Origin of the sequence: Polyangium sp. 15x6, from assembly GCF_029960785.1 — a bacterium.
Lineage (GTDB): Bacteria > Myxococcota_A > Polyangia > Polyangiales > Polyangiaceae > Polyangium.
Map to the genome: position 1 here is coordinate 1 of NZ_JASBQE010000097.1, position 45,102 is coordinate 45,102.

General features: G+C 69.5%; 34 protein-coding genes and 2 tRNA genes. 18 read left to right on the plus strand and 18 right to left on the minus strand.

Features of this window, described 5'->3' with window-relative positions:
* Positions 1–833: 833 nt before the first annotated feature.
* The 7 genes from QHF83_RS42365 to QHF83_RS42395 all read right to left on the minus strand — a co-directional run bounded on the left by QHF83_RS42365 (position 834) and on the right by QHF83_RS42395 (position 7,289).
* Positions 834–1,496 carry a hypothetical protein gene (locus tag QHF83_RS42365; protein WP_282423787.1) on the minus strand — a complete coding sequence of 221 codons (663 nt, stop codon included), beginning with the start codon at positions 1,494–1,496 and terminating at the stop codon, positions 834–836.
* Positions 1,493–2,521 carry a peptidylprolyl isomerase gene (locus QHF83_RS42370; RefSeq protein WP_282423788.1) on the minus strand — a complete coding sequence of 343 codons (1,029 nt, stop codon included), beginning with the start codon at positions 2,519–2,521 and terminating at the stop codon, positions 1,493–1,495. The genes QHF83_RS42365 and QHF83_RS42370 overlap by 4 nt, the downstream gene beginning before the upstream one ends.
* Positions 2,518–2,697 (minus strand): hypothetical protein, encoded by a 180-nt coding sequence (locus QHF83_RS42375; protein ID WP_272421154.1) that lies wholly within the window; start codon positions 2,695–2,697, stop codon positions 2,518–2,520. The genes QHF83_RS42370 and QHF83_RS42375 overlap by 4 nt, the downstream gene beginning before the upstream one ends.
* Before the next feature lie 129 nt (positions 2,698–2,826).
* Entirely contained in the window at positions 2,827–3,645 is an 819-nt protein-coding gene (locus QHF83_RS42380) for a hypothetical protein (protein ID WP_282423789.1), read from the minus strand.
* Positions 3,646–3,651: 6 nt separating this feature from the next.
* Positions 3,652–4,515, minus strand: coding sequence for a tRNA 2-thiocytidine(32) synthetase TtcA (ttcA, locus tag QHF83_RS42385; RefSeq protein ID WP_282423790.1), 864 nt, complete (start codon positions 4,513–4,515; stop codon positions 3,652–3,654).
* A 10-nt stretch (positions 4,516–4,525) separates the two neighbouring features.
* Positions 4,526–6,007 carry a leucyl aminopeptidase gene (locus QHF83_RS42390; RefSeq protein ID WP_282423791.1) on the minus strand — a complete coding sequence of 494 codons (1,482 nt, stop codon included), beginning with the start codon at positions 6,005–6,007 and terminating at the stop codon, positions 4,526–4,528.
* A 346-nt stretch (positions 6,008–6,353) separates the two neighbouring features.
* The gene (locus tag QHF83_RS42395) at positions 6,354–7,289 is read right to left on the minus strand and encodes a class I fructose-bisphosphate aldolase (RefSeq protein WP_282423792.1); all 936 of its coding nucleotides are present in this window, start codon (positions 7,287–7,289) and stop codon (positions 6,354–6,356) included.
* A 151-nt stretch (positions 7,290–7,440) separates the two neighbouring features.
* Between QHF83_RS42395 and fbp the strand changes: the two genes are divergently transcribed.
* Both fbp and QHF83_RS42405 read left to right on the plus strand, forming a co-directional pair.
* Positions 7,441–8,499, plus strand: a complete 1,059-nt coding sequence (gene fbp / locus QHF83_RS42400; RefSeq protein WP_282423793.1) for a class 1 fructose-bisphosphatase — start codon at positions 7,441–7,443, stop codon at positions 8,497–8,499.
* A gap of 13 nt (positions 8,500–8,512) precedes the next feature.
* A complete protein-coding gene (locus tag QHF83_RS42405; RefSeq protein WP_282423794.1) occupies positions 8,513–12,037 on the plus strand; it encodes a caspase family protein in 3,525 nt (1,174 codons plus the stop codon).
* A 1-nt stretch (position 12,038) separates the two neighbouring features.
* On the opposite strand, the gene QHF83_RS42410 is transcribed toward QHF83_RS42405, so the two are convergent.
* Positions 12,039–16,352 carry a DEAD/DEAH box helicase gene (locus QHF83_RS42410; RefSeq protein ID WP_282423795.1) on the minus strand — a complete coding sequence of 1,438 codons (4,314 nt, stop codon included), beginning with the start codon at positions 16,350–16,352 and terminating at the stop codon, positions 12,039–12,041.
* A 154-nt stretch (positions 16,353–16,506) separates the two neighbouring features.
* On the opposite strand from QHF83_RS42410, the gene QHF83_RS42415 reads away from it, so the two are divergent.
* Genes QHF83_RS42415 through QHF83_RS42430 form a run of 4 tightly spaced genes read left to right on the plus strand, consistent with a single transcriptional unit; the run spans position 16,507 to position 20,429 of the window.
* A complete protein-coding gene (locus QHF83_RS42415; RefSeq protein ID WP_282423796.1) occupies positions 16,507–17,571 on the plus strand; it encodes a DUF4349 domain-containing protein in 1,065 nt (354 codons plus the stop codon).
* A gap of 18 nt (positions 17,572–17,589) precedes the next feature.
* Positions 17,590–18,057, plus strand: a complete 468-nt coding sequence (locus QHF83_RS42420; RefSeq protein ID WP_282423797.1) for a hypothetical protein — start codon at positions 17,590–17,592, stop codon at positions 18,055–18,057.
* Positions 18,058–18,093: 36 nt separating this feature from the next.
* Positions 18,094–18,852, plus strand: a complete 759-nt coding sequence (locus QHF83_RS42425; RefSeq protein WP_282423798.1) for a CDP-alcohol phosphatidyltransferase family protein — start codon at positions 18,094–18,096, stop codon at positions 18,850–18,852.
* A 53-nt stretch (positions 18,853–18,905) separates the two neighbouring features.
* Positions 18,906–20,429, plus strand: coding sequence for an ATP-binding protein (locus QHF83_RS42430; protein ID WP_282423799.1), 1,524 nt, complete (start codon positions 18,906–18,908; stop codon positions 20,427–20,429).
* 12 nt (positions 20,430–20,441) lie between these two features.
* Here QHF83_RS42430 and QHF83_RS42435 read toward each other — a convergent pair whose 3' ends face one another.
* Positions 20,442–22,652 carry an ATP-binding protein gene (locus tag QHF83_RS42435; protein ID WP_282423800.1) on the minus strand — a complete coding sequence of 737 codons (2,211 nt, stop codon included), beginning with the start codon at positions 22,650–22,652 and terminating at the stop codon, positions 20,442–20,444.
* A 150-nt stretch (positions 22,653–22,802) separates the two neighbouring features.
* Here QHF83_RS42435 and QHF83_RS42440 point away from each other — a divergent pair, with 150 nt between their 5' ends.
* Positions 22,803–24,440 carry a L,D-transpeptidase family protein gene (locus QHF83_RS42440; protein WP_282423801.1) on the plus strand — a complete coding sequence of 546 codons (1,638 nt, stop codon included), beginning with the start codon at positions 22,803–22,805 and terminating at the stop codon, positions 24,438–24,440.
* A 275-nt stretch (positions 24,441–24,715) separates the two neighbouring features.
* Positions 24,716–25,219: a hypothetical protein gene (locus QHF83_RS42445; RefSeq protein WP_282423802.1), complete on the plus strand. Its 504-nt coding sequence runs from the start codon at positions 24,716–24,718 to the stop codon at positions 25,217–25,219.
* A 321-nt stretch (positions 25,220–25,540) separates the two neighbouring features.
* On the opposite strand, the gene QHF83_RS42450 is transcribed toward QHF83_RS42445, so the two are convergent.
* Positions 25,541–25,930 carry an OsmC family protein gene (locus QHF83_RS42450; RefSeq protein WP_282423803.1) on the minus strand — a complete coding sequence of 130 codons (390 nt, stop codon included), beginning with the start codon at positions 25,928–25,930 and terminating at the stop codon, positions 25,541–25,543.
* Between the two features lie 102 nt (positions 25,931–26,032).
* Between QHF83_RS42450 and QHF83_RS42455 the strand changes: the two genes are divergently transcribed.
* Positions 26,033–26,770, plus strand: coding sequence for a lysophospholipid acyltransferase family protein (locus tag QHF83_RS42455; protein WP_282423804.1), 738 nt, complete (start codon positions 26,033–26,035; stop codon positions 26,768–26,770).
* Here QHF83_RS42455 and QHF83_RS42460 read toward each other — a convergent pair.
* On the minus strand, positions 26,737–27,393 hold the full coding sequence (locus QHF83_RS42460; protein ID WP_282423805.1) for a GNAT family N-acetyltransferase: 657 nt from the start codon (positions 27,391–27,393) through the stop codon (positions 26,737–26,739). The two genes, QHF83_RS42455 and QHF83_RS42460, sit on opposite strands and share 34 nt — an antisense overlap.
* Positions 27,394–27,552: 159 nt before the next feature.
* On the opposite strand from QHF83_RS42460, the gene QHF83_RS42465 reads away from it, so the two are divergent.
* The gene (locus QHF83_RS42465; protein WP_282423806.1) at positions 27,553–28,005 is read left to right on the plus strand and encodes a DUF4362 domain-containing protein; all 453 of its coding nucleotides are present in this window, start codon (positions 27,553–27,555) and stop codon (positions 28,003–28,005) included.
* A 58-nt stretch (positions 28,006–28,063) separates the two neighbouring features.
* Positions 28,064–29,365: a UDP-glucose/GDP-mannose dehydrogenase family protein gene (locus QHF83_RS42470; protein WP_282423807.1), complete on the plus strand. Its 1,302-nt coding sequence runs from the start codon at positions 28,064–28,066 to the stop codon at positions 29,363–29,365.
* A 323-nt stretch (positions 29,366–29,688) separates the two neighbouring features.
* On the opposite strand, the gene QHF83_RS42475 is transcribed toward QHF83_RS42470, so the two are convergent.
* Positions 29,689–31,161 carry a DUF4178 domain-containing protein gene (locus tag QHF83_RS42475; RefSeq protein WP_282423808.1) on the minus strand — a complete coding sequence of 491 codons (1,473 nt, stop codon included), beginning with the start codon at positions 31,159–31,161 and terminating at the stop codon, positions 29,689–29,691.
* Positions 31,162–31,278: 117 nt separating this feature from the next.
* On the opposite strand from QHF83_RS42475, the gene QHF83_RS42480 reads away from it, so the two are divergent.
* The 3 genes from QHF83_RS42480 (at position 31,279) to QHF83_RS42490 (ending at position 35,364) form a co-directional block, all read left to right on the plus strand.
* On the plus strand, positions 31,279–32,814 hold the full coding sequence (locus QHF83_RS42480) for a polyamine aminopropyltransferase (protein WP_282423809.1): 1,536 nt from the start codon (positions 31,279–31,281) through the stop codon (positions 32,812–32,814).
* Entirely contained in the window at positions 32,793–34,409 is a 1,617-nt protein-coding gene (locus QHF83_RS42485; protein WP_282423810.1) for an FAD-dependent oxidoreductase, read from the plus strand. The genes QHF83_RS42480 and QHF83_RS42485 overlap by 22 nt, the downstream gene beginning before the upstream one ends.
* Positions 34,410–34,587: 178 nt before the next feature.
* On the plus strand, positions 34,588–35,364 hold the full coding sequence (locus QHF83_RS42490) for a PP2C family serine/threonine-protein phosphatase (protein WP_282423811.1): 777 nt from the start codon (positions 34,588–34,590) through the stop codon (positions 35,362–35,364).
* Between the two features lie 88 nt (positions 35,365–35,452).
* On the opposite strand, the gene QHF83_RS42495 is transcribed toward QHF83_RS42490, so the two are convergent.
* The 4 genes from QHF83_RS42495 to groES form a co-directional block, all read right to left on the minus strand.
* Positions 35,453–36,220, minus strand: coding sequence for a 3',5'-cyclic-nucleotide phosphodiesterase (locus tag QHF83_RS42495; RefSeq protein WP_282423812.1), 768 nt, complete (start codon positions 36,218–36,220; stop codon positions 35,453–35,455).
* Between the two features lie 5 nt (positions 36,221–36,225).
* A complete protein-coding gene (locus tag QHF83_RS42500; protein WP_282423813.1) occupies positions 36,226–36,873 on the minus strand; it encodes a Crp/Fnr family transcriptional regulator in 648 nt (215 codons plus the stop codon).
* Between the two features lie 137 nt (positions 36,874–37,010).
* Positions 37,011–38,705: a chaperonin GroEL gene (groL, locus tag QHF83_RS42505; protein ID WP_282423814.1), complete on the minus strand. Its 1,695-nt coding sequence runs from the start codon at positions 38,703–38,705 to the stop codon at positions 37,011–37,013.
* A 67-nt stretch (positions 38,706–38,772) separates the two neighbouring features.
* Positions 38,773–39,078, minus strand: coding sequence for a co-chaperone GroES (gene groES, locus QHF83_RS42510; RefSeq protein ID WP_282423815.1), 306 nt, complete (start codon positions 39,076–39,078; stop codon positions 38,773–38,775).
* Positions 39,079–39,516: 438 nt separating this feature from the next.
* Here groES and QHF83_RS42515 point away from each other — a divergent pair.
* The 3 genes from QHF83_RS42515 (at position 39,517) to QHF83_RS42525 (ending at position 40,789) form a co-directional block, all read left to right on the plus strand.
* Positions 39,517–39,587 (plus strand) — tRNA-Gln (locus QHF83_RS42515).
* 42 nt (positions 39,588–39,629) lie between these two features.
* Positions 39,630–39,704, plus strand: a tRNA-Glu gene (locus QHF83_RS42520).
* 146 nt (positions 39,705–39,850) lie between these two features.
* Positions 39,851–40,789 carry an alcohol dehydrogenase catalytic domain-containing protein gene (locus QHF83_RS42525; protein ID WP_282423816.1) on the plus strand — a complete coding sequence of 313 codons (939 nt, stop codon included), beginning with the start codon at positions 39,851–39,853 and terminating at the stop codon, positions 40,787–40,789.
* A gap of 1 nt (position 40,790) precedes the next feature.
* Here QHF83_RS42525 and QHF83_RS42530 read toward each other — a convergent pair whose 3' ends face one another.
* Positions 40,791–42,077 (minus strand): metallophosphoesterase, encoded by a 1,287-nt coding sequence (locus QHF83_RS42530; RefSeq protein WP_282423817.1) that lies wholly within the window; start codon positions 42,075–42,077, stop codon positions 40,791–40,793.
* Positions 42,078–42,161: 84 nt separating this feature from the next.
* The gene (locus QHF83_RS42535; protein ID WP_282423818.1) at positions 42,162–43,988 is read right to left on the minus strand and encodes a bifunctional serine/threonine-protein kinase/formylglycine-generating enzyme family protein; all 1,827 of its coding nucleotides are present in this window, start codon (positions 43,986–43,988) and stop codon (positions 42,162–42,164) included.
* A 121-nt stretch (positions 43,989–44,109) separates the two neighbouring features.
* Here QHF83_RS42535 and QHF83_RS42540 point away from each other — a divergent pair, with 121 nt between their 5' ends.
* Positions 44,110–44,964 (plus strand): alpha/beta fold hydrolase, encoded by an 855-nt coding sequence (locus tag QHF83_RS42540; RefSeq protein ID WP_282423819.1) that lies wholly within the window; start codon positions 44,110–44,112, stop codon positions 44,962–44,964.
* Positions 44,965–45,102 lie beyond the last annotated feature (138 nt).

Below are 45,102 nucleotides of genomic sequence, written 5' to 3' on the forward strand. Positions count from 1 at the left end.
GTGACGGCTCATGCCTCATTGGCATGACGTGTTGCCTCGACCGTGCTTGCGCAGGTCGAAGGCGAGGGCCACGTCACCACACGTTATTGCGTGTTGCGTACAATCCAGTTTTCAAGGACCGAGCCGAAGGCTTTCGGCAGATACTCCTGCCATTCCTTCGTTCTGTCGTCTCGCCGTTCGTCCAGGCCGCTTTCGCGACGCCGTTTGTCTCGGCGAGGTCGGTTGATTTAGTTGCCTTTCGGCGTCCCGTCAACCTTTTTTTTTCGAGTCAGTCGTTTTCTTTTTCGACCGACTCTCCCTTCGCTCGAGACCGCTCATCGCGGCGTCTTTGCGTCGGGGCGGCGGACTTTACTCATCGAGTTCCGCCTGTCAACCGCCTTGTTGCTTTTTTTCGTCCCGTCTCTTCCGCTTTTCCTCTCCCTCTTGCGAGGGCGAAGGAGCGAGGCAAACCTCGCCCTATCGAGCTGAAGAACCGGGACGATAGCCCTCGGCGGCCCCTCCGCGGCAGCTTGCGCCGTCGCATCGAGGGGGGCGGACTTTACTCATCGAGTTCCGCCTGTCAACTGCCTCGTCGCCTTTTTTTCGTCCCGTCTCTTCCGCTTTTCCCCGCCTTTCGCGGGGCGAAGGAGAGAGCCAAACTCACTCCTTCTTGCTGAAGAACCGGGGCGATGGCCCTCGGCAGCTCCCTTCGCGGCAGCAGCGCCGTCGCGTTGGGGAGGCGGACTCTACTCACCCCTCCCCTCCTGTCAACAACCAGCATGTTTTTTTTCCGTCCGTCTTGTCCTGCCGCCGGTTTCTCCGCGAAAACGCCGGCCAAGACGAACGGGCCACGTCTAGATGAGCTCCTCGACGTGCTCATCCGCAAACCAGCGGCCACGGCACTCGCGCACGAGGAGCATCTCCGCGCCGCTCGGCAAACGCACGCGAAAGCCCTTCTCCCGCCCGCGAAGTCCCACAATCGCCCCCATCACCTCGATGGGCTGCCAGCCGCCCGCCGCCCGGAGCTGCCGCGGACGCGAATGATCCGGCGGGGCCGTCTCCACGTCGACGCGGAACCACTTCGTGCTGCCCTGCGGCCGCGCCCAGCCCGCCTCCGCGTAGAGCTGCGCCTCGATCTCCTCGAGCGTGCGCTTGGAAGCCGCGAACGCCGCGAGCGGATGAAACACGACGACGAGGGCATACCCCTCCGGAAGCTGCCGCACGATGTACCCACGGCCGCGCGCACGGACCGTGATCTGCTTGGGCGACGCGAAGTTCGACGTCTCCCGGAGCTCACCGAGCACGATCTGCCAGTGCGCCGCGGCTACTTTGAGGTCGAACGGATCGAGGAGGCCGAAGTAGTCGACGGTCTCCCCTTCCGCGTCGACGAGCGCCGCGCCCTTCGCGCCAGGCAAGGCCTGCACGAGACGCTCGAGGATCGTCGTGAAGGTCGTCGCCTCCTGATCACGCGGCGGAGGCGCAGGACGAGGACGGCGGGATCGCGTGCGTTCGCTCATCGCTCGATCGGGACCAGGGCGAGGAGCGACTCCGCGCTCCGCTCGACGAGGACATCACGCCGCAGCCCTTCGAGGAGCTTCGACCGCGCCGCACTCGCGCGGCCCCACACGACCTCGTCACGCACGAGCCTCCGTCGCTCCTCCAAGGGAACGACCGACGCCTGCGTGCGCTCGAGCAAGACGAGCACGTGCACGCCATACGACGTGGGAACGAGGGGGCTCGTGTCGCCGCGCGCCCCGAGCTCGCTCGCCGCACGCGCAAACGATTCCACCAGCGTCCCACCTTCAGGCCGGATCAAGCGCCCGTCCGCCGTGACCGGCGCGAGCGCCTCCACGACGATCTCGAAGCCATCCTTGTCGACGCCGTCGACGGCGCTTCGAAACGAGGCGACGACCGGGTCGTTCACCTCCTCGAACGGGCGCTTCGGCTGCGGGCGCGCGATCGTGCGCGCCGACGCCGCGACCGGCAGGACCGCCTCGCGGATCGCACGCGCCACGGCCTCGGCGCGGTTCTTCGTCGCCGCATCCGCGTTCTCGGCGAACCGCACGACCGCATGCACGGTGCGAAACCCCTCCGGACGATCGAGCTCGATCCACCGCCGCGCCATCACGCGCTCGAGCTCCGCGTCCGTCACCGGCCCCTTTTGATCCGCCTCCGCGAGGAGCTGATGCAAGAGCCGACGCGCGAGCGACGCGCTCACACGGCCCTCGAGATCGGGATCGTTCGACGCACTGCGCGACCGAGCCTCGCTCGCGAAGAGCGCGTCGCGGATCGCGAGATCCCGCGCTGCCGCCACATCGACGCCCTGCGCCGCCGCGATGCGCGCCACCGTGCCTTCGTTCACCTCTTCCTGCCCGACCCGCGCGACGGTCCCCGCGGCGAGCGTGCCTCGCTCGGGCGGCGGTCCCGAAGATCCGCCGGAGCCGCCGCATCCGGCCGCGGCTACCACGAGCGAGACGAGCGACACGAGGCACGGCGCGGAAAGCCCGAGCCCGTCGCGCAGCACGCCCGCGCGCACGCTCATCCACCCCCCCGCGGGCGCAAGAGCTCCGTCGACGCTCGCAAGGAGAGGCCACCGATCACGAGGAGGTAGACCGCCTTGAAGTCGTCGCGCTGGCCGAGCGCATGAACGCCGAATCCAAAGGCGGTAGCGGCTGCGAAGAGCAGGAGCACCGCGAAGGCGTCGATCGCGCGAGACACGATGGGAGCATACCTCGGCGCGCCCGGCCTGTGGGGCAGGACCGGTCCGGAAACGTTCTCGAACATGGGCGAATGACGCCGAGAATGCCCCGCGGCCCCACCGAACGCCTGGATTCGTCCGCCAGGCGACTACCGGCGCATCAGGACGACGGCGACCCCCGCCACCACGAAGACGACGAGCATGAGGAGCGATTTCCCAGCCGCAGGCGTCACGCGGCGCGAGGACCTCGACGAACGTTTGCCACGATCGACGGCCACCATCGCCGCGACCGCGCTGATGGCGACCGCACAAGCAACCGCGACGGCCTGCGCCGCGAGCGCGCGATCACCATCACGCACGTGCCACGCGAGGACGAGGTAAACGAGGCCCGCGAGGATGCCGACGGTCGCGATGGGGATCGCCCCCCGCGGCAACGTCGAGCGCGCTTGCAGGAGCGGCGCGTCGGGATCCCGCGGGGCTTCGGGCTTCGACGGGCCCGTCTCCCAGCGCTCGCGCCACGAGAGCGCGAACGCGCCCCACGCGATCGCGCCGACCGACGCGCGTAGAGGATCGAGCCGCGCGGGCGCGAGCGCCGGCGATCCGAGCAGCCACGCGCCCGTCGTGAGCGCGAGGAACGCGGTGATGCCGACGTGACGCGCGAGGGTCGGGCGGCTGCTCCGGAAGAGCGGACCCGCGAGGCCGGCAAGGAGGCCGACGACCGCGACGAAGGCGGCAGGGCGCGCCGCGGAGCGCGAGAGCGCGGCGGGCGCGACGGTGGTCGCCCAGGCGACGAAGGTGGCGAGCAGGGTTTGTCCAGGGGAGTCCCCGGCGCGGATCTCGGCGACGAGACGCGCGACGGGCCCCTCGGCCTGGGGCGCGAGGGCGCGGGCCGGAGCGGCCTTCAGCGGCTCCGCGAGGGCCCCTTCGTGGTCGGTCTCGCTCGATCGCTGCTCCCGATCATCCGACATGCGTGCTCACACGATACTCCGATCGGAGAGCCTCGAAAGCGGAACGAAGCCGCCTGCGTCGTCGTCATCCCCGGCGAGCGCGGCCGAGGCCTCGCTGCCCGTTTCTTCCCGCGCGACTTCGAGGCCGAGCTTCTGCCACAGGCCCGCATCGAAGAGGTGGCTCGGCCGCACGTTGGCGAGCGCCGCGAGCATGTTCCGGCGCGCGCCGGGGCAACGCGCGTCGAGGTCGGCGAGCAAGCGGCTGATCGCCTTGCGCTGGAGGTTCTCCTGCGAGCCACAGAGGTCGCACGGCAGAATCGGGAACTTCTCCTCGGCCGCGAACGCCGCGAGGTCGTCCTCGGCGCAGAAGATGAGCGGGCGGATGACCACGTTCTTGCCGTCGTCCGCGACGAGCTTCGGCGGCATGGCCTTGAGCTGACCGGCGAAGACGAGGTTCAGCATCAAGGTGGTGATCGCGTCGTCGCGGTGGTGACCGAGCGCGATCTTCGTACAGCCCATCTCCTGCGCGATGCGATAGAGGATGCCGCGGCGCAGGCGCGAGCAGAGCGAGCAGTACGTCTTTCCCTCGGGGATCTTGTCCGTGACGATCGAGTACGTGTCCTCGTTGATCATCACGAACTCGTGCCCGCGCGAGGCCATGTAGTCGCGCAGGAGGTGCCCCGGATAGCCGGGGTGCCCCTGGTCGATGTTCACCGCGACGACGCTGAAACGCACGGGGGCTCGGCGCGCGAGATCCACGAGCAGGTCGTGCATCGCGTAGCTGTCCTTGCCGCCCGAGACCGCGCAGAGGACGCGGTCGCCGTCGGAGAGCATCTTGAAGTCGGCGATCGCGCGGGACATCGCCCGCGCGAGCTTGCGGCGTAGGTTCACAGCGAGGATTTCAGGAGAGCTCTTCGATGAGCCGGAGGAACGTGAGGACCCCATGGCCCGTGCCGCCCTTGGGGTAGATGCCGTAGGGCTTGTTCGCAAGCGAGGGGCCGGCGATGTCCACGTGGATCCACGGGCGATCGCCCACGAACTCACGCAGGAAGAGCGCGGCCGTGATCGAGCCGCCCCAGCGATCCGCGGTGTGCTTGATGTCCGCCCAGTCGCTCTTCAGGCCCTCGCGCAGCTCCTCCACGAGCGGGAGCTGCCACGTCGACTCGCCCGCCGCCTTCGCCGCCTTGCGGAACTGATCGGCGAGCTCTTCGCGGTTCGCGAAGAAGCCGGAGACCGTGGGGCCGAGCGCGACGACGCACGCGCCGGTGAGCGTGGCGTTGTCGAGGATGAGATCGGGCTCGAGCGCGCGGGCGTACGCGAGGCAGTCCGCGAGGACGAGGCGGCCCTCGGCGTCCGTGTTGATGATCTCGACGGTCTTTCCATCGAGCGAGCCGAAGACGTCGCCCGGCCGGTAGGCGTTGCCGTCGGGCATGTTCTCGGCGCAGCCGATGATGCCGTGCACCTCGACGTTCGGCTTCGTGGCGGCGACGGCGGCCATGAGAGCGACCACGTTGGCCGCGCCGCCCATGTCGCCCTTCATCTCCTCCATGCCCTGCGCGGGCTTGATGCAGAGGCCGCCGCTGTCGAACGTGAGGCCCTTGCCGACGAAGACGAGCTTCTTCTTCGCGGGTTTCGCGGGCTTGTACGTGAGGTGCACGAGGCGCGGATCCCGCGCGCTGCCCTGGCCGACGGCCAGGATGAGCTTCATGCCGCGCTTCGTGAGCTGAGCTTTGTCGAAGATCTTGCACTCGAGGCCGTTCGCCTTGGCGACCTCCTCGGCCGCCTTCGCGAGCTTCTCGGGGTAGAGCTCGTTCGGGGGCGTATTGATGAGGTCGCGCGCGATGCACACCGACTCGCCGACCTTCTGGCCGAGCGCCGCGCCGTCACGATCGGCCTTGCTCACGCGGCCCGCCGTCGCGAGCGTGACGCGCGCGAGGTTCGTCTTCGGGATGCGATCGCCCGTGAGGAAGCTCGTGAAACGGTAGGCGCCGAGCACCACGCCCTCGGCCGCGGCGCGCGCGGCGTGCAGGGCGCCCTCGGGCAGCGCGATCGTGAGCGACTCGGCCTTGCCGCCGAGCGCGAGCCGCGCGCCCTTCGCCGCGAGGAGCCGGACCTCGACGTCGGTGACGTTCGCCTTGCCCAGACCCATCAGGAGAACGCGGTGCGCGGCGAGCGCGCCGTTCGTCTGCAAATCGAGCGTCTGGTCCTTTTTCCCCGTGAAATCCTCGCGTTTGACGAGACGGGAGACGACCGGACCGAGCGCCCCCTCGAGCTGCGCGAGGATGCCCTCCTTCGTCGTGGCCCCCTCGGGCACGCCGATGACGGCGACGTCGGCGTCGATCCGAAGCGGGTCCTGGGAAACGACGGAAAGCTTGATGGACATGCGTTCTCCTGGACGATTGCGTGCGAGACCCCTCGGGGTCGGGGCGCGCATCTAATCACGAGACGCAGGCAACGTCGACCGATCGTCTCGTGGGTTTTACGGGGATGGACGGCGCGCACCACGCCATGTGACGCTTGGGGCTGCGCTCGGACAAGCCGAGCTACGCCCCAAACCCCTTCGACGCTTGGGGCTGCGCTCGGACAAGCCGAGCTACGCCCCAAACCCCTTCGACGCTTGGGGCTGCGCTCGGACAAGCCGAGCTACACCCCAAACCCCATGTGACGCGCGCCGCATCGGGGTGCGTCGCCGCGCTGCGGCAAGGCCGGCGCGTGGAACGCGTGTGCGCTCAGCGGCCTGCGGCGGACGCTTCTTTGTAGATGCGGATGACGTTCGTGAGGAGCTCGGCGCCCTCGGCGCGGGGCCGCTGGAACGCGTTGCGCCCCATGATCGAGCCGAACGAGCCGCCCGCGGCGAGCTCGCGCACCTCGGCGAGCACGGCGTCCACGCCCTTGGCCTCGCCGCCCGAGAAGATGACGACGCGCCGGCCGTTGAACGTCGACTGAATGACGTGGCGGATCCGTTCAGAGAGCGTCGCGATCGGGATGTTGTACTTCTCGTACATCTTCCGCGCCTCGTCCTGCTCGATGTGCGCCGTCGGAGGTTTGACCTTCACGATGTGCGCGCCGAGCTCGGCCGCGATGTGCGAGGCGTAGGCGATGACGTCGATGCCCGTCTCGCCGGCCTTCGACAGCGCGCCGCGCGCGTACGACCAGACGATGACGACGAGGCCCTTGCGCTTGGCCTCGAGCGTGATCTCCCGGAGATCCTCGTACATCTGGTTGCGAGCGCCGGAGCCCGGATAGATCGTGTAGCCGATGCCGACGCAGCCGAGGCGGAGGGCGTCCTCGACCGAGCCCGTGATGGCCGAGATCGGGTGCTCCGGTTTGCCGAGCGAGTCGCTATTGTTGAGCTTGAGGATGAGCGGGATCTGACCCGCGAACTTGGCGGCGCCGGCCTCGAGGAAGCCGAGCGGCGCCGCGTACGCGTTGCAGCCCGTGTCGATCGCGAGCTGGTAGTGGTAGTCCGGATCGTTCGCCTCGGGGTTCGGCGCGAACGACCGCACCGGGCCGTGCTCGAAGCCCTGATCCACGGGCAGGATGACGAGCTTGCCCGTACCCGCGAGCGCGCCGTGGTTCAGGAGGCGCACGAGGTTCGTCTGGGTACCGGGATTGTCCGAGGAGTACCAAGAGAGGATCTGCTTGACGCGATCGGTGAGAGCCATGGTCGTCTCCGGTGGGTTTCGCCCGGCGCGCGGGCACGGTTCGGCAGGCTAGGCCGCGAGCGGCCCTTCCGCAACGAACACCGATGCTCCGGAATCGGACGACGTCGGGTGGGGGGCCGTGGTAGACGGCAGGCCCCCGAGGGGAAACACGATGACCACGAGTTCGGACAAGCGGCTAGAAAGCTGGGCCCCGCCGCCCGAAGGGCCTTCGCGCGTCGGCATCACGCTGGAAACCTTCATCCTCGAAGGACAGCTCGGCTTCCCGGCGGCGACCGGGACGTTCACGTCGCTCCTCAACCAGATCGGCCTCGCCGCGAAGCTCGTCACCGCGAAGGTGCGTCGCGCCGGCCTCGCGCGGCTGCTCGGCTACACGGGCCAGACGAACGTTCAGGGCGAGCTCGTGCAGAAGCTCGACGAGGAGGCGAACGAGACGCTCCTCAGCGTGCTCGGGCGCCGGAGGCATTGCGCCGCGGTCGCCAGCGAGGAGCTCGACTCGATCCGGATCACCTCGACCGATCGACGCGCGAAGTACCTCGTCGTCTTCGACCCGCTCGACGGCTCGTCGAACATCGACGTGAACATCTCGATCGGCACGATCTTCGGCGTGCTGCGCAAAGAGACCGACGGCGAAGGCGCGACGGAGCAGGACTTCCTGCGACCCGGGCGCGAGCTCGTGGCGGCCGGGTACATCCTTTACGGCTCGTCGACGATGCTCGTGATCACGACGGGGCACGGCGGCGTGCACGGGTTCACGTACGATCCGACGGTCGGTGAGTTCTTCCTCTCGCACGAGAACATTCGCGTGCCGGAGCGGGCCTCGCTCTACTCGATCAACGAGGGCAACAGCACGTACTGGACCGACGAGGTGCGCCGCTGGAACGCGTGGCTCAAGGAGGAGGACAAGGCGACGGGAAGGCCGTACGGCGCGCGCTACGTCGGCTCGCTCGTGGCCGACGCGCACCGGACGCTCATGAAGGGCGGCGTCTTCGCCTACCCGGCCGATCGCAAGAGCAAGCAGGGCAAGCTCCGGCTGCTCTACGAGGCGAATCCGTTCGCGTTCGTGTTCGAGGCCGCCGGCGGCAAGGCGACGACGGGGACCTCGCGCATCCTCGACATCACGCCGACGGAGCTGCACCAGCGCGTTCCGCTCGTCCTCGGCTCGCCCCGCGACGTGGACATCTTCGAGTCATTCGCTCGCGGCGAGCGGTAGTACCCTCGGGCCCGTGGCCCGGCCCTCGGTTCGAAACGTCCTCCGCGCGCTCGCCGCGTCCCTCGTCATCGCTGCCGGCTGCAACACGACCGTGCAGCCCGTGCGCCAGGCTCGACCTCCGGCAGAGCCCGCGCAGGCGAAGGCGGCGCCTCGAATCCCGGGGGCGCCTCAGGACCCCGACACACCACTGCCCACGTGCCCGGAGGCCGCGCCTCCAGCCGACCGCGCGCCGAGCAAGCCGACGTTCCTCCTGCAGAACGGTCACGAGCGGCCGATCCAGCGGATCGCGCTGAGCACCGACGGCAGCAAGCTCGCGTCGGGCGCGCAGGACGGGACGGTGCGCGTGTGGGATCTCCGCGCGGGACTCCTCCTCACCAGGTTCGTGACGGCCGGATTCTTCGTGCAGGACCTGTCGATCAGCGCCGATGGCAAGCGCCTCGCGTACTACGCGCCGGACGGGACGCCCGAGGGGCTCATGGTGCAGGTGGTCGACCTCGACAAGCAGAAGAGCCCGCGCACCACGCTCCCACTTCACGGGGCCTTCCAGCTCTCACCGGACGGCACGTGGCTCGCCATGGCCACGGACAAACTCAAGCTCTTCGACACGAAGACGGGCCGTCCGACGAAGGAGATCGCCGTCGGCGTGAAGGCCTCGAGCGCGCTCGCGCTCACGCACGACGCAGAGGGCCGGCGCGTCGCGGCGGCCTACCCGGGAGAGATCGTCGTCGTCGACGTCCAGACCGACACGGTCACGCATCGATTCCCGCTCGGGAGCGGGCTCGCGGACACGCCGATGCGCGTCGCGCTCACGCCCGAGGTCGTCGTCTCGGTCAGCGCCGGCGGAACGATCACGTTGTTCCCGCTCGCGAAGGGCGGCGCGCCGCGCGTCCTTCCAGGTCGATACAAGGACGCATCCGCGGCGGGCGGGCGGCTCTGGACGCTGGATCTCATGACCGGGCACGCCTCGGCGTTCACCCTCCCCGACGCGCAGGCCGTCTCGCTCTCCACGCACGATCCGCTGCGGGGTGATCTCGTCGCCGCGAGCCGCGACGGCTCGACGCTCGTGACCGCCCGGAGCCACCTCGCCGAGGGCACGAGCATCGAGATGCGGGACGTGCGGACGATGCGCGCGGTGCGCACGATCGAGGGGCTTCCTCGATCCATCGAGTCGGTCGCCGCGCGGCTCGACGGGAGCGAGCTCGTCACGGGCGCGTTCAACGGCGACCTCACGCGCTGGGATCTACGGACCGGCACGCCGAAGCCTGGCGTCTCCCCGAGCGAGCGGGATCAGGGGCGGATCATCGCGCTGTCGTACGCGCCGAACGGCGAGCAGCTCGCCTCGACGACGGGCGGCTTCGAGGTGCGCGTGCGCGAGACGGCGCGCGGACAGACCCTCCGCCGCTGGAGCATGCAGTCCGGAGCGTTCGTGCGTTTCACGGAGTTCCTGCCGACGAGCGAGGAGCTCATCACCGTGCGTGTGCAGACGGATCGGAAGCTCGCGAGCAAGAAGGGCCCGGGCGGGACGCGTGTGGTCGAGGAGAAACACGACGTGGCCGTGGAGCGGTGGGATCTCCGCGGGCCGATGCCGCCTTTGCCGAAAGTCCCCTTCGGCGAGATCGCGCGCCCCCAAGGGCGCATCATCGCCAAGCTCGCGTCGGATCCGAGGTTCTTCGCGCTCTCGAAAGACGGCCTGCACCTCGTCGTGGGCGGCGGCGACGCGCTCACGTCCCTGCGCACGGACACGGGGAAGATCGACTGGGCCATCAAGCTCCAGACGATCCCGCTCGGCGTCGCGAAGCGGCCGGATGGCGGGATGGACGTCGATCATTCCCACGCCACCTTCTCGCCCGACGGAAAGACGCTCGTCGTGTCGACGCGGCGGCTGGAGACGAACAAGGGCGGCGTACAGCACTTCGTATCCGTGCTGATGGAGATCGACGCCGGCACGGGCCGCGTGCGGAACGTGCACAAGCCGGAGACGGACGGGGCGGTGCGATGGCACAAGGGCGTGATCGTCGTCGGGGGGCTCAAGCCCGCCATGCTCGACGCGCCGAGCTTCGCCGTGCGGGCGCGCCTCGCGCTCGCGGACAACGAGATCTCTGCGATCACCGTGGCTGCGAAGCGAGACCTCTTCCTCCTCAGCGGCAACGGGGGCGCGACATCCATCGTCACGGAGCGCGGCGAGGTCGTCATGACGCTGCTCTCCACGCCGAACGGAGAGTGGGTGGCGGCGACGCCGTCGGGCGCCTATCGATCGAGCATCGATGGGGCGCGGAGCGTCGCGTGGATGTTCTCGGATCCACTGGAGGGCTTCTCGTTCGAGCGCTTCGCCGCCCGGTTCGAGCGGCCGGATCTCGTGGAGCAGAGTCTCGGCGGCGCGGAGGCGCCAGCGCCGGCCTCGCTCGCGCGGCCTCCGAGGTTGCGCGTCGAGGCGCCAGCCCCGCGAGGGATGATCGAGACGACGGACGGCCGACTCACGCTCGACGTGGTCGCGACGAGCCACTCGCGTGTCGATCGCGTTCGTGTCTTCGTCGACGGCAAGCCCGCGGCCGATCGGCTCGTGTGCGCTGCGGAGGGGCGCGTCTCGCTCGACGTGCCGCTCCACGCGGGCAGAAACCGCCTGAGCCTCGTCGCGTACGACGCTGCCGGTTACGCGAGCAACCCCGAGCAGCTCGACGTCGTGTCGACGTCCCCCCTCGCCGAGAAGCCGAGCCTGCACGTGCTCTCGATCGGCGTGAGCCGCTACCCCAACATGCCGCCCGAGCAGCAGCTCGACTTCGCCGATGACGACGCGCGCTCGGTCGCGGCGTCGCTCGCGCGCCTGGCAGGCCCGAACCGCCCGTTCGGCCGCATCGTGGCGACGACGCTGCTCGACGACGAGGTGACCGTGGGGCGCGTGGACGAGGCGCTCGCGGGGCTCGCAGGGATGCGCTCGGACGATCTCGCCGTCGTGTTTTTCGCGGGCCACGGGGCGCGGCTCGACGAGTCGAAGATGCTCTTCCTGACGAGCCAGGCGGAGTTCACCCGCGAGGCCGCGACCAAGCACGGGATCGGATGGGACCGCATCGAGAAGGCGCTGCGCGGAGCACGCGGGCGCGTGCTCATGATGCTGGACGCCTGCCACGCGGGGCACGTGTCGACGGAGGTCGTCGCGCCGAACGAGTCGCTCGCGCGGGAGCTCGCGGCGGGGGATCGCGCGGGGGTCCTGGTGTTCTCGGCGGCCCGTGGATCGCAGTTCAGCTACGAGGTGCCGCCGGACGGGGCGAGCGGGGCGAGCCGCGGGCTCGAGCTCGCCTGGGAGGGAAAGCCGCCGAAGCAGAAGGATCTCCAGGGCGGCCACGGGCTCTTCACGAGCGCGCTGCTCGAAGCGCTCGACGGCGAGGCGCCCGATCGGGATCGCAGCGGCGCGATCGAGGTGAACGAGCTCGTCGACTACGTGACCGAGCGGGTGCGCGCGGCCTCGAACGGCAAGCAGACGCCGTGGGTCGCGCGGCGCGAGATGTTCGGGGAGTTCATGGTGGCGCCGGCGGCGCGGTAGGTCATACCGCGCGGGCCGACGTCCGTTCGCCCGGACGTACCTTTGCAGGCCCAACCTTCTCGGCCTCGATCGGCTCTTCGATCGGCATGCCGTCCCGGTACGTGACGAAGTGCGAGAGCGTCGAGGGCACGCGTTCGCCTGGGAGGATCGTCCCGACGAGGTTCAGCGGATCACACGCGGAGAGCCGCACGACCTCTCCGCGCAGCGGCGCCTTGCGGATGGCCCGCAGCGATTCGAGGGCCTCCGGCAGCGCGAACTGCTCTCCCACGAAGGACACGACGAGCCGGCCCCCGCGGACCTCACCCCGCATCTCCAGGCGGCGATAGACACGCACGAGGTCTCGCCATGCCGGCGCGCGCGACTCGCGGGTGACGAGCTCGCGGAAGACGATGCCCCAGCGTCGCAAGAGTTGCCGTGCGTGGACCTCGATCGTCGCCGCGGGATCAACACTCGCGGAAGGCGCGTCTCCAAGGACGGGCGCGCGGAAGAGCGCCCACCGGCCCGCCGCGAGGACGGGCGCGCCGCGGGAATGCTTGGTGCTCGGACGAACGCGGGCGCGCGTCGAAGGCCCGAGCAAGCCGCGCAGCCCCGCGAACCCGTCCCCCGTGATCCGACCGGCGGAGACGAGCTCCCAGAGCGCCTCCTCGACCTCGGGCCGCGCGAGGCCCGTGGCCCGGACGATGTCCTCGAAGAACGACGCGCCCGCAGCGCCGAGCGTGGTGAGCACGCGGCGCGCGGGAAGCGAAAGGCCCTCGTCGCCGTGCGGCGCCTGCGCGGGGGCCTCGGATGGCTCCGCGAGCAACCACGCGAGATCCCGCCGCAAGGCCAGCGTGATCGGCGCCGCGCGCGTGGGCGCGCCGCCGGCCGAGGCGCGCGGCGAGAGCCGCCCCCACGCGACTTCTCCGGACAGGCAAAGCAGATCGAGCCACGAGGGATCGTAGGCCTCGACGCGCGCCGGGAGGATCTCGCTCTCCCACGCGCCCGCGGCGATCTCGAAGCCCTGGAGCTGCTCGACCACACGCGCGAGCCCCGCGGCGCCGTGCGCGCGTTGCCCCGGGAGCACGCCCTGCCACGCGAGCAGGAAGCGCATGAGCTCGACGGGTGAAGCCGGCTCGATCGCGCGGCGCAGGCCATCGACGGTGCGGCGATGGATGCGCGCGAGCAGGCGCCGATCACACCACTCGATCGCGCCGGGCTCGAGGTCCGGCGAGAATCTCCCGCGCAACACCACGCCGTCCGCCTCCACGCGCGCGAGGGCGATCTCGATGTCGGAGACCTCGATCGAAAGGCGCTCGGCGAGCATGGCCGCCTGGATCGGGCCGACGAGGGCGAGCCACCCGCGCACGAGCCCTGCGATCGCGACCTCGCGTTCCCCCTCCACAGGCTCCCCCGCGGAGACCTTCGCAGGCTGCGCGAGCGCCGGCGTGAACGTGCCCGCGGCCCAGATCGCGGCCGCCCGATCCCGCCGCTCGGCCGCGACCCACAGCGCCCCCGTGATCCCCGGCCCCGCGAGCTTCGCCACGCGCCGCGCGCGCACGAGCAAGTCGAGCAGACGATCGTATCCGAGCGCGCTCGCGTCCTCCTCGGGCAACGCCGTGAGATCGAGCAAGAGATCGTGCAGCTTGTCCTCGTCGCGCACCACGGGCCGCGCCTCCGCGACGACCGCCTCGATCGCCTCGGGATCGAGCCCGCCGATCCGGTCCGCGATCTCCGCCGGCAAGCCGCGGCGCACCGCGACCGCTCGCGCCCGGCGCTCTTCGAGCGGCGCGTCGTCGAGGAAGGCGTACGGATTCGCGTTCAGGATCTCGTGCGACAGCACGCTCGGCTCGGCCGTCTCGCGCGAGACGATCTGGATCTCGCCGCGCTTGATCCGATCGAGCACCTCGGTGAGGCCCTCGGCGTCCATCACCTCCGTCAGGCAGTCGCGCATCGTCTCGCGCACGAGCGGGTGGTCCGGGATCTCGAGGATCGCCTCGCGCCCGTGGTTGTCCTGGCAGCCGAGCTGCGCCGGGAAGACGGCGGCGATGAGGTCGTCGCTGCGCATGCGCACGAGCGGCGCCGGCACCTTTCGTCCCCCGGAGAAACGCAGGATCTGGAGCGCGCGCGTTGCGTTCCATCGGAAGCGCGTGCCGAACATCGGCGCCTGCAGCGCGGCCTGTTCGAGCACGCCCACGACGCCTTCGGGCCGCAGCATCTCGAAGATCACTTCCAGCGGGAAGCTGTGCTGCGCGCCGAGCGAGAGCAGCACGCCGTCGTCGGTCGCCGCCGCCTGGAGCTCGAAGTCGAAGCTCCGACAGAAGCGCTTGCGCAGCGCGAGGCCCCAGGCGCGGTTGATCCGGGCGCCGAAGGGCGCATGCAGGATGAGCTGCATGCCGCCCGCCTCGTCGAAGAACCGCTCGGCCACGACGACGCGCTGCGACGGCATCTCCCCGAGCGCGGATCGCGCGGCGGCCACATACTCGCAGAGCAGCACCGCGCCCGCGCGATCGAGCGCGCACGTCTCCTCCAGCCATGCCGCCGTCTGCCAGAGCCGCGCGGGCTCGCCCGGCTCGCGCACGTCGAAGAGCCTCCCCGCGACCTCCTCGCGCAAGAGCCCCACCTCCGCGGAGAGCTCACGCGTGCGCGCCGGCCCCTCGCCGAACCAGAACGGCACGGTCGGCGGCGCGCCCGGCGCGTCCTCGACCCATACCTTGCCCGCCTCGATGCGGCGGATCCGCCACGACGTGGATCCGAGGAGGAAGACGTCGCCGGCCGAGGAGTCGATCGCGAAGTCCTCGTCGACCGAGCCGACCTTCATCCCGTCCGCGAGCACGACGTCGTAGTTGCCGTTGTCCGGGATTGCTCCGCCCGACGTGAGCGCGGCGATCGACGCGCCGCGCCGCGCCTTGAGCCTTTGCCCCACGCCGTCCCGGAAGAGGAGCGCGCCCGCGCGGCCGCGCCGCGCCGAGACGCCCTCGGCGAGCATCTGCACGACGTCGTCGAACGCCGCGCGCGTGAGGTTCTCGTACGGAGCCGCCCGCCGCACGAGATCGAAGAGCTCGTCCTCGCCCCGCTCCCCCGACGCGCACGCGGCCACGATCTGCTGCGCGAGCACGTCGAGCGGCGCGTCGCGCATCGCGATGCGATCGATCTCCCCGCGCCGCGCCGACCTCACGATCGCCGCGCACTCGATGAGCTGATCACGCGTCAGCGGGAACATCCTCCCCTTCGGCGTCGCGGCGAGCGCGTGGCCCGAGCGGCCGATCCGCTGCAGCGCCGTGGCGATCGATCGCGGCGAGCCCACGAGGCAAACGAGCTCCACGGCACCCACGTCGATCCCGAGCTCGAGCGACGCCGTCGCCACCACGACCTTGAGCTCGCCCGCCTTGAGCCTGCGCTCCGCCGCGAGCCTCCGCGACCGCGAAAGGCTGCCGTGGTGCGCGGCCACGGCTTCCTCGCCGAGCCGCTCGCCGAGGTGCAGCGCCACGCGCTCCACGAGCCTTCGCGTGTTCACGAAGACGAGCGTCGACCTGTGCGCACGGCACATCTCCGCCACGCGATCGTAGAGCTCTTCCCACTGCTCGATCGTGCAGACCGCCCCGAGCTCGTCGCGCGGCACCTCGATCGCGAGGTCGAGATCCCGGCGCACGCCCGCGTCGACGATCTCCGGCAGCGGCCTCCCCGCGCCGACGAGCATGCGCGCCGCGACCTCGATCGGCCGCATCGTCGCCGAGAGCCCGACGCGCTGCGGGCGTGGCTCCCCGCCGCTCGTCACGAGCTCTTCGAGCCGCTCGACCGAGAGCGCGAGGTGCGCGCCTCGCTTGTCGGACGCGACCGCGTGGATCTCGTCCACGATCACGGTCCGCACACCTCCGAGCGCACGACGACCCGAGGCGGATCCGAGCAGGATGAAGAGCGACTCCGGCGTCGTCACCAGCACGTGCGGAGGCTTCTTGAAGAGCTTTCGCCGGTCCTGCTCCGGCGTGTCGCCCGTGCGCACGGCGGTGCGGACGGAGGGGCGCGCGAGGCCGAGCTCACCCGCGAGCGCGATGAGCTCCGCGATCGGCTCGTCGAGGTTCTTCTGCACGTCGTTCGACAGCGCCTTCAGCGGCGAGACGTAGACGACCTCGATGCGGTCCGGCAGCCGCCCCTCGTCGCTCGCGCGCACGAGGCGATCGAGGCACGCGAGGAACGCGGCGAGCGTCTTCCCCGAGCCGGTGGGGGCGGCGATGAGGCAGTCCTCACCTCGCTGGATCGTGGGCCAAGCGCGCGACTGCACGGGCGTCGCTGCCCCGAAGCGGCGGGTGAACCAGGCGTCGACGAGGGGGTGGAACACGGCCTTACCGAGAGGCTACCGCGCCGCGCCCACCTTCGCACCGGCGCGGCGACCGACCGGAGTCGGCCGTTCGCAACGGCCACACGAGCAAGTGCGAGGAGGTGTAAGCTCGAACCGGCGCCTTCGTTTCTCGTCGGCTTCCGGGAGAACTCGCATGCCCTTCGTGTTCCGGACCCTCCGAGCGCGGCTCGCCGCGCTCACGTTGATCACCACCTCGCTCTTCGCGGTCGGATGCGGCTCCGCGCCCCCCGAGGCCGCCGCCTACCCCAGCGCGCCCGCGTATTATGGCGGCGGCGCCGCGCAGGCCGAAGCCGCGCCCGCGTCCGCCGGCGCCCCCATGCCGATGGACGCGCCCTCGCCCGCGCCGATGGCCGACAGCGACAGCGAGCGTTACGAGAGCACGGGCAGCTCTGACGACTCCGGCTTCTTCGGGGGCGGGTCCGACGAATCCGCGAAGGCGACGGCGCTCGGACCTCCGCCCGCGCCGGCCCCCGTGGCGCCCGGCGCGCGCGCGCCGATGGCCGCGCCCGCGGCCGCGCCGAAGCAACCCACGCCGCCCCCCACGGGCGCGAAACCCACGCCGACCGGCAAGAAGACCGAAGGCGCCTCCGAGCCGCAGCAGGCGCAGGAGAAGCCGGCCGCGCCGCTGCTCATCTACACGGGCCGCGTGGGCATGGAGGTCGCGGAGTCCACGGTCGTCCCCGGGACGATCGACAAGATCATCGACATGGCCGAGTCGTTCGGCGGCTACCTCGCGTCGCGCTCGGACGCGGGTGTCGTGATCCGCGTGCCCTCGCGGCATTTCCGCGACGCGCTCACGGCGCTCGAGAAGCTCGGCGAGGTCAAGCGCCGCAGCGTGAGCGCGGAGGACGTGTCCGAGGAGTTCCACGATCTCGAGGTGCGGCTGCAGAACCTGAAGAGCGTGCAGAAGCGCCTGCAGGAGTTCTTGGCGAAGGCGGCGAACGTGAACGACGCGCTGCAGGTCGAGCGCGAGCTCGAGCGCGTCGGCCGCGAGATCGATCAGATCGAAGGCCGCATGCGCTTCCTCCGCGCCCGCGCGACCTTCTCGACCATCACCGTCGACGTCACGGCGAAGCCCAAGCAGCAGCAGGTCGTGGCGCAAGGCACGCCGCCGCCGCCCCCGCCGCCGCGCACGATCGACCTGCCCATCGACTGGCTCTCGAGGGTCGGCCTCGAGACGCTGATGACCCTTCGCTGAGGCAAGGAGGCAAGGACCATGAAACGCAACGTCTCGATGCTCCTCTTGTGCCTCGCCGCCTCCCTCCTCGGGATCGGCTGTGGCCCCGGCTTCAAGCTGAGCACGCCCGACGGCTTCGTCGAGCTCGAGGATCAGGAGGAGTACGCCTTCCGCGCGACCACGGCCCAGGGCGTCGTGATGAGCGTGCGCGTCGAGCCGAACCGGCCGAAGGGCAACCTCTCCTTCTGGACCGACGCGATCGACCTGAAGCTCCGCAACCTCGGCTACACGGCGGAAGCGTCGCGCGAGGTCAAGACGAAGAGCGGCGCCGTGGGCAAGCAGCTCCGCTACACGCGCACGATCTACGACAGGCCCCACATCTTCTGGCTCACGGTCTTCGTCACCGACGCCGACGTGTTCGTCCTCGAGACGGGCGGCGACGCGCGCGAGTTCGACAAGGCGAAGGACGAGGTGGGCAAGGCGATCGAGGGATTCGTCCCGGGCTGAGCGCGAGGCCTGCGCTGCGCTAGTATCGGCCCGGCCATGCCGGGCAGCCCCATCGAGGTCTACCGCCTCACCCGCAAGAAGCACGATCAGCTCTGGAACACCTACGTGATGCGCCCGCTCGCGGCCGCGTTCGTCGCCGCGATCCATCGCACGCCCCTCACGCCGAACCAAATCACGATCCTGAGCCTCTCCATCGCGGTGACCGGCTCCGCGCTCTTCGTCGCGCTCCCGTCCTATCGCGGAAGCCTCGTTGCCGTGCTCGTCCTCGAGCTCGCCTACCTCCTCGACTGCGCCGACGGCATGCTCGCGCGCTACAAGAAGCTCGCCTCTCCCACGGGCCACCTCTTCGACTTCTTCGTCGACGAGCTCAAGGCCGTGCTGCTCGTCGCCGTGATCGGCATCCACCTGCACAGGAAAGGCGGGCTCGGGATCGATGGATCCCTGTGGCCCGCGGGAGGCCCGGGGTTCCTGTACGCGGCAGTGGCCGGCGCGGTGATCGTGGCCTCGGGCATCTCGCTCACGAACTTCGTCCGCAGGCCCGAGCTCACGGGCAAGGACACGCCGACCGAGGCGCATTACGAGACCGTGGGCGAGAAGAAGCCGCAGTCGATCGTGGGTCGCGTCGCGTCCCTCGTGATGACGTTCCTGCGCTTCCTCAACCACTACCCGAGCCACATCTGGATCTTCGCGCTCGCGGATCGGCTCGATCTGTTCTTCTGGATGTACCTCGCGCTGAACGCCCTCTACCTCGCCCGCGGCTGGCTCGGGCTCTTGGTCCGGTTCGGACGCACGTAGCCAAAGGGCTTCTTTTCGCCTCGGCTCTCGCGCATTATGTGCTTTCGGGGGAAATGACGTTCACCGAGAGTTCGAGCCGGGCCACCACGCCGTGCCTGCGCTCGGTCGACGTGCTCGCGAGCACGCTCGACCGGCATGGCTCGATCGCGTGGTTCATCGACGGCAGGACGCACGAGATCGTCTGGACGAGCGCTCGAGCGTCGACGCTCTTCGGCCTCCGGCCCGGCTTCTTCTCGTTCCTCGCGCCCCCGGGGGACGAGGTCCTGCGCGCCTCGCTCGACGCGCTGATGCAGGGCGCGGAGCCTTGGACGGGTGACGCTTGGGCCCTGACCACGAAGGGGCAGCGCGCGTTCGTGCGCATCGCGGCGAGCCTGATCGCCGAGGATCGGTGCGCGGCGCCCTACCTGCTCGTGACGATGACCGACATTTCGGATCTCGCCGAGGCGCGCGAGGCGCTCTACGTCCTCAGCGACGTCGACAGCATCGTGTGGGAGCTCGATCTCGCCACGATGCGCTTCACGTTCGTGAGCCGCCAGGCCGAGCGCATCCTTGGCTACCCGATCGAGGCGTGGCTCACGGACCGAGAGTTCTGGCACCGGCACATGCACCCGGAGGATCGGACGTGGGCGCCGGCGTACTGCGAGAACGAGACGAAGCGCCTCAGCGCGCACGAGTTCGTCTACCGGATGATCGCTGCGGATGGCCGGACGGTATGGCTGCGCGACATCGTGACGGTCGTGGTCGAGGGGAACGTTCCGCGGCGCCTGCGGGGCGTGATGGTCGACGTCACCGAGAGCAAGGAGGCAGAGGTCGAACGAGATCGGCTCCTCGCCGAGGAGCAGGCCACGCGCGCCGCGCTGGAGCAGGCGCGTGGGCGTGCGGAGGAGGCGCTCCGCCGGAGGGACGAGTTCCTCTCCGCCGCCTCGCACGAGCTGCGCACGCCGCTGACGCCGCTCGCGCTGCAGATCCAGAGCCTCCTGCGCGACGTCGAGCGCGGCGAGCTCCGCCTCGGCGCGGCGCAACGCAAGAAGCTCGACATCGCGGACCGGCAGATCGAACGCCTCTCGTCGCTCGTCACGACGATGCTAGGCGTCTCGCGCGCGCTCGGCGAGAACCTCGGACTCGCGCGGGAGCCGTGTGATCTGCGGGAGATGACGCGCGAGGTGCTCGACGAGCTCGACGGCGAGCGGACGCGGAGCGGCGCGAGCATCACGCTGCTCTCGGACGCGCCCGCGATCGGGGTCTGGGACCGCAACGCGCTCCAGCTCGTCATCGGCCACCTCGTCCGCAACGCGATCAAGTTCGGGATGGGAAAGCCGATCACGTTGAGCCTCACGACGATGGACAGCGTGGCGATGCTCCAGGTCTCTGACGGCGGCATGGGCATCGCGCCCGAGGATCACGCGCGCATCTTCGAACCCTACGAGCGCACCGACGCGGCCAAGGTCTACGGAGGCCTCGGCCTCGGCCTCCACACGGCGCGCCGCATCGTGGAGGCGCACGGCGGTCGTATCGAGCTCCGCAGCGCCAAAGGTCAGGGGGCCGAGTTCACCGTGACGCTGCCGATGGCGCGCTGACGAGGATCCGCTTCAACAAGCCGGCGGCTCCACCGGCAACGTGACCACGAACTCCGCGCCGTGACCGGGTTCGCTGAACACGCGGATCGCGCCGCCGTGGGCCTCGCAGATCTGGCGCGCGATGTACAAGCCGAGCCCGAGGCCTCCATGGGCGCCGGACGTCCCGCCGCGCTCGAAGCGATCGAAGATCCGCCCGAGATCCGCGGGCGAGATGCCCTTGCCCTCGTCCCGCACCGAGAGACGAGCGCCCTCGTCCCCGACCTCGACCTGCACGTGCACCTTGGCAGGGGCCGCGTAACGCAGGGCGTTCGTGAGGAGGTTCGTCAGCACTTGCTCGAGCCGCATCGCGTCCGCGCGGATCGTGCGGCGGCGGGTGCAGCTCCCGCGGAAGCAGAGCTCGCTGCCCACGCGCCGCGCTTCCTCGGCGATGCGCTCCACGAGGTCTTCGCAGAGCGCGCAGAAATCGACCTCTCCGATCTCGAGGACGAGCTTCCCCGCGGCGATCCGCGAGACGTCGAGCAGCCCATCGACGAGGCGCTTCAAGCGCGCGAGCTGCTTCTGCGTGCCCTCGACGCGCGCGATGCACGCGTCGACGGTCCACCCGGTGTGCAAGCCCCGCGCGAGCAGGTCGACCGAGAGGCACACCGTGGTCAGCGGCGTCCGGAGCTCGTGCGAGGCGATGGAGAGGAACTCGTCGCGCGCCCGCAGCGCGGCCTGCGCCTCCTGGTAGAGCCGCGCGTTGTCGAGCGAGATGCCCACGCGATCGGCGAGCGCGATCGCCACCGTGAGATCGTGGCTCTGGTAGCGAGGCTTGTCTTCGCCGCGCCCGAGGCTGAGGCTGCCGAGGACGCGCCCGCGGGCGCGCACGGGCACGGCCATGCCCGTCGCGGTCCCGATGCGGCGCGCGAGCGCCTTGTGGTCCGCGTCGACGCAGACCCGATCGAGCAAAGCATCATCGACCACGGGATTGAGGACGGGCTTCAACGTGCGCGCGGGCTCCGCGCCGGGCTGCTTCCCTCCAGGCGGGTATCGCTCCGCCGTCGCGACGATGAACGGCTCCCGCGACGGATCCACGTGCGCGACCGAGAAGCGGCGCATCTGCCCGTCCTCGAGGAGGTAGATCACGCACCAGTCGGCGAGGAACGGCAGGGCGAGGCGCGGGACGAGGCGGACGAGCTCCTCGAAGTCGAGCGAGCCCGCGAGGCGCTCGGCCGCGTCGGCGAGGAAGCGCTGCGCCGCCTCCGCGCGCTCGAGCTCCCGGTAGAGGCGCGCGTTGTCGAGATCGCCGGCGAGGCGTTGCGCGAACCGCTCGGCGAAGGCGCGGTCGTCCTCGTCGAAGCCGCGCTGGGTCACGTCGCGCAGGAACACGAGCGTGCCGAGCCGGTGATCACGCCCGCGCAGCGAGACGAGGAGGAGCGCGTGCGCGCCGAGCGAGGCGAGCTCCTTTGCGTCCTTCTCGTGCGTCATGAACGAGGCGAGCGTCGCGTGGTCGATCTCGTTCAGCACGAGCGGCTGCCCTGCTTCGATCATGGCGCGGGCCGATCCCGACAAGCGCTCGACCAGGTTCGAGGTCTCGACGAGCCGCCGCCATCGTGCCTCCCGCGCGGGCTCCACGTGCGCGACGACGGCGCGTGGCGCGCCGCTCGCTGGCTCGACGAGGAAGATACAGCCGTCGCCGCCGACGGGCAGGGCCAGGCGCGCGGCCGCGGGCAGCGGATCTCCGCCTGCGGGCGCGAGCGCCGCGCTCGTCTGCGCGAGGACACGTTGCCGCTCGTCGGCGCGGCGGATCCGCTCTTCGAGGCGCTTTCGTTCGGTGATGTCCTCGGAGATGCCGAGCAAAAACCGCGGCTCGCCCCTGGCGTCGACGATGGGGATCTTCTTCGTGTGCAGGACACGCAGGCCGTGCCGCGTCTGGATGGGCTCCTCGGTGATGTCGACGAGGCATTTGCCCGAGAGCACCTCGCGATCCTTCGCCACGAAGAACGTCGCTTGATCGCCGGGAAACAGGTCGGCGTCGTTCTTGCCGATCAGGGCGTCGCGGCCCAGCCCGAGCAGGTCTTCGCCAGCTTTGTTGAACAGGACGAAGCGGAGCTCGGCCGCGTCCTTGACGAAGATCATGTGGGGGATGTTCTCGACGATCGAGTCGAGGAACGAAGCCGTGCTCTCGAGCGGCGCGGCGCTGCCTATGTCGCGTCGACCGGGCTCTCCGTCTGCCTTCGCCACGTCCCCTCCTGATTTTCATAAGGTGGCCTTGTAGGCCTTGCAACTCGACGAAAGGAGTAACGTGGGAGAATCACGCGACGAGGGCTTCGCGCGGGCCTCGCGGAAAACTGGACATCGGCGCCGAGGCATGCGCAAACGGGGCCTCCCGTGATGCGACGCCCCTGCTACGCGCTGCTCGTCCTCGCGGCGGCGAGCCTCGGCGGCTGCCGTGAGAAACCAGGATCGGCTCCAGGCCTCGTCGCCGACGTTCCGGCCGAAGCCGGCGCCGCGACCACGAAGACCGACACGGAGGGCGCCCCTTCCGCGGAGGCGGACGCGGACGCGCCGCCGCCGGAGCCGAGCGGCCCGCTGCTCGTCGACCTCGCGGGCATCGCGCACCTGCCGCCCCCGATCCCGGAGAGCGCGCCGCGGCTCGCGAGCATCGCGATGCGCACCGACGTCCTGGCGAAGCCGGACCCGAAGGCGACACGCGTCGGCTTCCTTCGTGCCGGCGCGATCGTCGAGATGGATCCCGAGATCGCGGGCACGTCCGGCTGCAAGGACGGATGGCGCAAGATCAAGCCGTACGGCTACGTCTGCGTGGGCCCCGAGGCCACGCTCGATCTGAACCACCCGATCGTGAAGGCGGCGTCGCGTCGCCCGGACATCACGCAGAAGCTTCCGTACATGTACGGCATCGTGACGCGCGGTGGCCCGGTCTACGCGCGGATCCCCACGGAGGAGGATCTGAAGACGCACGAGCCTGGGCTGAAGAAGCACCTCGCGAAGTGGGAGAAGGACAAGGAGAGCGGGGCGGCGTACGGGCTCGACGTGTGGATGAAGTGGAAGTCGCAGGCCTCGCCGTCCGCGCTCGAAGCGATGGAGCAGCGGCTCACGGACCCGGACATCCCGCTCTTCCTGAAGGACGGCGGCCGCGTGCCGAACCTGTCGGGTCTTTTGAAGTCGAACGATCTCGTGAAGATCGGCCAGGTCGACCGGCGCAACGGGGTGGCCTTCGTGGAGACGTTCCTGCATGAGGGGCGTCGCTACAACGTGTCGACGGATCTAAGGGTGATGCCGGCCGACCGGTTCCGCCCGATCCGCGGCAGCGACTTCCACGGCTACGAGATCGGCAAGGACATCGACTTCCCGTTCGCGCTCGTGCGGAGGCCCGGCGCGAAGCGCTGGGTGTGGGACGAAGGGAAGAAGAAGCTCGTCGCGGGCGAGGAGGTCGCCTACCGCGCGGCGGTCGCGCTGACGGGCAAGCAGAAGTTCGTGGGCGGCGTCCTGCACTACGAGATGAAGGACGGCGGCTGGATCGACGACCGGCACGCGGGCCGGGTGGATCCTGCGAAGAAGATGCCGGCGTGGGGGAAGAACGGCGAGAAGTGGCTCGACATCAACATCACGAAGCAGGTGCTCGTCGCTTACGAGGGGACGAAGGCGGTGTTCGCGACGGTGATCTCGAGCGGTGAGAGCGGGCTCGAGGATCCGGAGACGAGCAAGGCGACGAAGCGAGGGATCTTCCGGATCCATACGAAGCACGTGAGCGTGACGATGGACTCGGACGCGGTGGGCGAGGAGTTCGAGCTACGCGACGTGCCGTACGTGCAGTACTTCCAGGACGGCTACGCGCTGCACGGCGCCTACTGGCACGATCGCTTCGGCCAGCCGAAGAGCCACGGCTGCGTGAACCTCGCGCCGGAGGACGCGCGGAGGCTGTTCCACTGGACGGAGCCACAAGTGCCGTACGGCTGGCACGGCGCGGCGCGGAATCTCACGGGGACGGTGGTGTTCATTCATCCGTGAGAATGCAAGGCGGGCGGGCGCTGCGAGGTTTTCCGCCGCAGTGCCATCCGGCTCGGCGTTTGGTAAGCTCATCGCCGTGATGCAATCACGGCCCGTGGCTCGAGCAGGCGAACGGCGCTCCGGTAGGGAGGTGTTCTCGCTTGGGGCCATCGACCCGGAGATCCTCGAAGCAGCGGGCGAGGTCGATCGAACGCTCATTCAGCTCGCGCTCGGCCGAACGTTGCGGGAGCGCCTGCGCGCAGGCGCTTCGCTCGCGCGCGTGGCAGCGAGGTTCCGTGCAGCACCCCAAGGTCGTTGACTCCGAGACGTTCCTCGCGGAGCTAGCGGCCGCGGGCGTGGAGTTCATCGTCGTCGGCGGAGCGGCAGCCTTGCTCCACGGAGCGCCGATCACGACGCAGGACCTGGACATCGTCCACCAGAGGAGCCCCGAGAACGTCGCGCGCTTGCTCGACGTGCTGCTGCGCCTCGATGCCGTGTTCCGTTACGACCTCGCCAACCGTCGATTGCGGCCGACCGCGGAGCTTCTCTCCGGGCGCGGCCAGCTCAACCTCTCCACCATGCTGGGGCCGATCGATCCGCTGTGCGAGCTCGGCGAGGGGCAGGGATACGAAGAGCTCTTGCCTCATACCGTCGTGATGACGGACGGCGACCTCACCCTCCGCGTGCTGGACTTGCCCACGCTCATCGACGTGAAATCGAAGACGGGTCGAGCAAAGGATCGTGCCGTCCTTCCCGTGCTGCTTGCCACGCTGGAAGAGAGCTCGAAGATGCAGCCTTGAGCGAAGGCGCGTTGGGGTTGATGCGCGTCGACTTTCGCTGGTCATCGTCGACAACGGCAGTTGATGCTCGTTCGACCCCCGCTGGTCATCGTGACGCGCGGCGGTTGATGCACGTCGGCACCCGCTGGTCATCGTGACGCGCGGCGGTTGATGCGCGTCGGCATCCCCTGGTCATCGTGGACAGCGGCGGTTGACGCGCGTCGACACCCCCTCGGGTCATCGTCGACAGCGGCGGTTGACGCGCGTCAACACCCTCGGGTCATCGTCGACAGCGGCGGTTGATGCGTTCGAACACCCTCGGTCGTCGGTTTCCTGCGCGTCTCACCCCACGAGAGCCGTCTCGATCTCGATCTTCCCCGTCAGCATCTTGTGCACCGGGCACTTGTTCGCGATGTCGAGCAGCCGCGCGCGTTGCTCCTCCGTCAGGTCTCCCACGAGCTGGATCGACCTCCGCGCGACAAACGCATCGCTGCGTTTCTCCCCCGAGACCAAAACCTCCACCGACGAGAGCGGCCAGCCCTTCCGGTCCGCGTAGACCTTGACCGTCATCGACGTGCACGAGCCGAGGCCGGCGAGCACGAACTCGAACGGATCCGGACCTCGATCGTCGCCGCCCACCTCCGGCAGCTCGTCGCCCACGAGCTCGTGCGGCCCCACGTGGATCGACTGACCGAACTTCCCCTCGCGCGTCTTCACCGTGACGTTTCGCATGTCCCCTCCTATCGCAGAATCCCGCCTCGGGAGAAAGGCGCGTCGCGGCGCGCGCGCGATGCTTTACGCGACAGCAAGCCTGTCCGACGTTAAGGGTTCGCCATGATCCCGCTCGCCCCTACAGGCTGGATGCTCGCGCAGACCGAGTCCGGCCGCCGCTTCGCGCAGAGCCTCGCCGCCGAGCTCCGCGCCACCCTGCACGGCGACGAGCACGTGCCCCGCAAAGGCAGCGCGCTGCTCGTCGGCAACCACGCCTTCATGGGCATCGACGCCTTCGCGCTCGCCGCGCTCCTGCTCGTCCAGACGGGCAGGCTCCCGCGCTTCCTCGCGGAGCGAAACCTCTTCCGCATCCCCGGCCTTCGCGAGGCGCTCCGCAGCATGGGCGCGATCCCGGGCACGCCCGACGACGCCGTCGCTCTCCTCGAAGCCGGCGAGATCGTCGTCGTGTATCCCGGCGGCGTCGACGACTCGTTCAAGCTCTCGAGCGACGCGTACACGCTGCGCTGGCAAGGGCGCGCCGGCTTCGCGCGCGTGGCCATGCGCGCCCGCGTCCCGATCGTGCCGTTCGCCGCCACGGGCGTCGACGAGCTCTACCGCCTCGATCGACGCGAGCACTTCCTCGGTCGCTGGATCGGTGGCTCGTCGCGCTACGACATCCCGCTGCCGAAGGACCTGCGCCCACGTCGCGTGCCGCTCGATTACTACCTGCTCCCGCCCATCGACACCGCAGGCGATCCCCGCGACGTGGAGGACGTCGAGCGCGTCCGGCGCGCGACCGAAGAGGCCATCCGCAGCGTGCTCGATCCCTACCGCGCGGGGCTCTCGTCCTCGGCGCGTTGATCGTCCTCCTCGCCAAGAAACGCCGCGCGTGTCGCCTCCGCAGCCGCGCGTAACACGCGGAAAATTCCGAGGTCCGACCAGTGCGGCTCGGGGTCGCCGATCGGCACGTCGATCACGAGCGTGTCGCCCTCGTCGCGGTGCACGACGCCGCCGGCCTCGTCGAGGATCCGTCGCATCGGCGCGTTCGAGACGAGCACCGACGAGCGAAAGATCTGGATGCCACGCTCGCGCGCCGCGCGCGTGAGCGCTTCGAGCAAGATGCGGCCGAGGCCCTGGCCCTGGTACGCGTCGATCACCGTCACCGCCGCCTCGGCGACGTGAGCCTCGCCTGCGAGGCGCAAGAACCGCGCGACGCCGACGCCCTCTTCTTCCTTGAGATCGAGCGAGTCCGTCATCGCGACGATCGCGACGTGATCCTTGCCGTCGACCTCCGTCAGGTATCGCGCCATCGCCGCGCTCATGAACGGCACGTCGAAGAGGAAGCGGCGGTAGCGCGACTCGCGCGAGAGTTTGCCGAAGGCACGCACGAGCGCGTCGCGATCTTCCGGCCGGATGCAACGCAGCCGTACGACGCGTCCGTCCGCGAGCGCCCGCGTCTCGTGATACCCCCGGTCGTAGCGCACGCCCTCAGCATACAGCGCTGTCGTCCGTGCAGAACGACGCTTCGATCTTCGTGTCGCGCGTGGTTGCAGGCGGCCGAGCGCGCCGTACCCTGGCCGGTCATGCAGCGCTTCGAATCCCCTTTGAGTTCGCACGATTCCGCGCGCCGTCTCGGACACCTCGTGACGTCGCTCCTGCTCGTCCTGTCCGGGTGCTCGTCGTGCTCCGCGGCGAGGACCCCAGGCGAGGGCGATACGCGGTCGACCTCCGTGGAGCCGGGCCTCATGCCTTCGGAGTCGGATGGCTCGTCGTCGTGCGGGCGCGAGACCAACGTGCACGGCTCGGGCTACGACGCCGCCGCGCGCTCATGCCTCTGGGACGCATGGCGGAACGGGAGCCCCGCAGGGCTCGTGATCACGATGCACACCGTCGAGGGCGATCCGATCACGTACACGCTGCGCGTGCGCCCCGGTCCCGTCGTCGACGTGACCGAAGACAGTCGCGACAGGTTCGGATCACCGGGCATGACACGCACGACCTGCAAGTCGCTGGAGAAGCGCTCGGGAACGGGCGATCGCTTCGGGTTCGTGCTGCGCGGATGCGACGGGCGCGCCGACGAGATCGTGATTCCCTGACGGCGCGTGGGGCGCGCCACGTACACACGGGCCTTCGCGAAATGATAGGGTGCGCCCCATGCAACTTGCGGTGATCGGGACGGGTTACGTCGGCCTCGTGGCCGGCGCCGGGTTCGCGGATTTCGGAAACGACGTCGCCTGCGTGGACGTCGACGAAAGCAAGATCGCGCGCCTCCTGCGCGGCGAAGTGCCCATCTACGAGCCGGGTCTCGACACGCTCATCGCGAAGAACACGAAGGCCGGGCGTCTGTCCTTCTCGACAGACGTGGCATCCGCCATCCAGAGCGCCGAGGTCGTGTTCATCGCCGTCGGTACGCCCCCCGCGCCCGACGGATCCGCAGATCTCTCGGCCGTCTACGCCGTGGCCGAGACCATCGGCAAGAACATGAACGGCTTCAAGGTCGTGGCCACGAAGAGCACGGTGCCCGTGGGCACGGCCGATCAGGTCGAGGCGATCATCGCCCGCCACACGACCCATCCCTTCGGCGTCGCGTCGAACCCCGAGTTCCTCAAGGAAGGCGACGCAATCAACGATTTCATGAAGCCCGATCGCGTGGTGATCGGCTCGAACAACCCGCGCGCGCTCGAGGTGCTCCGGAGCCTCTACGATCCGTTCGTGCGCACGAGCGACCGTATCCACGCGATGGGCGCGCGCTCCGCAGAGCTCACGAAGTACGCATCGAACGCGCTGCTCGCGACGCGCATCTCGTTCATGAACGATCTCGCGCTGCTCGCCGAGAAGCTCGGCGCAGACATCGATCGCGTGCGCAAAGCCGTGGGCGCCGACCCGCGCATCGGGCCGAAGTTCCTCTTCCCCGGCCCGGGCTTCGGCGGCTCGTGCTTCCCGAAGGACATCTCCGCGCTGATCCACACGGCGCAAACGATGGGCCACGACCTCGAGGTCGTGCGCGCCGTCGAGGAGGTGAACAAGCGGCAGAAGCACGTGCTCGGCTCGAAGGTGAAGCACCACTTCGACGGCTCACTCGCAGGGCGCATCGTGGGCGTCTGGGGCCTCGCCTTCAAGCCGCAGACCGACGACATCCGCGAGTCCCCCGCACTCACCCTGATCGAGGACCTGCTCGCCGCAGGCGCAACGGTGCGCGCGCACGATCCACAGGCGATCGAGAACGTGCGTCCGCTCTTCGGCGATCGCGTGACGTTCGTGGACACGATGTACGCCGCAGCCGAGGGCGCCGACGCACTCGCACTCGTGACCGAATGGCACGAGTACCGAAGGCCCGACTTCCACCGCATCAAGCGGCTCATGCGCACGCCGTCCCTCTTCGACGGTCGCAACATCTGGGACCCGGAAGACCTGCGCGCGATCGGGTTCTGGTACACCGGGATCGGCAGGGGCTGAGGCGCCTCGCCGGGGTTTCACCCCGGACCCGAGCAGGGGCTGTCCGCCCCTGCACCCGGACCAGCGCAAGCGCTGGACCCAGGGTCGATGAACTGCGCGATGCGCAGTTCATCGAACGGCCGAGTCAAGACCAGCGACGCCCCTGCCGATCAAGACAGCCGCGCTGCCCTTTCAACTGGCAACGCGGTCCCACCGGCCCGTTGGAAGAACTGCGCATCGCGCAGTTCTTCCACCCCGAGTCCAGCGCTTGCGCTGGTTCGGGTCGAGGGGCGAACAGCCCCCGCGGGGTCCGGGGCAGCGCCCCGGCGCAACGCTCCGCGAGGCTACTTGCCGCCGCCGAAGCTGGGACCGCCGATGAAGACGCCGCCGCCTCCGCCGCCTCCGCCGCAGTCGCTGAAGATGATGAGCAGGACGAACAGGATGATGACGCCGATGATGATCATCGTGCCGCATCCGCTCGTTGCGCAGCCGCTGCCGCCTTCGCCTGATGCGAGCAGCGAGCCTGCTGGGGGCTTGATGCCGAAGGCGGCGCCGATGTCGCTGGCCGAGAGACGCTCGCAGAACGAGTAGTTCACCTCTTTGGCCGTCTGCTCGACGCTGACCTTGCCGCCTGAGCCTTCGTACTCCGTTGCCTGGACGGCTTCGCCGATCTCCACCTTCCAGTAGAACTCGCCGACCACGTACTCCGTCTCGGCGCGGACGCTCTGCTTCCAGTTGTAGTGCTGGCCGCGGAGCATCGCGGCGCCGCCGGACACCGACACCTCGCCGGGTGGGATGGGCGTGACGAGCCACCACGCGCCGTCCTCCTCCATCAGCCACAGGTACCCGACACGCGGCCCCGCGTAGAGCAGGTACTCGCGCCACCGATAGCGCTCGCCCTCCACGGTGCAGCCGCGGATCGTGAAGCCGATGCAGATCACGCGGTTGCCACGCAGGTTGCCCTCGGCGCCGAGCGGGATGAACGGCTCGATCGGAGGCTTCGGCGCGGGGCCGAGCGCTCGCAGCGCGCCCTGGTTCAGATCGCTCGCCATGCCGCAGTAACGGCAGACGACACGCTCGGTTTGCCCCGGCGTCACGAGCGGCAGGTTGCCGCCGCAGTTCGGGCACGCGACGCTCGTCACCTCGGCCTTCGCGGCTTCGACCGGCGCGCCCGAGTCGAGCACCATCACCGCGGGATCGATCTGCCGGCCGAGGTAGAGCTTCGGCGGGATGCGGCCGTCGCCGTAGTCGATCGTGCCGAATGCGCCGTTCGGCGCCGCGATGTCCGCGTAGCCCGTGGGCACGCCTGGCGATGCGACCGCGGGCATCTCGCCTTCGCCCGAGATCACGCGACGCTGCCCGACCTCCGCGACCGTCCACACGCCGTACGTGCCGAGGTTGATCTGCTGGCCCGCGCGGAGCGCGTGGATCGACGGCAGCTCCGGCGGGAGCGGCACCTCGCTCGTCGAGTACCAGCGGCCTTGCGCGCTCGCGACCCAGCACCACTTCCCGCTCATCGGGAACGTGATGAAAAACTCCTGCCACGGCGCGCCGGGCGCGCTCGCGCGATCGAGCTGCACGCGGCCGTCGACCGCGAACGGCTCACCGCCGCTCCAGCGACCCGTCCCGCCGAGCTGCAGCGGCGACGGGATGTCGACGAGGTCCGCCATCCGGCCGACGGCGACAAGGTTCCGGTCCGTGCGTGCAACGACGAAATTGCAGTGCTTGCAGACCTGCGCGGCCGCGCCGGCGAAGCGGAACGTGATGGGCGCCCCGCACGACGGACACGCCGCCTGGCGGTCGAACGGGCTAGTCACGCCTCGGATGGTAGCCCATTTTCGTCGCGGGCGTGCTCCCTCGTCGGACCGCTTCCGACGTGGGCGTCTCGGATCGGGCTCACCGGCCACGCCGACCCGGTGCTAGGAAGGCGCGGCATGACGCAGCAGCAGCCGCGCCGCTGGGTCCACCCCGCGCTCCTCGCCATGGTGGCCGTGATCGCGACCTCCGGGCTCGTCTACGAGCTCGTGACGGGCACGCTGGCGAGCTACGTGCTCGGCGACTCGGTCACCCAGTTCAGCCTGGTGATCGGCCTGTACCTCTTCGCGATGGGCATCGGCTCGTACCTGTCGAAGTTCCTCGAGGATCGCCTCCTCGAGCGCTTCGTCGAGATCGAGCTCTGCCTCGCGCTCGCCGGTGGCCTCTCGGCGCCGCTGCTCTTCAAGGTCTACACGGCGGCCGCGGCGTTTCGCTTCGCGCTCTACGGCATCGTGGTGCTCGTGGGCACGCTCGTGGGTCTCGAGATCCCGATCCTCATCCGGCTGCTCCAGTTCTCGGTCGACCTGAAGGAGCTCGTCGCGCGTGTCCTCTCGCTCGACTACGTAGGCGCGCTGATCGCGAGCCTGCTCTTCCCGTCGCTGCTCCTGCCGAAGCTCGGCGTGCACCAGACGAGCCTCTTCTTCGGCCTCCTGAACGCGGCCGCGGCGATGCTCGCGACGTTCCTCTTCCCGCTCGATCGCGCCGTCACGATCCGCCTGCGCGCGCAGTGCGTGCTCATCTTCGGCGTACTCGCCGCGGTCTTCGGGTTCGTCAGTCGCTTCGTCGATCGCGCCGAGACCGTCTACTTCGGCGCGCCCATCATCTACACGGCGCAGTCGCCCTACCAGCGCGTGGTGATCACGCGATCGCCGCGCACGACGCGCCTCTTCCTCAACGGCAACCTCCAGTTCTCCTCGGACGACGAGCAGCGCTACCACGAGGTCCTCGTCCACCCCGCCGTCGCCGCGCTCGGCCATGATCCCAAGAGCGTGCTCGTGCTCGGCGGCGGCGACGGCCTCGCCGCGCGCGAGCTGCTCCGGTACCCGTCGATCGAGCGCATCGTGCTCGTCGACCTCGACGCCGCGGTCACCGACGCGTTCCGCAAGCTGCCCGTCGCGCTGGAGCTGAACGGCGGAGCCCTCAACGATCCACGCGTCACCGTGCGCAACGAGGACGCCTACAAGTTCCTCGAAGACTCGCGCGACTCGTTCGACCTCGCGATCGTCGACTTCCCCGATCCCTCGAACTACGCCGTCGGCAAGCTCTACACCGACGCCTTCTACCACCTGCTCCGCGAGCGCCTCTCCTTCCGCGGCGTCGCCGTCGTGCAAGCGACCTCGCCGCAGTACGCGCGCGAGTCGTTCTGGACCATCGTGCAGACGCTCGAAGCCGCAGGGTGGAAGACGGCGCCGCTCCACGTGTACGTGCCGAGCTTCGGCGACTGGGGTTTTGTGTTGGCGGGCGGCGAGCACCTCACCGCACCTGGTGCGCTTCGCATCGAGCCAACAAAGCTCCGCTGGCTCGAGTCCTCGGGCTTGCCCGAGCTCTTCCGCTTCCCGCGCGACATCGGCCGCGTCGAGGCGCCCGTGAACCGGCTGAACGATCAGAAGCTCGTGGCGATCTACGCGCGCGAGTGGGGCGTCTTCACGCGCTGATGGACCGGCGGGCCTTCCTCACGACGGTCGCGGCGGGCTGGGTGGTCGACTCGATCCTCCCGGGAAAGGCGCCGATCGCGGGCCGCATCATCGGCGCCTCGCACGGCGTGGGTCACCTCGTGCGCGACGGCGGCGTGCCCGCGCCGAGCGGGCCGCCGGATCGCGCGGACGTCGTCATCGTCGGCGCGGGCGTCGCCGGCCTCTCCGCGGCGTGGAGGCTCGCGCCCGCGGGGCTCGACGTGCGTGTGCTCGAGCTCGAATCTTTCCTCGGCGGCACGAGCACATGGGGCGACGACGGCGCCGCGCCGCACCCGTGGGGCGCGCACTACCTCGCCGCGCCGAACCCCGAGGCGCGCGCCGCGCTCCGCTTGCTCGAACAGATGGGCGTGGTGAAGGGCTGGGACGCGGCGGGCCGCCCGCGCTTCGATCCACGCGTACTCTGCCACGCACCGCAAGAGCGCATCTTCTATCGCGGCGCGTGGCACCCGGGGCTCGTGCCGCAGGACGAGCTCGACGCGCACGATCGCGCGGAGATGGAGCGCTTCTCCCGCTTCGAAGACGAGCTCACCGAGCGCGTCGGCGCCGATGGCAAACCCGTCTTCCAGATCCCGCTCGCGTTCTCGTCGCGGGATCCGGACACGCTCGCGCTCGATCGGATCAGCATGCGCGCGTGGCTCGATCGCGAGGGCTACACCTCGCCCTTCCTGCGCTGGTACGTGCGCTACGCGTGCCTCGACGACTTCGGCGCCGAGCCGGAAGAAGTCTCGGCCTGGGCCGCGCTGCACTACTTCGCGGGGCGCAAGCTGAAGACACCCGAGCTCGACGGCAGCCACTTCCTCGTGTGGCCCGAGGGCAACGGAAAGCTCGTCCAAGCGCTCTCCGAGCGTGCACGCGCGACGGTCACGCACGGCGCGCTCGTGACGAGCGTCGGCACGAGCGAAGGCGGCCGCGTCGAGGTGCGCTGGCTCGACGTGCGTGATCGCGTCCCGCGGCGCACGCACGCGCGTGCCGTCGTCGTCGCCGCGCCCGCGTTCGTCACCGCGCGACTTTTCCCCGCGGCCGCGGGGCGCTTGCCCGTGCGCACGAGCTCGCCGTGGGTCGTCTCGAACATGCACGTCGAGCGCCCGATCGATCCCGACATGGCGTGGGACTCCGTCCTCTACGATGCCGCGGGCCTCGGCTACGTCGACGCGCGCCATCAGCTCACCGAGCTCTCCTCGCGCACCGTGCTCACGTACTACCGCGCGTATGGAGGTCCCGACGTCGTGGGCGCGCGGAAGAGCCTCGTCGTCGCGCCGTGGGAACAGATCGCGAACGACGTGCTGCGTGATCTCGCGCCTGCACATCCCGAGCTGCGCGAGCAGATCTCGCGCATGGACGTGTGCGTCTGGGGTCACGCGATGCCACGTCCGCGACCGGGTTTTCTCGGCGAACGGCCCTTCGAACCGCTGGTCTTGCTCGACGAGCGCGTGGCCTGGGCGCACGCGGATCAGCCGGGCATGGCGCTCTTCGAGGAGTCGCAGGCGTCCGGTGTACGCGCGGCCGAGGCGGTCGCGCCTGCGCTCGGCGTCGAGCTCGGCCCGAGCTGGTTGTGAAAGCCAGGAAAATGGTAGCCACAAGCACAGAACCGACACCAAGTTGCCAGGAATTCTGGGTTCTGGTGTGCTTGCTGGCCTTCTGGGGGTAGGGTTCGGGTCGGTTGGCGCGGGAAACGTGACGGGATCTGCTCACCGACCTTGCACGGCCCCCCCCCTACGCGTCTACTGTTCGGCCATGCGAACCCGGTTCGCCGGGATGACCGATGTCGGCCTGATGCGGGAGCACAACGAGGACAACCTCCTCGTGATGCCCGAGTACCATGTCGTCGCCGTTGCCGACGGAATGGGCGGGCATCGCTCCGGCGATGTGGCGAGCCGGCTGGCCGTCTCCACCCTCTCGGATTTCTTCTCGGTCACCGTCGGTCGCGACGGTACATGGCCATTTCCTGCCGATCCGAACCTGACGGAGGAGGAGAACTACGTCGTCACGGGCCTGCGGCTGGCCAACCGTCGCATCTTCGACCGTTCGCTCAAGACCATGGCGGACTTCGGGATGGGCACGACGATCGTGACGGCGATGTTCGACAAGAACGCGACGCGCGTGACCGTGGGTCACGTCGGCGACAGCCGTTGTTACCGCATCCGGGGCGACAAGATCACGCAGCTCACCCGTGATCACTCGCTCGTCAGCGACGCCTTGCACATGGCGCCGTGGATGACGGAGGAAGAGATCAAGCGGCTTCCGCCGAACGTGATCACACGCGCGCTCGGCATCCGCGAAGACGTGCTCGTCGATCTGCTCACCGAGGAGACGGCCGCAGGCGACATCTACCTGCTCTGCTCCGACGGCCTCTCGGGCCTCGTGAAGGACCCGGAGATCTGCGACATCGTCACGAAGGCCCCGTCGCTCGACGAGGCGTGCCGCGTGCTCATCGAGCGCGCGAACTTCCACGGCGGACTCGACAACATCACGGTCGTGCTCGCGCGCGTGGAACCCGATCAGCCGGGCTGACCGTCCCGCCCCTCCCGCCCCTCACCCAACCCCTCTCCCGCAAGCGGGAGAGGGGTTTTGCGCTTTGTCAGCGCGGCTTGCTTCAGCCCTACAGCAAGAACTGATCGCCGATCTTCATCACCTCGAGGCTCACGCCTTCGAGCGCCGCGCACTCGCGCTCCACCTCGGCCTGGAACACAGGCTTGATGTGATAGAGCAGCGTCGGCAGATCCTGCGGACGGCGTAGCTTCTTCAGATCGGCGCGCAGCGTCTGCGGCGTGTGGTGACCACTCACCGTCGCGAGCCGCTGCTCCCGGTTCGGAAAGCTCACCTCCATCAAGAGCGCGCGCAGGTTCGGCTGCTCGTCGAGCACCTGCCACAGCCGATCCGTGGGCCCCGTGTCGCCGCTGTACGCGATGGCGCCGCCCGGCGTCTCGATGACGAACGCGGCCGACTCGATCGTGTGGCTCACCATGACCGCGCGCACGGTGCAACCCGCGAGTGGCGCGGGGTTCTCCGGCGAGAGCTCGAGGTAGCGGATCGTCGGGTTCTCCGGCGTCGGGATCGTCGCGAAGTCGGGCCAGAGCTCGTTGTTGAAGAAGTGCTCGCGCAGGATGCGGATCGTCTCGCGCGTGCCCGCGACGATGAGCGGAGGTGCGCCCATCTGACAGCGATTGTCCGCGAGCGTCGCGAGGTCGCGGATGTGATCGAGGTGCGCGTGGCTGACGAGGCACCCTTCGAGCTTGAGCTGGCCCTCGACTTCGAGGCCGCTCGTGAGCGATCCAGCGTCGATCGCCAGACGCTCGTCGAGGATGAAGGCGCTCGTGCGGTGCTTCGGAGTCTCGCCGCCGTGGCAACCGATGACGCGGAGATCCACGTCGCTCAGCCTTCCCCGCCGAACTTCTGCGGCATCTCGAGGAACTCGACGAAGTCCTGGAGCCTGCCGACGTCGGCGACGACGATGCCCCCCGGGACCTCACTGGCGAGGCGCAACCTGCGCAGCCGCAGCATCACGTCGGAGGCCGCGACCGAGTCCACGCCGACGTCACGCGCGAGATCCTCCGCCCTCGTACGAATCAGGATCCCCTCGGGTGTCTTCTCGCCGAACGCCTCCGCGCTCCGCGCCAGCGCGAGCATGATCCGCGCCTTCGGATCGCGGTGCATCAGCACCTCGATCAGCGCGTCGGCCGAGTCGAGCCGCTTCGCGAGCTTCTTGATGAGCCGCATCGCGATCTCGGCGTTGACCGCGACCATCTTCTCGAGCGTCTTCGCCTCGACCAAGAGGCACCGCGTCGTCTCGACGACCGTCGCCGTCGCGCTGCGCGGCTTGCCGTTCAGGATCGCCAGCTCGCCGAGGAACTCCCCCGGTCCGAGCACCGCGATCACGCGCTCCTCGCCCGCGATCAACTTCGTGATGCGGACGGAGCCGGACTGGATCACGTACATCACATCGCCGGGATCGCCCTCGCGGCACAGTATGTCCCCGGCCGAGAACTCACGGCCAAACCGGGCGAAGAGCGGGTCCGACATCGTGGGGGGAGTTTACCGCCATACGGCAGGCCGGGTCAAAAACCGGAGGCTCGGCCGTCGCGCTCTTCGAAAAACGAAAGCCCCGGACGTCGGAGACGCCCGAGGCTTTCGTCATGGCGTGAGGCTTCGTGGGGCGATCAGCCCATGTCGAAGTCGCCCATACCGCCCATGCCGCCCATGCCGCCCATGCCGCCCATGCCGCCCATGCCACCCATGCCGCCCATGCCGCCGCCGCCGGCCGCGGCCGCCGCTTCCTTCTTGGGCTTCTCGGCGACGAGCGCCTCGGTGGTGAGCATCAGGGACGCCACGCTGGAGGCGTTGGCGAGCGCGTGGTGCACGACCTTCGCCGGGTCGATGACGCCGGCGGCGAAGAGGTCCTCGTAGGTGTCCGTCGCGGCGTTGTAGCCGAACGAGCCCTGCGACCCGCGGACCTTCTCGACGACGACGCTCCCGTCGATGCCGGCGTTCGTGGCGATCTGCCGGATCGGCGCCTCGGCGGACTTGCGCACGATGCGCACGCCGACGTCACGCTCGTCGCCGAACTTGAGGGTGTCGAGCACGGCCGAAGCGCGGAGCAGCGCCACGCCGCCGCCGACCACGATGCCCTCCTCGACGGCCGCGCGCGTCGCGTGCAGCGCGTCCTCGACGCGGGCCTTCTTCTCCTTCATCTCGACCTCGGTCGCCGCGCCGACGCGCACGACGGCCACGCCGCCGGCGAGCTTCGCGAGGCGCTCCTGGAGCTTCTCGCGATCGTAGTCGCTCGACGTCTCGGCGATCTGCTTGCGGATCGACTCGATGCGCGACTTGATCGCGGCCTTGTCGCCCGCGCCGTCGACGATGACGGTGTTGTCCTTGTCGATCTCGACGCGGCGGGCCGTGCCGAGGTCCCGCAGCGTGGCGGTGTCGAGCTTCTGGCCGAGGTCCTCCATGAAGGCCGTCGCGCCCGTCAGGGTCGCGATGTCCTTCAGCATCTCCTTGCGGCGATCGCCGAAGCCGGGCGCCTTGATGGCGGCGACCTTGAGCGTGCCACGCAGCTTGTTCACGACGAGCGTCGCGAGCGCCTCGCCCTCGATGTCCTCGGCGATGATGAGGATCTCGCGGCCGTTCTTGACGACCTGCTCGAGCACGGGGAGGAGGTCCGCCATCGACGAGATCTTCTTCTCGTTCACGAGGATGAGCGGGTTCGTGAGAACCGTCTTCATCTTCTCGGCGTCGGTCACGAAGTACGGCGAGAGGTAGCCGCGGTCGAACTGCATGCCCTCGACCGCGTCGAGCTCGGTCGTCATGCGCTTGTTCTCTTCGACCGTGATCACGCCCTCCTTGCCGACCTTCTCCATGGCCTCGGCGAGGATGTTGCCGATCTCCTTGTCGCCGTTGGCGCTGATGGTGGCGACCTGCGCGATCTGGCCCTTGTCCTTGGTCGGGACGGCTTGCTTCTTCAGCTCGCCGAGGATCGCGGCGACGGAGGCGTCGATGCCGCGCTTCAGGTCCATCGGGTTGTGGCCGGCTTCGACGAGGCGCAGGCCCTCGTTGTAGATGGCCTGGGCGAGGACGGTCGCGGTGGTCGTGCCGTCGCCGGCCTTGTCGCTCGTCTTCGAGGCGACCTCGCGGACCATCTGGGCGCCCATGTTCTCGAGCTTCGAGTGAAGCTCGACTTCCTTGGCGACGGTCACGCCGTCCTTCGTGACGACGGGCGAGCCCCAGCTCTTCTCGATGACGACGTTCCGGCCCTTGGGCCCGAGCGTCACCTTCACCGCCTCGGCGAGCGTGTTGACGCCCCGGAGGATCGCGGCGCGCGCGCCACGGCTGAAAACGATCTGCTTCGCGGACATGGATCTTCTTCCCTCGCGGCGGATGTCGCCGCGTGCTCGGTTTGTTTGGAGGAGGGCGGGCGAGCGACTAGCTCGCGGACTCTTCGCCGCCGGTGATCGCGAGCAGGTCGTCCTCGCGCAGGAGCACGTAGTCCTCGCCGTCGATCTTCACCTCGTTGCCGGCGTACTTGCCGAAGAGGACGACGTCTCCGACCTTGATGTCGAGCGGCCGGAGCTTGCCGTCGCGGAGGAGCTTGCCGTTGCCCACGGCCACCACGCGCCCCTCGATGGGCTTCTCCTTGGCCGAATCCGGGATGATGATCCCACCCTTCGTCTTGGTCTCGCTCTCGAGACGCTTGACCACGATGCGGTCGTGCAGCGGCCTGATCTTCATGATGGCTTCCTCTATCGTCTGTTTGCTGGCACCGGCGGGCCGACGCCCTCCGGCCGTGGCTGTTGGCCACGGAGGGCATCGAGCACCAACGCCGCTGGCACTCGGCTATGCCGGTGGCTAAAACCGGCCCGGAAAATAGATCCCCCCTTTCCACCGTCAAGGCCGCCCAGGTTCGGCTGGTCGTTTTTCCGGAGGCCCGCGTACGTCCGGGAAACGCCTCGAAGGCATCGTTCGGCGATCCAGACCGGACGTCGAGAGGACGAGCCGGTCCAAGGTAGACGGAATTCCCGAGCGATTCCGAGCTGTTCCCAACATACGACAAGAAGCGCTTGACAGGACCGACGGTTCGGCTAAGTTGCGCGGCCCGTGGACGACGGAGCGACTGCTCCGGTGCTCCAGCAGTCCCTTGGCCCGTAGGGCTTTGGGAAAGCCGGTCCTTGGGGGATCGTCTAATGGCAGGACGACGGTTTCTGGCACCGTCTATCAAGGTTCGAATCCTTGTCCCCCAGCCCGAAGTCGGCTAAGAAGTGTCGCCGACGGATTTGAAAATTGGTCCCATCGTCTAGCGGTTAGGACGCCGGCCTCTCACGTCGGTAACGCGGGTTCAATTCCCGCTGGGATCGCCAGGAAGTACAGGAAAGCGAAAACGGCACCTTCGGGTGCCGTTTTCGTTTTGTGCTTTCACGCTGAAAGCTGAGCCCGGCCGGACGCCCGGACCCGCACGGCCGCCATCGCGCTTGCGCGCGCTGCCCTCGTTTGAGAGAGAGGGCACATGAAGGCGCTCCAGTGCACAGAACGCGGCGTAGAGCTCGCCGACGTCCCCGATCCCGAGCCCGCGCCGGGCGAGGTGGTGGTCAAGGTCCGGTCGGCCGGAATCTGCAATACCGATCAGGAGCTCGCCCGCGGGTACATGGGTTTTCGTGGCGTGCTCGGGCACGAGGTCATCGGCCTCCACGCGGGCAAGCGCGTCGCCATGGAGATCAACTGCGCCTGCGGGAGGTGCGCGACCTGCCGCGCGGGCGGACGCAACCATTGCCCCGCGCGCACCGTGCTCGGGATCCTCGGGCGAGACGGCGGGATCGCCGAATTCGTGCGGATTCCCGAGGAAAACCTGCACGTTCTGCCGGACACGATCCCCGACGAGAGCGCCGCCTTCATCGAGCCGCTCGCCGCCGCGCTGCATGCCTTCGACGAGGCCGCGCCCCGGCCAGGGGATCGTGTTTGCCTGCTCGGCGACGGCAAGCTCGGCCTGCTCACGGGGCTCGCGCTCGCCGCGCGTCGCGGGGATCTCGGGCGTGCGGTCGCCGTCGGACGGCACCGGGACAAACTCGCGATCCTGGAAGCGGCGGGGCTCGACGTCGCGCTCGAAACGGAGTTTTCCGAAGCGGGATTCGACCTCGTCGTGGAGGCGACCGGAAAACCCGCGGGCCTCGCCCGCGCGCTCGCCATCGTGAAGCCGCGCGGCACGATCATCCTGAAGAGCACGTACGCAGGCGTCGCGAACGTCGATCTCGCGCCGGCCGTGATCAACGAGAACAAGATCATCGGCTCGCGTTGCGGCGATTTCCAGCGCGCCATCGACGTGCTCGCCCGGGGCGCCGTCGATCCGCGGCCGCTCATTTCGGCGCGGTATCCGCTCGCGGACGCCGCGCGTGCCTTCCAGCGCGCCGCAGAGCCGGGCGTCTTGAAGGTCCTCGTCCTGCCTTCTTGAATCAGGCCGACACGAGCACGACGCGCGTCACCTCCGGCGGCGCGCCGACCCGCGCCGGCGGCCCCGCCGTGCCGAATCCGCGGTTCACCCAGAGCCGCGACCCATTCCGCTCGTAAAGCCCCGCGACATATCCGTACGGGAGCACGAGCTTGCCCGGCTGCAAGGCCCCGAGATTGACCTGCCCGCCGTGCGTGTGCCCGGAGAGCTGCAAGGCCACCTGGCCCGCGGCGTCCGGGAAAAACACGGGGTTGTGGCAAAGCAAGACGCGCGGAAGATCCTTCGGGACGTGCGTGAGCGCGGCTTCGAGGTTCGGCCCATTCCCCGGCGAGAGGCGCCGCGCCCACACGTCCTCCACGCCGAGCAGCGCGAACCCGTCCTTGTCGTCGCCGACGACGAATCCGTCATTGCGCAGCACGCGCGCCCCGGCCGCCTTCAAGGCCGAAACGACCTCGTCGATCCCCGCATACCAGTCGTGATTGCCCGGAATGGCCACGACGCCGTCCCGCGCGAGCGGCGCGATGTTCCGCACGAAGCGCCCGAGCATCTCCGCGTATTTCGCGTCGTTGTCGAGCAGATCCCCGGTGAGCACGATCCGATCGGGCCGCGCCTTGCGCACGAGCTCCTCGGCCGCGCGCATCTCGGCGTCGCCGACGAACGTGCCGAAATGAATGTCCGAGAGCTGGACCAGCGTATACCCATCGAGGCGCTTCGAAAGCCCCGGGATCCGGACGGGCACCTCCTCGATCACGTAATCGTGCCGGCCGAAGACCGCGCCATAAAACGAGCTGCCCGAGCCCACGAGCAGCGCCGATCCCGTCACCGCCTGGCCGAGAAAGACGCGGCGCGTGGGCAGCACGGGCCCCTTCTCGGGCGCAGGCTCGGCTTTCGCGGGCTCCGCGGCGGGCGCAGGCGCGGGCGCCGCAAGCTCGGTCGCGAGGGCGAGCGCGGGCTCGGGCTCGGGCCGCGGGGCGGGCTCAGGCTTCGCGCGCGACGCGAGCCACGTGAAAGGCAGGGCTCCGAGCTTCGCGAGATCGACGAGCAGGAGCAGGCCCGTGCTGATGAGCAAGGCGAGCAGGAGCGTGAACGCGACCTCGCCGAGCAGGCGCACGCCGAGGGCGCGCGCGAGGATCATCGAGGCCATGGCCCCGAGCACGACGAAGAGGCCGGTCCGCTCGGCCCGCACGGAGAGCCCGAACGACTGCTTGACCCGACGGCCGAGGTAGAAGCTCGCGGCGAAAAGGACGAGCGAGACGACCACGAAAAAGATCACGAACCGCGGAATTCCCATGGGATGCCGTGCCCTCGGTCGCGGAGCGTAGCGCACGCCCGAGCCGCGCGGGAGGGTGCCGCCCGAAGAGATCCGGCTCGTCTCTCAGCGCGCCGATCGCACGCAACGAAAGCCGCCGCCCGCGAAGCGATAATGCGGCTCGAACCGGGTGCGCGAATAAGTCTTGAGCGATTGCGCGCCGAAGAGCCAGGAGCCGCCGCGCATGACGTAGAGCGGGTGCCGCGGCTTCGCGGTGTTCTTCGGGTTGCGCGAGGGGCCGTCCATGTAAAACGCCGGATCGTCGACGTCCTCGCACCACTCCCAGACGTTGCCGGCCATGTCGAGGGCGCCGTACGGCGACTGGCCCTCGGGATAAGAGCCGACGGGCGCCGTGCCACGATGTTTTCCGCCGTAATGGGCCCGGCTGGGCGTCGGCTCGGCCTTGCCCCACGGATATCGCCGGCCGTCCGTCCCACGCGCGGCCTTTTCCCATTCGGCCTCCGTGGGCAAACGCTTGCCGGCCCACGAGGCATACGCGCACGCGTCGTCCCACGAGACGTTCACGACCGGATGATCCTCGAGCCCGCGCGGCACGGCGCCGCGCGCCCAGTGCGCGAGGAAACGACCGCCGCTCTCGTCGGCCGGCTCGTATCCGGTGACCTGCACGAAGAGCGCGAATTGCCGGTTCGTGACCGGCGCGCGGTCGATGTAATACGCGTCGAGGAAGACCTCGCGCCGATCGGGGCCCATGAGAAACGACCCCGCCGGCACGAGCACGGACTCGGCGCCGTCGGTGTCGCGCAAGACGGTCGCGAGCGGCGGAACGGAGGTGCTGCTCGGACGCGGGACGACGGGCCCCGGCGCGGGCTCGTCGATCGCCGCGAGGAGGCGCTCGCGGAACTCCGCGCAGGTCTGCGGCCGCTGGGAGGGGTTTTTCGCGAGCGCGGAGAGAATGAGCTCCTCGAGCGGGGCCGGGATCTCGGCGCGGTGCTGCGAGGGAGGCGGGGGCTCCGTCTGGACGTGCGCCATCATGAGCGCGAAATGGTTGTCTTCGGGGAACGGCGGCCGGCCCGCCGCGAGCTCGTAGAGCGAGACGCCGAGCGAGTAGACGTCCGAGCGATGATCGGCCGTCTTGTCGCCCTTCACCTGCTCGGGCGACATGTACCGGCAGGTGCCGAGCAGCGCGCCGCTCACGGTGTACGTCGTGCCTTCGAGGATCCGCGCGATGCCGAAATCGACGACCTTGGGGACGAGCTCGCCCGAAGGTCCGCGCATGACGAGCACGTTGTCGGGCTTGAGGTCGCGATGCACGATGCCCTGCCGGTGCGCCGCGTCCATCGCGTCGAGCACGGCCGCGAAGATCTCGCGGGTCTCGACGAACGGCATGCGGCCGCGCCATTTCACGAGGTGATGCGCGAGCGTCTGTCCCTCGACGTGCTCCATCACGATGCCGAGCAGGTGCTCGTGCTCGATGAGGTCGAAGACGGAGACGACGTGCGGATGCGAGAACGTGCGGAGGACGCGGGCCTCGCGGATGAAGCGGCGCCGAATCTCGGCGTCGCCCGCGAGGTTCGAGTGCAGGCACTTGATCGCGACCGTGCGGCCGAGCGCGCTGTCGTGCGCGCGGTAGACGACGCCCATGCCGCCCTCGCCGAGCACGCTCTGCACGGCGTACACCCCCGAGAGCACGGTGCCCGAGGGGATGCGCATGGGCGGGAGGCGGCTCGGCGTGGGCCCGGACGCGGGCGTGGGCTCCGGTTGGACGTTGGGGGCTCCGCTCGGACGGGCCGAGCTATGCCCCCAAGCCCCCTGTTCGACCGGCGTCGTCGGCGCAAGCGCGCTCGGCAGCTTCGCGAAGAGGACCGTGGGATCGGCCGCGGCCGCCACGGGGGCGCCGCAATCGGCGCAAAACCGCGCTTTCTCGCCGATCACGGCGCCGCAACGCCGGCAGGAGGGCTCGCCCGAGGCCATGGGGGGCGGTAGAGCTTCGCAGATCGTCGGGGCACGAGGCAAGACATCGTCGCGCCCGAACCCTGCGTGGTAAAAAGCGACCATGGTTCTTCTGTCCGTCCTCGACCACGTGACGCGTGCGATGCTCGTGCGCCGCGGCGTCGAGAGCCGCTTCGTCGAAACGCCGGTCGGGCGCGTGCACGTGTACGACGCCCGTGGCGAGGGAGCGGCCCCGCCGGTCGTGTTCCTGCATGGCATCGCCGCGTCCTCCGCGGTGTTCGCGCCGACCCTCGCGAGGCTCCGAAAAAAGAGCCGTCGCGTGCTCGCCGTCGACGCGCCGGGCCACGGTCTGTCGAGCACGCCATGGATGACGCTGGGGCCCGAGCGTCTGTTCGAGTCGCTGTCCTACGTGCTCGATCACGAGCTCGACACGAAGGCCGTCGTCGTGGGCAACTCGCTCGGCGGCGCGATGGCGCTCCGGTACGCGCTGCGCCGGCCCGACCGCGTCGCGGGCCTCGCGCTCACCTCGCCGGGCGGCGCGCCGGTCGAGGATCCCGACGAGCGCGAGCGTTTCCTGCGCGGCTTCGTCATCGAGAGCGTACGCGACGCCCGCAACTTCCTCGGGCGACTGAACCACGCCGTGCCGTGGTACGGGCCGCTCGTCGCGCCCGACATCGTGCGTATCTTCAAGAACCCGTCCGTGCGCTCGATCCTCGACGGGCTCGAGCCGAGACACTTCTTCGCCCCGGGCGAGCTCGCGCAGCTCTCCATGCCGATCCACGTGATCTGGGGCAAGTCGGACCGCGTGATCCCGCCGTGTTGCCTCGGGTTTTTCAAGAAAAACCTGCCCCCGCACACGGTCTTCGTGGAGCCCGAGGGCATCGGGCACTCGCCGCACACCGAGGACCCGAAGGCGTTCGCAGACTTCGTGCTCCGCGCGCTCGAACGAGCCTCGTGAGCCGCGCCGTGGCGCCGGGGTTTCACCCCGGACCCCGACCAGGGGTTGTCCACCCCTGGACCCGGACCAGCGCAAGCGCTGGACCCGGGGTCGATGAACTGCGCGATGCGCAGTTCATCGAACAGGCCGAGGCAAGAC

What these genes read in the sequence shown, in the direction of transcription:
- QHF83_RS42365 (WP_282423787.1), bottom strand. Translation starts at nt 1,496, where the DNA reads ATGAGCGAACGCACGCGATCCCGCCGTCCTCGTCCTGCGCCTCCGCCG.
- QHF83_RS42370 (WP_282423788.1), bottom strand. Translation starts at nt 2,521, where the DNA reads ATGAGCGTGCGCGCGGGCGTGCTGCGCGACGGGCTCGGGCTTTCCGCG.
- QHF83_RS42380 (WP_282423789.1), bottom strand. Translation starts at nt 3,645, where the DNA reads ATGTCGGATGATCGGGAGCAGCGATCGAGCGAGACCGACCACGAAGGG.
- QHF83_RS42390 (WP_282423791.1), bottom strand. Translation starts at nt 6,007, where the DNA reads ATGTCCATCAAGCTTTCCGTCGTTTCCCAGGACCCGCTTCGGATCGAC.
- QHF83_RS42395 (WP_282423792.1), bottom strand. Translation starts at nt 7,289, where the DNA reads ATGGCTCTCACCGATCGCGTCAAGCAGATCCTCTCTTGGTACTCCTCG.
- fbp (WP_282423793.1), top strand. Translation starts at nt 7,441, where the DNA reads ATGACCACGAGTTCGGACAAGCGGCTAGAAAGCTGGGCCCCGCCGCCC.
- QHF83_RS42415 (WP_282423796.1), top strand. Translation starts at nt 16,507, where the DNA reads ATGCCCTTCGTGTTCCGGACCCTCCGAGCGCGGCTCGCCGCGCTCACG.
- QHF83_RS42420 (WP_282423797.1), top strand. Translation starts at nt 17,590, where the DNA reads ATGAAACGCAACGTCTCGATGCTCCTCTTGTGCCTCGCCGCCTCCCTC.
- QHF83_RS42425 (WP_282423798.1), top strand. Translation starts at nt 18,094, where the DNA reads ATGCCGGGCAGCCCCATCGAGGTCTACCGCCTCACCCGCAAGAAGCAC.
- QHF83_RS42430 (WP_282423799.1), top strand. Translation starts at nt 18,906, where the DNA reads ATGACGTTCACCGAGAGTTCGAGCCGGGCCACCACGCCGTGCCTGCGC.
- QHF83_RS42440 (WP_282423801.1), top strand. Translation starts at nt 22,803, where the DNA reads ATGCGACGCCCCTGCTACGCGCTGCTCGTCCTCGCGGCGGCGAGCCTC.
- QHF83_RS42450 (WP_282423803.1), bottom strand. Translation starts at nt 25,930, where the DNA reads ATGCGAAACGTCACGGTGAAGACGCGCGAGGGGAAGTTCGGTCAGTCG.
- QHF83_RS42455 (WP_282423804.1), top strand. Translation starts at nt 26,033, where the DNA reads ATGATCCCGCTCGCCCCTACAGGCTGGATGCTCGCGCAGACCGAGTCC.
- QHF83_RS42470 (WP_282423807.1), top strand. Translation starts at nt 28,064, where the DNA reads ATGCAACTTGCGGTGATCGGGACGGGTTACGTCGGCCTCGTGGCCGGC.
- QHF83_RS42480 (WP_282423809.1), top strand. Translation starts at nt 31,279, where the DNA reads ATGACGCAGCAGCAGCCGCGCCGCTGGGTCCACCCCGCGCTCCTCGCC.
- QHF83_RS42490 (WP_282423811.1), top strand. Translation starts at nt 34,588, where the DNA reads ATGCGAACCCGGTTCGCCGGGATGACCGATGTCGGCCTGATGCGGGAG.
- QHF83_RS42500 (WP_282423813.1), bottom strand. Translation starts at nt 36,873, where the DNA reads ATGTCGGACCCGCTCTTCGCCCGGTTTGGCCGTGAGTTCTCGGCCGGG.
- groL (WP_282423814.1), bottom strand. Translation starts at nt 38,705, where the DNA reads ATGTCCGCGAAGCAGATCGTTTTCAGCCGTGGCGCGCGCGCCGCGATC.
- groES (WP_282423815.1), bottom strand. Translation starts at nt 39,078, where the DNA reads ATGAAGATCAGGCCGCTGCACGACCGCATCGTGGTCAAGCGTCTCGAG.
- QHF83_RS42525 (WP_282423816.1), top strand. Translation starts at nt 39,851, where the DNA reads ATGAAGGCGCTCCAGTGCACAGAACGCGGCGTAGAGCTCGCCGACGTC.
- QHF83_RS42530 (WP_282423817.1), bottom strand. Translation starts at nt 42,077, where the DNA reads ATGGGAATTCCGCGGTTCGTGATCTTTTTCGTGGTCGTCTCGCTCGTC.
- QHF83_RS42540 (WP_282423819.1), top strand. Translation starts at nt 44,110, where the DNA reads ATGGTTCTTCTGTCCGTCCTCGACCACGTGACGCGTGCGATGCTCGTG.